At 62.8% G+C, this 56,142-nt stretch carries 59 protein-coding genes (1 of these 59 only partly in view); 41 read left to right on the forward strand and 18 right to left on the reverse strand.

Features of this window, described 5'->3' with window-relative positions:
- Positions 1-799 precede the first annotated feature (799 nt).
- From T5B8_RS14600 to T5B8_RS14610, 3 genes are read right to left on the reverse strand one after another with little or no spacing between them, the layout of a single operon-like run.
- Complete coding sequence (locus tag T5B8_RS14600) at positions 800-1,333, reverse strand: preprotein translocase subunit SecB (RefSeq protein WP_353179917.1); 534 nt, start codon at positions 1,331-1,333, stop codon at positions 800-802.
- Entirely contained in the window at positions 1,333-1,833 is a 501-nt protein-coding gene (locus tag T5B8_RS14605; protein WP_353179919.1) for a toxin-antitoxin system HicB family antitoxin, read from the reverse strand. The genes T5B8_RS14600 and T5B8_RS14605 overlap by 1 nt, the downstream gene beginning before the upstream one ends.
- A 13-nt stretch (positions 1,834-1,846) precedes the next feature.
- Positions 1,847-2,143 carry a type II toxin-antitoxin system HicA family toxin gene (locus tag T5B8_RS14610; protein ID WP_353179921.1) on the reverse strand — a complete coding sequence of 99 codons (297 nt, stop codon included), beginning with the start codon at positions 2,141-2,143 and terminating at the stop codon, positions 1,847-1,849.
- Between the two features lie 177 nt (positions 2,144-2,320).
- Between T5B8_RS14610 and T5B8_RS14615 the strand changes: the two genes are divergently transcribed.
- Both T5B8_RS14615 and gluQRS read left to right on the forward strand, forming a co-directional pair.
- Positions 2,321-3,010 (forward strand): SOS response-associated peptidase, encoded by a 690-nt coding sequence (locus T5B8_RS14615; protein WP_353179923.1) that lies wholly within the window; start codon positions 2,321-2,323, stop codon positions 3,008-3,010.
- A gap of 302 nt (positions 3,011-3,312) precedes the next feature.
- Positions 3,313-4,206 (forward strand): tRNA glutamyl-Q(34) synthetase GluQRS, encoded by an 894-nt coding sequence (gene gluQRS / locus T5B8_RS14620; protein WP_353179925.1) that lies wholly within the window; start codon positions 3,313-3,315, stop codon positions 4,204-4,206.
- Between the two features lies 1 nt (position 4,207).
- Here gluQRS and T5B8_RS14625 read toward each other — a convergent pair whose 3' ends face one another.
- Both T5B8_RS14625 and T5B8_RS14630 read right to left on the reverse strand, forming a co-directional pair.
- Positions 4,208-4,726 (reverse strand): DUF6231 family protein, encoded by a 519-nt coding sequence (locus T5B8_RS14625; protein ID WP_353179927.1) that lies wholly within the window; start codon positions 4,724-4,726, stop codon positions 4,208-4,210.
- Between the two features lie 127 nt (positions 4,727-4,853).
- Positions 4,854-5,993 (reverse strand): OmpA family protein, encoded by a 1,140-nt coding sequence (locus T5B8_RS14630; RefSeq protein ID WP_353179929.1) that lies wholly within the window; start codon positions 5,991-5,993, stop codon positions 4,854-4,856.
- Between the two features lie 204 nt (positions 5,994-6,197).
- Between T5B8_RS14630 and prfB the strand changes: the two genes are divergently transcribed.
- Positions 6,198-7,296 (forward strand): peptide chain release factor 2 gene (prfB, locus tag T5B8_RS14635; protein WP_353179931.1). Its coding sequence is split into 2 segments (ribosomal slippage): positions 6,198-6,269 and positions 6,271-7,296, totalling 1,098 coding nucleotides; the frame shifts between segments, so codons are not numbered across the junction.
- 53 nt (positions 7,297-7,349) lie between these two features.
- A complete protein-coding gene (gene lysS, locus T5B8_RS14640; RefSeq protein WP_353179933.1) occupies positions 7,350-8,855 on the forward strand; it encodes a lysine--tRNA ligase in 1,506 nt (501 codons plus the stop codon).
- A gap of 43 nt (positions 8,856-8,898) precedes the next feature.
- On the opposite strand, the gene ygfZ is transcribed toward lysS, so the two are convergent.
- Positions 8,899-9,774, reverse strand: coding sequence for a CAF17-like 4Fe-4S cluster assembly/insertion protein YgfZ (gene ygfZ, locus T5B8_RS14645; RefSeq protein WP_353179935.1), 876 nt, complete (start codon positions 9,772-9,774; stop codon positions 8,899-8,901).
- A gap of 130 nt (positions 9,775-9,904) precedes the next feature.
- On the opposite strand from ygfZ, the gene T5B8_RS14650 reads away from it, so the two are divergent.
- The 8 genes from T5B8_RS14650 to T5B8_RS14685 all read left to right on the forward strand — a co-directional run bounded on the left by T5B8_RS14650 (position 9,905) and on the right by T5B8_RS14685 (position 15,831).
- The gene (locus tag T5B8_RS14650) at positions 9,905-10,117 is read left to right on the forward strand and encodes a DUF1674 domain-containing protein (RefSeq protein WP_353179937.1); all 213 of its coding nucleotides are present in this window, start codon (positions 9,905-9,907) and stop codon (positions 10,115-10,117) included.
- Positions 10,118-10,159: 42 nt separating this feature from the next.
- Positions 10,160-10,546 carry a succinate dehydrogenase, cytochrome b556 subunit gene (sdhC, locus tag T5B8_RS14655; RefSeq protein WP_353179938.1) on the forward strand — a complete coding sequence of 129 codons (387 nt, stop codon included), beginning with the start codon at positions 10,160-10,162 and terminating at the stop codon, positions 10,544-10,546.
- Positions 10,547-10,577: 31 nt separating this feature from the next.
- The gene (sdhD, locus tag T5B8_RS14660) at positions 10,578-10,964 is read left to right on the forward strand and encodes a succinate dehydrogenase, hydrophobic membrane anchor protein (protein WP_353160246.1); all 387 of its coding nucleotides are present in this window, start codon (positions 10,578-10,580) and stop codon (positions 10,962-10,964) included.
- A complete protein-coding gene (gene sdhA, locus T5B8_RS14665) occupies positions 10,964-12,754 on the forward strand; it encodes a succinate dehydrogenase flavoprotein subunit (protein ID WP_353179940.1) in 1,791 nt (596 codons plus the stop codon). The genes sdhD and sdhA overlap by 1 nt, the downstream gene beginning before the upstream one ends.
- Before the next feature lie 63 nt (positions 12,755-12,817).
- A complete protein-coding gene (locus T5B8_RS14670) occupies positions 12,818-13,597 on the forward strand; it encodes a succinate dehydrogenase iron-sulfur subunit (protein WP_353179942.1) in 780 nt (259 codons plus the stop codon).
- A 79-nt stretch (positions 13,598-13,676) separates the two neighbouring features.
- The gene (locus T5B8_RS14675) at positions 13,677-13,934 is read left to right on the forward strand and encodes an FAD assembly factor SdhE (protein ID WP_353179944.1); all 258 of its coding nucleotides are present in this window, start codon (positions 13,677-13,679) and stop codon (positions 13,932-13,934) included.
- A gap of 2 nt (positions 13,935-13,936) precedes the next feature.
- Positions 13,937-14,398: a protein YgfX gene (locus T5B8_RS14680; RefSeq protein ID WP_353179946.1), complete on the forward strand. Its 462-nt coding sequence runs from the start codon at positions 13,937-13,939 to the stop codon at positions 14,396-14,398.
- Positions 14,395-15,831, forward strand: a complete 1,437-nt coding sequence (locus T5B8_RS14685; protein WP_353179948.1) for an alpha/beta fold hydrolase — start codon at positions 14,395-14,397, stop codon at positions 15,829-15,831. The genes T5B8_RS14680 and T5B8_RS14685 overlap by 4 nt, the downstream gene beginning before the upstream one ends.
- A 16-nt stretch (positions 15,832-15,847) precedes the next feature.
- Here the strand turns inward: T5B8_RS14685 and nadB are convergent, their stop codons facing one another.
- Positions 15,848-17,506 (reverse strand): L-aspartate oxidase, encoded by a 1,659-nt coding sequence (nadB, locus tag T5B8_RS14690; RefSeq protein WP_353179950.1) that lies wholly within the window; start codon positions 17,504-17,506, stop codon positions 15,848-15,850.
- Positions 17,507-17,729: 223 nt separating this feature from the next.
- Here nadB and rpoE point away from each other — a divergent pair, with 223 nt between their 5' ends.
- The 19 genes from rpoE to T5B8_RS14785 all read left to right on the forward strand — a co-directional run bounded on the left by rpoE (position 17,730) and on the right by T5B8_RS14785 (position 35,670).
- Complete coding sequence (gene rpoE / locus T5B8_RS14695; RefSeq protein ID WP_353179952.1) at positions 17,730-18,305, forward strand: RNA polymerase sigma factor RpoE; 576 nt, start codon at positions 17,730-17,732, stop codon at positions 18,303-18,305.
- Positions 18,306-18,312: 7 nt separating this feature from the next.
- A complete protein-coding gene (locus T5B8_RS14700) occupies positions 18,313-19,005 on the forward strand; it encodes a sigma-E factor negative regulatory protein (protein ID WP_353179954.1) in 693 nt (230 codons plus the stop codon).
- Positions 19,002-20,021 carry a MucB/RseB C-terminal domain-containing protein gene (locus T5B8_RS14705; RefSeq protein WP_353179956.1) on the forward strand — a complete coding sequence of 340 codons (1,020 nt, stop codon included), beginning with the start codon at positions 19,002-19,004 and terminating at the stop codon, positions 20,019-20,021. Before T5B8_RS14700 ends, T5B8_RS14705 begins: the two co-directional genes overlap by 4 nt.
- A 107-nt stretch (positions 20,022-20,128) precedes the next feature.
- On the forward strand, positions 20,129-21,592 hold the full coding sequence (locus T5B8_RS14710) for a DegQ family serine endoprotease (protein WP_353179958.1): 1,464 nt from the start codon (positions 20,129-20,131) through the stop codon (positions 21,590-21,592).
- A gap of 123 nt (positions 21,593-21,715) precedes the next feature.
- Positions 21,716-23,515 (forward strand): translation elongation factor 4, encoded by a 1,800-nt coding sequence (gene lepA / locus T5B8_RS14715; RefSeq protein WP_353179960.1) that lies wholly within the window; start codon positions 21,716-21,718, stop codon positions 23,513-23,515.
- Between the two features lie 6 nt (positions 23,516-23,521).
- Positions 23,522-24,301, forward strand: coding sequence for a signal peptidase I (gene lepB / locus T5B8_RS14720; RefSeq protein ID WP_353179962.1), 780 nt, complete (start codon positions 23,522-23,524; stop codon positions 24,299-24,301).
- A gap of 105 nt (positions 24,302-24,406) precedes the next feature.
- Complete coding sequence (locus T5B8_RS14725) at positions 24,407-24,763, forward strand: DUF4845 domain-containing protein (RefSeq protein ID WP_353179964.1); 357 nt, start codon at positions 24,407-24,409, stop codon at positions 24,761-24,763.
- The gene (gene rnc / locus T5B8_RS14730) at positions 24,750-25,451 is read left to right on the forward strand and encodes a ribonuclease III (protein WP_353179966.1); all 702 of its coding nucleotides are present in this window, start codon (positions 24,750-24,752) and stop codon (positions 25,449-25,451) included. The genes T5B8_RS14725 and rnc overlap by 14 nt, the downstream gene beginning before the upstream one ends.
- A gap of 19 nt (positions 25,452-25,470) precedes the next feature.
- The gene (gene era, locus T5B8_RS14735) at positions 25,471-26,364 is read left to right on the forward strand and encodes a GTPase Era (protein WP_353179968.1); all 894 of its coding nucleotides are present in this window, start codon (positions 25,471-25,473) and stop codon (positions 26,362-26,364) included.
- A gap of 631 nt (positions 26,365-26,995) precedes the next feature.
- A complete protein-coding gene (recO, locus tag T5B8_RS14740; RefSeq protein ID WP_353179970.1) occupies positions 26,996-27,763 on the forward strand; it encodes a DNA repair protein RecO in 768 nt (255 codons plus the stop codon).
- Positions 27,760-28,521, forward strand: coding sequence for a pyridoxine 5'-phosphate synthase (pdxJ, locus tag T5B8_RS14745; RefSeq protein WP_353179972.1), 762 nt, complete (start codon positions 27,760-27,762; stop codon positions 28,519-28,521). The genes recO and pdxJ overlap by 4 nt, the downstream gene beginning before the upstream one ends.
- 112 nt (positions 28,522-28,633) lie before the next feature.
- Entirely contained in the window at positions 28,634-29,551 is a 918-nt protein-coding gene (gene cysM, locus T5B8_RS14750) for a cysteine synthase CysM (RefSeq protein ID WP_353179974.1), read from the forward strand.
- A gap of 58 nt (positions 29,552-29,609) precedes the next feature.
- The gene (rlmD, locus tag T5B8_RS14755) at positions 29,610-30,950 is read left to right on the forward strand and encodes a 23S rRNA (uracil(1939)-C(5))-methyltransferase RlmD (protein ID WP_353179976.1); all 1,341 of its coding nucleotides are present in this window, start codon (positions 29,610-29,612) and stop codon (positions 30,948-30,950) included.
- Positions 30,951-30,991: 41 nt separating this feature from the next.
- Positions 30,992-31,465, forward strand: a complete 474-nt coding sequence (locus T5B8_RS14760; RefSeq protein ID WP_353179978.1) for a CYTH domain-containing protein — start codon at positions 30,992-30,994, stop codon at positions 31,463-31,465.
- On the forward strand, positions 31,465-31,962 hold the full coding sequence (locus T5B8_RS14765; protein ID WP_353179980.1) for a L,D-transpeptidase family protein: 498 nt from the start codon (positions 31,465-31,467) through the stop codon (positions 31,960-31,962). The genes T5B8_RS14760 and T5B8_RS14765 overlap by 1 nt, the downstream gene beginning before the upstream one ends.
- Positions 31,955-33,010 carry a beta-N-acetylhexosaminidase gene (nagZ, locus tag T5B8_RS14770; protein ID WP_353179982.1) on the forward strand — a complete coding sequence of 352 codons (1,056 nt, stop codon included), beginning with the start codon at positions 31,955-31,957 and terminating at the stop codon, positions 33,008-33,010. Before T5B8_RS14765 ends, nagZ begins: the two co-directional genes overlap by 8 nt.
- Before the next feature lie 3 nt (positions 33,011-33,013).
- Complete coding sequence (locus T5B8_RS14775; protein ID WP_353179984.1) at positions 33,014-34,267, forward strand: mechanosensitive ion channel family protein; 1,254 nt, start codon at positions 33,014-33,016, stop codon at positions 34,265-34,267.
- Positions 34,264-34,851, forward strand: a complete 588-nt coding sequence (locus T5B8_RS14780) for a hypoxanthine-guanine phosphoribosyltransferase (RefSeq protein WP_353179986.1) — start codon at positions 34,264-34,266, stop codon at positions 34,849-34,851. The genes T5B8_RS14775 and T5B8_RS14780 overlap by 4 nt, the downstream gene beginning before the upstream one ends.
- Positions 34,852-34,905: 54 nt before the next feature.
- Positions 34,906-35,670 (forward strand): S-methyl-5'-thioinosine phosphorylase, encoded by a 765-nt coding sequence (locus T5B8_RS14785; protein ID WP_353179988.1) that lies wholly within the window; start codon positions 34,906-34,908, stop codon positions 35,668-35,670.
- A 67-nt stretch (positions 35,671-35,737) separates the two neighbouring features.
- On the opposite strand, the gene T5B8_RS14790 is transcribed toward T5B8_RS14785, so the two are convergent.
- A complete protein-coding gene (locus T5B8_RS14790; RefSeq protein ID WP_353179989.1) occupies positions 35,738-36,712 on the reverse strand; it encodes a DMT family transporter in 975 nt (324 codons plus the stop codon).
- A 3-nt stretch (positions 36,713-36,715) separates the two neighbouring features.
- A complete protein-coding gene (locus T5B8_RS14795) occupies positions 36,716-37,057 on the reverse strand; it encodes a hypothetical protein (protein WP_353179991.1) in 342 nt (113 codons plus the stop codon).
- A 141-nt stretch (positions 37,058-37,198) separates the two neighbouring features.
- Here T5B8_RS14795 and T5B8_RS14800 point away from each other — a divergent pair, with 141 nt between their 5' ends.
- A complete protein-coding gene (locus T5B8_RS14800; RefSeq protein ID WP_353179993.1) occupies positions 37,199-38,074 on the forward strand; it encodes a LysR substrate-binding domain-containing protein in 876 nt (291 codons plus the stop codon).
- A gap of 18 nt (positions 38,075-38,092) precedes the next feature.
- Here T5B8_RS14800 and T5B8_RS14805 read toward each other — a convergent pair whose 3' ends face one another.
- The 3 genes from T5B8_RS14805 to T5B8_RS14815 form a co-directional block, all read right to left on the reverse strand.
- Positions 38,093-38,719: a LysE family translocator gene (locus tag T5B8_RS14805; RefSeq protein WP_353179994.1), complete on the reverse strand. Its 627-nt coding sequence runs from the start codon at positions 38,717-38,719 to the stop codon at positions 38,093-38,095.
- 85 nt (positions 38,720-38,804) lie between these two features.
- Complete coding sequence (locus T5B8_RS14810) at positions 38,805-38,987, reverse strand: helix-turn-helix domain-containing protein (protein WP_353179996.1); 183 nt, start codon at positions 38,985-38,987, stop codon at positions 38,805-38,807.
- Positions 38,929-39,591 carry an AraC family ligand binding domain-containing protein gene (locus T5B8_RS14815; RefSeq protein ID WP_353179998.1) on the reverse strand — a complete coding sequence of 221 codons (663 nt, stop codon included), beginning with the start codon at positions 39,589-39,591 and terminating at the stop codon, positions 38,929-38,931. Before T5B8_RS14815 ends, T5B8_RS14810 begins: the two co-directional genes overlap by 59 nt.
- 319 nt (positions 39,592-39,910) lie before the next feature.
- On the opposite strand from T5B8_RS14815, the gene T5B8_RS14820 reads away from it, so the two are divergent.
- Both T5B8_RS14820 and T5B8_RS14825 read left to right on the forward strand, forming a co-directional pair.
- Complete coding sequence (locus T5B8_RS14820) at positions 39,911-40,168, forward strand: type II toxin-antitoxin system Phd/YefM family antitoxin (protein ID WP_353180000.1); 258 nt, start codon at positions 39,911-39,913, stop codon at positions 40,166-40,168.
- Positions 40,156-40,458, forward strand: coding sequence for a type II toxin-antitoxin system RelE/ParE family toxin (locus T5B8_RS14825; protein WP_353180002.1), 303 nt, complete (start codon positions 40,156-40,158; stop codon positions 40,456-40,458). The genes T5B8_RS14820 and T5B8_RS14825 overlap by 13 nt, the downstream gene beginning before the upstream one ends.
- 106 nt (positions 40,459-40,564) lie before the next feature.
- Here T5B8_RS14825 and T5B8_RS14830 read toward each other — a convergent pair whose 3' ends face one another.
- From T5B8_RS14830 to T5B8_RS14855, 6 genes are all read right to left on the reverse strand, one after another.
- Complete coding sequence (locus T5B8_RS14830; RefSeq protein ID WP_353180004.1) at positions 40,565-41,230, reverse strand: glutathione S-transferase family protein; 666 nt, start codon at positions 41,228-41,230, stop codon at positions 40,565-40,567.
- Between the two features lie 103 nt (positions 41,231-41,333).
- Positions 41,334-41,849, reverse strand: a complete 516-nt coding sequence (locus tag T5B8_RS14835; RefSeq protein WP_353180006.1) for a GNAT family N-acetyltransferase — start codon at positions 41,847-41,849, stop codon at positions 41,334-41,336.
- A 49-nt stretch (positions 41,850-41,898) separates the two neighbouring features.
- Positions 41,899-45,393: a transcription-repair coupling factor gene (mfd, locus tag T5B8_RS14840; RefSeq protein ID WP_353180008.1), complete on the reverse strand. Its 3,495-nt coding sequence runs from the start codon at positions 45,391-45,393 to the stop codon at positions 41,899-41,901.
- 74 nt (positions 45,394-45,467) lie between these two features.
- Positions 45,468-46,352 (reverse strand): carbon-nitrogen hydrolase, encoded by an 885-nt coding sequence (locus T5B8_RS14845; protein ID WP_353180010.1) that lies wholly within the window; start codon positions 46,350-46,352, stop codon positions 45,468-45,470.
- Positions 46,349-47,383 (reverse strand): agmatine deiminase family protein, encoded by a 1,035-nt coding sequence (locus T5B8_RS14850; protein ID WP_353180012.1) that lies wholly within the window; start codon positions 47,381-47,383, stop codon positions 46,349-46,351. Before T5B8_RS14850 ends, T5B8_RS14845 begins: the two co-directional genes overlap by 4 nt.
- Positions 47,383-47,748, reverse strand: a complete 366-nt coding sequence (locus T5B8_RS14855; protein WP_353180014.1) for a hypothetical protein — start codon at positions 47,746-47,748, stop codon at positions 47,383-47,385. Before T5B8_RS14855 ends, T5B8_RS14850 begins: the two co-directional genes overlap by 1 nt.
- 128 nt (positions 47,749-47,876) lie before the next feature.
- On the opposite strand from T5B8_RS14855, the gene T5B8_RS14860 reads away from it, so the two are divergent.
- The 7 genes from T5B8_RS14860 to lpxK all read left to right on the forward strand — a co-directional run.
- Positions 47,877-49,127, forward strand: coding sequence for a lipoprotein-releasing ABC transporter permease subunit (locus T5B8_RS14860; RefSeq protein ID WP_353180016.1), 1,251 nt, complete (start codon positions 47,877-47,879; stop codon positions 49,125-49,127).
- Positions 49,120-49,836 (forward strand): lipoprotein-releasing ABC transporter ATP-binding protein LolD, encoded by a 717-nt coding sequence (lolD, locus tag T5B8_RS14865; protein WP_353180018.1) that lies wholly within the window; start codon positions 49,120-49,122, stop codon positions 49,834-49,836. The genes T5B8_RS14860 and lolD overlap by 8 nt, the downstream gene beginning before the upstream one ends.
- A 116-nt stretch (positions 49,837-49,952) precedes the next feature.
- Positions 49,953-52,268, forward strand: coding sequence for a DNA internalization-related competence protein ComEC/Rec2 (locus T5B8_RS14870; protein ID WP_353180020.1), 2,316 nt, complete (start codon positions 49,953-49,955; stop codon positions 52,266-52,268).
- A gap of 85 nt (positions 52,269-52,353) precedes the next feature.
- Complete coding sequence (locus T5B8_RS14875; RefSeq protein WP_353180022.1) at positions 52,354-52,965, forward strand: MotA/TolQ/ExbB proton channel family protein; 612 nt, start codon at positions 52,354-52,356, stop codon at positions 52,963-52,965.
- A complete protein-coding gene (locus T5B8_RS14880) occupies positions 52,962-53,372 on the forward strand; it encodes an ExbD/TolR family protein (protein WP_353180023.1) in 411 nt (136 codons plus the stop codon). Before T5B8_RS14875 ends, T5B8_RS14880 begins: the two co-directional genes overlap by 4 nt.
- A gap of 86 nt (positions 53,373-53,458) precedes the next feature.
- Positions 53,459-55,195: a lipid A export permease/ATP-binding protein MsbA gene (msbA, locus tag T5B8_RS14885; RefSeq protein WP_353180024.1), complete on the forward strand. Its 1,737-nt coding sequence runs from the start codon at positions 53,459-53,461 to the stop codon at positions 55,193-55,195.
- A gap of 57 nt (positions 55,196-55,252) precedes the next feature.
- On the forward strand, positions 55,253-56,142 hold the 5' portion of the coding sequence (gene lpxK / locus T5B8_RS14890; RefSeq protein ID WP_353180025.1) for a tetraacyldisaccharide 4'-kinase. The gene runs 103 nt beyond the window's last position; the window shows 890 of its 993 coding nt (coding positions 1-890); the start codon lies at positions 55,253-55,255; its stop codon lies off the right edge, out of view.

The raw sequence follows: 56,142 nt of genomic DNA on the forward strand, positions 1-56,142 counted from the left end.
CCTTTCCGGCTCAGGCCAATTTACAGAAGGAATGGTGCACTCCCTTTGCTCGACGTCCTGGGGGCCAAGAAGCTGCTGAATCACGGTTTCATCATGGCCGGCTTCTCCCATTAGATGCGCCCCTAAACTACGAATTTCGTGGAACCTCTGCGGGTTCGTAACACTATCTTAAAACCCGCTAGCGGGCCGCACTTTTGCGAACTCGCTAATAAGCTGATCGTTGAGCACCTGCGATGGGGGGGGGCGGCAGCCTGCGATTGGGGTTATTACGCGATCTCGCCATTTTTCCCGTCATGTGTACAGCCTTCCATCATCGCCAGATAAGAGGCGTGCGACAAGTCCATGCCGTCGACCTTGAACAAGTATAGATCGACGACCGGGGTGCGCCGATCTCCCGGCAGCGAATGTCGCCATGTTCTTGTTCTATGCCGCTACGAACCGCTTGACCGCGCGGAGAGCGCGTTGCGAGCCTGGGGATGGTCGCCGATACGCCGGAACATGCGAGGCAAGTGCCAGGCCGACAAGGAACTGGCGCGGAAGGCGATGCAGTTCACCGTGGCTGCATTACGCAACGCGAGCACGATAGAGCTCCGGAATATAGAGCGCAGGAAGTATTTTCGGATCGTAGCCGAGGTTGAGATCGACGGGCGCGACTTGGACCGGCAGCTTATCGGCGTAGGCCTAGCTCGTTCTTACGATGGCGGCGCTAGGGCTGGTTGGTGTGTTCACTGAACTACTGTGACCGATAAGCCGCCGGTACTCGGTATAGCCTTCACAAGTTGAAGTCATCGTAAAACAATTACGAATTTTCACTCCGGTTTTGCGCAAACTGACGGGCGGGAACCGCCACTTTAGGCAGGTTCATTCTAGTGCATTGGCTCATCAAATATTCGCGCCAATACGGCCATACGTGGTAGCTAGCATTATTCAGTGAGAAAGTCCGCATGGCCTCTTCATCTAGCTCGCCCTTCATTTCATATTCAGCAACGAAAGATGCCTCGACGCACGCGTATATCTCATCCAAATCTGAATTATCGGATGGTGATGTTTCTTCGTCAGCGTCCGGCTTCTCAGACTTCTGATCTTTGACCTCGTTCAGGCGCATCCCCAGATCGATCATTACGCGGAAAAGCAATCTTTCGTCGCCCTCATCGGAAACTAGTGTCGCTACCTGGGATTGGGTAACGACATGTTTCCAAGATATCTCGAGTTGCGCGGTATCACTGTATTGCGGCTCGAACCCGTCCGCCAACCAAGCCTCAGTACGTGCGATGTAGACATCGTTGAAACTGAGAGCGTCAATCGCTCGTTGCAATGGAGAATCTGACACCATTAGCAAGCCACGCGATTAGATTCCAAATCCTCATAATTATTTCGAGTAACAACTCGAATATGACTCGGTCTTTTCTTATCCTCAGTTTGCGGCAAAGTATGTACTTGTTTTTGCCAACCGCCGGAAAAATCATGAAGCGCGACAGCGCGAGTGGTCATTCCGCTCCAGAACGTTAAAATATTAACAATCTGTTGGTTTAGGCTCACCCCTTCCGACTCCGCTTCAATATAAATCATACGGTGAAGTTTTTTAGGGAGGCGCAAAGTCACTCGCCCACTAAAGCTCTGGCGCGACGCGTCTGGCTCGGGCATACGCCTACCATGTTCGGAAAGAGCTTCATAAGTGGTGTTTATGGTGTCCAATGCGAGCTCATAAGCTTCGTCATAGGAGTCGCCGTACTCCGCCACATCGGGTAGCTCACGAACAGTCGCTTCGAAGCAGATTTCGCCGTCGAACTCGCCTTTGCGTACATTGATTGTATATAGAGCGGCATCAAACATTTCGATCCCTCTGTCACTCGTTGTTAGATTCGCGTTCGTTTAGATAGCGACGCAGATCATCCTCATGCGTTTCTAGCGTGCGCACGACGTTCGTTATATAAGACGGTTTTATTTCGGGATTTTTTCCATGCCCGCAGTTGAAAGGCAATGAATAAAACTCAGGTAGGTGAGGATGTGTGCATACCTTATGGCCGCCGCGTTTTCCGTCGCGCACGTTGAATCCAAGAGATTCAAGCAATTGAACCAAGTCTTGACACCGAAAATTTTTTTTCGAGGCCATGAGCCGCTCGCGCGTCTCATCTAAGTCCATGCGCTCCTCCTCGTGACACCACATATAGTGTCACGCTTTGACGTTTCAAGGCAAGCTTTCAGTAAGCGCTGGACCCGCATCTAGGCTCGCCATATTTATCGGCAGAATCGGACGCAAATTTTAGATGCGTTAAATCCCTCCGATACTCTATCAAGGAAAAACTTACGTGTATTTTGTTTGAGCGTTGCCATGGGTGGAAGATACGGAACACACAGTGCCGCTGCTCGCATCGTGAACGGCGAGGTATCGGTTCGCTTATCGGATGACGTCAGCTACAACCGACCGCTTGGCAAATTCCAGCTTATCGGCATTGTCGATCCCGAAAGCGGGGCGGTTAAGCTCGGGCGCGTATGGTGCGGGTTTATCCCTGGTTGGGCGACCGATACGAAGCTGTCACCGATCAACTCACCAGCGGAAGCCGCGGCGGACAAGAAGTTGTTCGCCAAAGCGTTCGCCCACCAGCGCTGCCTGATCGCCGCCGACTACTGGATCCAATGGAAATGCGACGGTGAGCAGAAACAGCCGTACGCGATTCGGCCTGCCGACGCTCTGCCGTTCTTCTTCGCTGGCATCTGGTCGAAAGCATCTCGATTGCCTGATGACCATCCCGCAGCCGGCGAGGTCACGTTCGCAATCCTCACGGGTGAGCCGAACGACGACATCGCTTACATCCATAACCGGCAGCCGCAGGCGTTGACCAACGCCGGCGCGCGCTCGTGGATCGATCCAGATATGGATGCTGGCCAAGCGCAAGAGATCCTGCGAGACGAACGGCATTCGAGGTACGAATCGTGGCCGATTGGGCCAGGCGTCGGTAGCCCGAAGAACGATGATCCCGCGATCCTCGACAGGGTAGAGCTCGGCTGAGAGACTACCGAAACCGCGTTCTAACTCTTTGACTAAAGGACTCAGAAATGTCCGAATTGTCCGGCCGTATTATCGAACGATATGCATGCATATCAGTGGCATAGCTCGGACATGGGGCCTAGATGGGGTGCAGAAGGTCGCAGGTTCAAATCCTGCTACCCCGACCAATCTTTCTCTCCGCGCATGTCGCAGCATTCGTTGCTTTCCGTTAACGATAGTGCGAAATTCCCAGCGCAGGTGAAAGGCGTAAATCACGCGCCGAGTCGCCATTTCCCATCTCTCCATTGCACGCGTGGTCTATCGTGACCTCCGGTGTGGTCGGTCGCTTCGCGCCGTCGCCCAGCGGCGCATTGCATATGGGATCGCTGGTAGCCGCGCTCGGCAGTTTTTTGCAGGCGCGGGCCCAAGGCGGCGCATGGTTGTTGCGTATCGACGACCTGGACACGCCGCGGGTTCAGCCGTGGGCGATCACGCGTATTATCGACGCGCTCGAATTCTTCGGTTTGCGCTGGGACGGGCCGATCGTCTATCAGGATGAGCGGCGTACGGCCTATGCCCGGGCGATTGACCATCTCAAACACAGCGGCCGGGCGTTCGACTGCGGCTGTACGCGCCGCGAGGCCCGCTCGGGCACCGTGGGTATCGAAGGCCCGATCTACCCCGGAACCTGTCGCAACGGTTTGCCGGCCGGACGCTCGCCGCGATCGGTTCGCCTGCGCGTCGACGCTTGCCCGATTGAGGTTTGCGATGCGGTGCAGGGCGTGTATACACAACAGCTGGACCGGGACATCGGCGATTTCGTGATCCGACGTGCCGACGGGATTGTGGCTTATCAGTTGGCGACCGTAGTGGACGACGCCTACCAAGGGGTGACCGAGGTCGTGCGCGGGGCCGATCTGTTGTCGTCGACGCCGCGCCAGATCGCATTGCAGCAGGCGCTCGGGCTCGATACGCCGCGGTACGCCCATTTACCCGTCATTACCGACGCAAACGGCGATAAGCTCGGCAAGAGCACGGGCGCGATCGCCTTGCAGCCGACGAAACCGGCGGCTCAGTTGTGCGCGTGTTTGCAATGGCTGGGGCAAGCGCCGCCGAATACGCTTTACGACGCCGATATAGCCCGGGTACTACATTGGGCCTGCGATAACTGGGCATTGGCCCAGGTGCCGCGCGTGGCTGAAATAACGCGCCGCTGATCTACCAGCGATCACGATCCCAGCGCTCGGGGTTGGCCCAGTAGCGGGAATTCAGCCAGTCGGGCGTGGTTTTGTAATCGTGAATATCGTAGCGATAGATCGCGATCGGCGTGTCAAGACCACGACTGTCCGCGCTTCGCCTGAAACCCAGGCCGATAAAACGGGCGATCGTCCAGTCGGCGGACTGGGCGTCGCGGGTATCGACACAGGCGATAACGGTGTCGGCGAGTTGGTCGCGCAGCCGGCTCAACAGCTGTTGCGCGCGATCGGTGGCAAGCGTTGAGAACGCGGGCGCGAACACGATGGCAGCGTCATAGCGGGATGGAGCGGTTGGGCTCGGCGTCGACAGGGCGTCGGCGGCGCTGAGTCGTTCGGCGGTTACGGTGCCAGCTTCGGTCGCAGCGTCGGCGAGCTGGCTATGAGCAGAATCGCTGGCCTCGATCAACAGTAGGCGTTCGGGCTTGCGCTCGCGCACGCGTTGCGCGATATACGCGAATGCTATGTCGTCGGGCGTTTCCATCGCTGTTTGCACCGCCTTGCATGCGTGTCGTCGGCGTAGGTCCGACGATTGCACGGATATCGAACAAAAAAAAGCCCGGCCTCCGAAGAGGCCGGGCCCGACTTCTACCAGTCGGTCTAACCGATTGTTACTGTTCGGTAACGTTCAGTTCGACGCGACGGTTCTGAGCGCGGCCAGCGGCCGTCTCGTTGGTCGCCACCGGGTTGGACTCGCCATGACCCTCGGTGCCGGTGATACGGCTCGAGCTGATGCCGTGGTCGATCAGGTACTGACGCACCGAGTCGACACGACGCTGGGACAGACCCATGTTGTACTGCTCGGTACCGATGCTATCGGTGTAGCCGTCGATACGGAACTGCACTTCCTGGCTGGCCTGCAGCGCGTCAACGACGTTGTCGAGACGGTTCTCGGCCTGCATCGTCAGCTTGGACGAATCGAACTCGAAGGTCACGCCCTTGAGTACGATCGGGGCCTGCTTCTCGATCGGGCAGCCACGGGCATCGACTTCGGTGCCACGCGGGGTGCCGGGGCACTGGTCGTTGGCATCGATGACGCCGTCGCCATCGCTATCCATCGGCTGGGCCGGAGCGGGGGCCGGAGCCGGCTCGGCGGCAGTCGGGGGCGCACCCAGCGGGATCTGCAGACCCAGCGACAGGATGTGGTCGTCGAAGCGCTGATCTTCGTAACCGGCACCATAGATGTCCGCGGAATCCACGGTGGTGTAGCGGTAACGATACTCAGCACGCACGGCCAGACCGTAGTCGTTGAGCTGGTACATATAACCCAGACCGGCATCCAGGAAGTCGGCGTCGGCATCGTCGCCAACGTCTACACCGTTGACTTCGCTGTAACCCGGATCCATCTTGCCCCAGGACGCACCCAGGATGCCGTAGACCGGCAGGGTGTCACGGGCCGGGAAGAACAGCGCGTCCAGACCAAAGCCGTACAGGTCGGCGTCGTTGGCGTCAGCGCCGTTAAGCGACTGGTCGGGGTTGAAGTAGAAACCGAACAGTTCCAGGTTCAACCAGCTGTTGATCGGCTTGCCGATCGCCAGCGTCGCGCCGATGCTGTCGTCGTTATCGGTGTTCAGGTTACCGAGCGGTGCCGGGCCGCCGACGGCATCGTTATCGAAGAAGCCGTAGCTGACCATCGGCGCCACGTAGAAGCGCTTGTCCTGCGGGGCGTCCATCTGGGCCATGGCGCTCGTCGCGAAGGCGAGCCCCAGCGCGCCAGCAACACCTGCGGTAAGCGGTTGCTTGAATTTCATAGTTCAAAACTCCCTTGAACGGGTTTAGGTTTGTTGTGCGGTCCCATTCACCGAACTGGCGAACAAGCGTTCCCAAACCGGTGACGTGCAAACGGATTATGGGGGTTATCGCTGGAATTAGCAATTAATTCTCACGCTTGTACTGGCTGTGCGAAGCTGCAATGATCCGCGCCCCAAAAGCACCCTCGACCTTTAGGAATGTCAATGGATACCAACGCTGTGAATAGCCGTATGCAGGAACTGCGCGCGCGTCTGGGCGACCTCAGGGGGTATCTTTGACTACGCTGAGAAAAAAGACCGGCTAGACGAGATCGACGCGGAGCTCGCGCAGGGCGATATCTGGGCGAACGATCCCGACAAAGCGCAGGCGTTCGGCCAGGAAAAAGCGCGCCTGGAAGAGGTCGTGCGGCCGATGGAAAAGTCGTTGGCCATTCTCGATGACAGCGCGGAGCTGGTGGAGCTGGCCGCGGCCGAAGACGATGAGTCGGTAATCGAGGATATCGTTGCCGAGCTGGACACGGTGGAGGCGCATCTCAAGAGCCTCGAATTTCAGCGCATGTTCTCCGGCGAAGCGGATGCCAGTAATGCCTTCGTCGATATTCAGTCCGGCTCGGGTGGCACCGAGGCCCAGGACTGGGCCGAGATGCTGCTGCGCATGTATCTGCGCTGGTGCGAGCGACGCGGCTTTGCCACCGAGGTCACCGAACTTTCGCCGGGCGAGGTCGCCGGTATTAAAAGCGCGACCGTTGCGGTGACCGGCAGCTATGCCTATGGCTGGCTGCGTACCGAAACCGGCGTACACCGTCTGGTGCGCAAGTCGCCCTTCGACTCGGGCGCGCGCCGGCATACCTCTTTTGCGGCAGTGTTCGTTTCGCCCGAGATCGACGACGAGATTTCGATCGATATCGATCCGTCGGATTTGCGCGTGGACGTATATAGGGCCAGTGGCGCGGGCGGACAGCATGTCAACCGGACCGAATCGGCGGTGCGTATCACGCATAACCCGACCGGTATCGTCGTGCAGTGCCAGAACGACCGCTCGCAGCACAAGAATCGCGCCACCGCAATGAAGCAGCTGCAATCCAAGCTCTACGAACGCGAACTGGCCGCGCGCCGGGCCGAGGCCGAAGCGACCGAGGCCGACAAGTCCGATATCGGCTGGGGCAGCCAGATTCGTTCGTACGTGCTTGATCAATCGCGTATCAAGGATCTGCGCACCGGCGTGGAAGTGGGCAATACCCAGGCGGTGCTTGACGGCGATCTGGATACATTCGTCGAGGAAAGCCTCAAGCAGGGGCTGTAAGCGCCGCGCCAGGCATTGTGTAAGTCACTCTTAAGTTATATGGACGCAAAGACATGACGGATACCGGTTCGAGCGAAACCGAAACCCACCGGCTGGTCGCGCAGCGCAAGGAAAAGCTTCAGGCCTGGCGCGATCAGGGCACGGCCTTTCCCAACGACTTCCGTCCCGACGCGCTGGCCGGTGAGCTGCAGCGTGATCACGCCGACGACGACGCGGCGACGCTGGATGAACAGGCCCGCGAGGTCGCGGTGGCCGGCCGCCTGCTAGCCAAACGGGTCATGGGCAAGCTCAGTTTTGCCACGCTTCAGGACCGCTCGGGGCGTATTCAGGTGTTCGTTCAGCGCGACCTGCTGGGCGAGGACGCCTACAAGGCGTTCAAGCAGCTCGATATCGGAGATATCGTTGGCGTGCGTGGCGCGTTATCGCGTACCAACAAGGGCGAACTTTCGGTGCGCGCCACGCAATTGCGCCTGCTGACCAAGTCGCTGCGTCCGCTACCGGAAAAATGGCACGGCCTGTCGGATACGGAAGCGCGTTACCGGCAGCGCTATGTCGATCTGATCATGCATCCCGACTCGCGTGCCGTGTTCATGGCACGCAGTGCGATCGTGCGTGGCGTACGAGACTTCTTCGAGTCACGCGATTTCCTCGAAGTGGAAACGCCCATGCTGCAGGCGATTCCCGGCGGCGCGGCGGCACGTCCGTTCATTACTCATTACAACGCGCTCGATCACGATTTCTATCTGCGCGTGGCGCCCGAGCTCTATCTCAAGCGGCTCGTGGTCGGCGGTCTGGAGAAGGTGTTCGAGCTCAACCGCAATTTCCGTAACGAGGGGGTGTCTACCCGACACAACCCCGAGTTCACCATGCTCGAGTTCTATCAGGCCTATGCCGACTACCATGACCTGATGGACCTGATCGAGGCGTTGCTGCGCGAGCTCAGCGCCCGCGTGGCTGAACGGCATGCCGCCGCCTGCAACGACGAGGCGGTTCGTTTCGACGGCGCGTTCGAGCGACTGTCCATGCGCGATGCCGTGCTCAAGTATAACGACAATATAAGCGCGCAAGATGTTGATAACGTTGATTCGCTATCGACAATCGCGACTGGTTTAGGGGTGAAGGGTGAAGCCGGCTGGGGGCATGGCACGTGGCTCACGGAGCTGTTCGAACACACGGTCGAACACCAGTTACATGAGCCGACGTTTATCGTCGATTATCCGGCCGAGGTTTCGCCGCTGGCCCGGCGGCGTGATGACAATCCCGATGTGACCGAGCGCTTCGAGCTGTTCGTGGCCGGGCGCGAGATCGCCAACGGCTTTTCCGAGCTCAACGACGCCGAGGATCAGGCCGAGCGCTTCGCCGCCCAGGCCGATGCCAAGGCCGCCGGCGATGATGAAGCGATGTACTACGACGCCGACTACGTCAACGCGCTCGAATATGGCCTGCCGCCGACCGCGGGCGCAGGTATCGGCATCGATCGGCTGGTCATGCTGCTCACCGGCCGCAGCGCGATTCGCGACGTGCTGCTATTCCCCCAGCTGCGTCCGCAGCCGCAATAGGGGCTAGCGCCGCCGCGCCCGCGCGGCGCGGCGGTATGCGCAGCTATTCCGGTGTGGGGTAGGGCAGTTCGCCCGGTTCGAGCGTTGCCTGTGCGGTGGCTAGGCTGGCGTTGGCGGCGCTCGTCTTGAGTACGGCCAGCAATACCCCTTGGCGGCTGTCTGGGCCCGCTGCACCGTAGAGTACGGTGCCTGCCCGGGCGCCGTCGGCGTCCAGCACATCGCTGCCTGGGGCGGGGAGTTCGCCATGCCAGAACAGTCGGAACATGCGTCGCGTGAGCGTGCCGCGATAATGCAGCCGCGCGATGACTTCCTGCCCTGGATAACAGCCCTTGTCGAAATCGATCGCCTCGAGCCAATGCAGGTTGAGCATCTGTGGCACGAACAATCCCTGTGTCGCGGCCACGAGGTTGGGCAGGCCGGCATCGACTTCTTCGCGCAGCCAGCGCGGGTCGTTCGTGGCCATGGCATCAGCCGGGGCGGGATGCGCTGCAGGGGCGATTTCGAGTGCGCGCGCGCCACCGTCAACGGCGGGCGCCAATCCCAGCTGCACGACGTCATTCTGCCAGTGGGCCGCACCCGCAGCGGGCAGGTCAGCAGCATGGCGGGCACTGATGCGCAGCGTGTCGCGACAGTCGCGCAGTTCGACCGCGGCGCGCAGTACGAACATCTGCAAGCGTTTGAGCAACCCGTCGATGAGTTCTTCGGGCACAATCAGCAGATAGCCGTCGTCGGTTTCGCATACGCGTGCGATCATCTGTGCACGGCCCTTGGCATCACACCAGGCAGCCAGCAGATGTCGATCGCGGCCGAGGCGCAGTACATCGTTGGTCAACTGAGCACGCAAAAACTCGGCTGCATCAGCGCCGGTCACGGCGATGGCGCCGAGTGCCGAGAGCTGCAGCGAAGCGGAATCGGTCATGAAGTGCATCCAAGTCGTGTCTGATGCGTATTCTAGCTTCTACGTAAAGCTGCTGTTATATGCAGTTGAAGCCGTCGGTTCAGCCGATGTTCACATTGCCAGAAACCCAACACAGGTTTAGAGTATCGCCATGTCAGACGAACGTTTGTCCGCTTCGGACGAGTCCCAGGCAGGTGCCCCCGCCAACTCCACCGAGCGTGAAACCGCGCCAGAGTCCGCCGATTCCAACCCGCCTGCCAAGCCGAATGCGCTTGATCTGCCGCCCGAATACGGTGGTCGCAAGGGCCCCGAGCCCGTGCGCTACGGCGATTGGGAGAAAAACGGGCGCTGCATCGATTTCTGACCCCTTATTTCCAGTTCGTTCCATTGCCACTCGGGGACCCTCATGAGTCAACAGGCTAACCGCCCGCTATCGCCGCATATCCAGATATACCGCTGGCAGATCGCCATGGCGACATCGATCGCCCATCGCGCCTCCGGCATTCTGCTGTCGCTGGGTAGTGTCTTTCTGGCGATCTGGCTGATTGCGGCGGCCAGCGGGCCCGATGCCTTTGCCAGCGTCAACGGTTTTGCCGGCTCTTGGTTCGGCCAGCTGCTGATGTTCGGTTGGTCGTTCGCGCTGTTCTATCACCTGTGCAACGGCATCCGTCATCTGATTTGGGATGTCGGCATTGGCCTGGATCTGGAGACCGCCCGCGTGACCGGCTATGCGGCCTTCGGCGTGGCGGCAGCGCTGACCCTGTTTGTCTGGATCTGGGCGTTCATCGCCTGATCGACTCGATTTTGTGTTCCGGGAGACTTAAATGAGCAGTATTCGTTCATCGCTCGCGAGCGCGCGCGGGCTGGGCAGTGCCAAGACGGGCGTATCCCATTGGTGGTTCCAGCGCGTGAGCGCGGTCGCACTCGTGCCGCTGACGCTGTGGTTCGTTGCCTGTCTGGCCTCGCAGCTGGGCGCCGATTACTCGAGCGTTACCGACTGGTTGTCGTCGCCGCTGCAGGCGTCGCTGCTGGCGATCTACCTCGCCGCAATCTTTTTCCATTCGCAGCTCGGTCTGCAGACGATTATTGAGGATTACGTGCATCACGATGGCGCGAAGATGGCGCTTCTCATCGGGTTGCAGCTGCTCAATATCCTGCTGGCCGTGGCCGCTATCTTTTCCGTTATCATGATTCTAGTAGGAGCCGCCTGATGAGCGAGAGCTACGACATCATCGACCACCAGCACGACGTGGTGGTGGTGGGTGCCGGTGGTTCCGGCCTGCGCGCGACGCGTGGCCTGGCAGACGCCGGCCTTTCGACTGCTTGTATTACCAAGGTCTTTCCCACCCGTAGCCACACCGTGGCTGCCCAGGGCGGTATCGCCTCCGCGCTTGGCAACATGGGTGAAGACGACTGGCGCTGGCACGCCTACGACACCATCAAGGGTGGTGACTGGCTGGGTGACCAGGACGCCATCGAATACCTCACCAAGGAAGCCATTCCGGCGATCATCGAGCTCGAGCACGACGGCGTGCCGTTCTCGCGTACCGAAGACGGCCGTATCTACCAGCGTCCGTTCGGCGGCATGACCACCCATTTCGGCGAAGGCACCGCACAGCGTACCTGTGCCGCGGCCGACCGTACCGGCCATGCGCTGCTGCATACGCTCTATCAGCAGTCGCTCAAGGCCCGGGCCGAATTCTTCATCGAATACTTCGCCATCGATCTGCTGATGACCGAAGACGGCGAATGTCGTGGTGTGCTGGCCTGGGATCTGCAGGGCGGTCAGCTGCATCGCTTCCGTGCCCACCAGGTCATTCTGGCCACGGGCGGTTATGGCCGCGCCTACTTCTCCTGCACCTCCGCGCATACCTGCACGGGCGACGGCATGGGCATGGCCCTGCGTGCCGGCCTGCCGCTGCAGGATCCGGAGTTCGTACAGTTCCACCCGACCGGTATCTACGGCGCGGGCTGTCTGATCACCGAAGGTGCACGCGGTGAGGGTGGTTACCTGACCAACTCCGAAGGCGAGCGCTTCATGGAGCGCTATGCCCCGAACGCCAAGGATCTGGCCTCGCGCGACGTGGTCAGCCGTGCGGAAACGGTCGAGATCAACGAAGGCCGCGGTGTGGGCGAGAACAAGGACCACACGCTGCTGCATCTCGAGCATCTCGGCCCGGAAGTGCTGCACGAGCGGCTGCCGGGTATTACCGAAACCGCGATGATCTTCTCCGGCGTGGATGCCACCAAGGAGCCGATCCCGGTGCTGCCCACGGTGCACTACAACATGGGCGGCGTGCCCACCAATGCCTTTGGCGAAGTGGTCACGCTCAAGGACGGCGATCCGGATTCGGTCGTGCCGGGCCTGATGGCGGTTGGCGAGGCCGGCTGTGTATCGGTGCACGGTGCCAACCGTCTTGGCTCCAACTCGCTGCTTGATCTGGTCGTGTTCGGCCGTGCGGCCGCACACCGCTGCACCGAAGTCGTGCGCAAGGGCGCGCCGCACCGGGGTGATATCGATGCCTCCGAGAAGAAGGCGCTGGAGCGCTTCGACCGGCTGCGTCATGCCAAGGGCGATACGCCCACGGCCGAGCTGCGCGCCAGCCTGCAGAACTCGATGCAGAAGTACGCCGCGGTGTTTCGCAACACCGAGAGCCTGGAAACCGGCGCCAAGCAGATCAGCGAGGAAGTCGAAGCCTTCGCCAACGTCGGCGTAACCGATCGTTCCATGACCTGGAACAGCGATCTGGTGGAGACCCTGGAGCTGGAGAACCTGCTCGGCTGTGCGATCACCACGATGCACGCCGCCGCCAACCGCAAGGAAAGCCGCGGCGCGCACGCGCACGAGGAATACACCGAGCGCGACGACGAGAACTGGATGAAGCACACGCTCATCTGGCACCACGGCGGCCCGGATACGCAGATCGATTATCGGCCGGTGCACATGAACCCCATGACCGACGATATGGAACACGTGCCGCCGAAGAAGCGCACCTACTAATGCATAACATCGTCGCCGACCCTTCGAGGTCGGCGGCCTGCCACTGAGTAATGGAGGCCTGTCATGGCTGAATTCCGACTGCCGAAGAACTCGCGTGTCGCCAAGGGCAAGAAGTTCGAGGCGCCCAAGGGTGCGAAGAACGTCAAGACGTTCCGTATCTATCGCTGGGAACCCGAATCGGGCGAGAACCCGCGCGTGGACAGTTTCGCCATCGATCTCGACAAGTGCGGGCCGATGGTTCTCGATGCGGTCATCAAGATCAAGAATGAGATAGACCCCACGCTGACGTTCCGTCGCTCCTGTCGTGAAGGCATCTGTGGGTCCTGTGCGTTCAATATCGACGGCAAGAACACGCTCGCCTGTACGACGCGTATCACTGATATCGATGGCGACGTGCGCATCTACCCGCTGCCGCATATGCCGGTAGTGAAGGATCTCGTACCCGATCTGACCCATTTCTATGCCCAGCTCGAATCCATCGAGCCCTGGATCAAGACGGATACGCCGGCGCCGACGCGCGAGCGTCTGCAGACACCGGAAGATCGCGCCAAGCTGGACGGGCTTTACGAGTGCATTCTGTGTGCTTGCTGCTCGACCTCCTGCCCGAGCTATTGGTGGAACCCGGAACGTTATCTCGGTCCGGCCGTTCTGCTGCAGGCCTATCGCTGGATCGTGGATTCGCGCGACGAAGCCACCGGCGATCGTCTCGACGATCTGGAAGACCCGTTCAAGCTGTATCGGTGCCACACGATCATGAACTGCACCAATACCTGCCCGAAGGGCCTGAATCCGGCCAAGGCCATTCAGGAAACCAAGAAGCTGCTGCTTGAGCGCCGCGGCTGAATGATCCGCTGGCCCGCCGTTGTCGGCGGGCCACGCCCCTCGGCCGACGCCAGTCGGCCCCTCCATCACCGAGCGAATCATGAGCGAAAAATCGCGCATACGCTGGCTGTGTCGACGAGGAATGAAGGAGCTCGATGTGCTCCTCGAACGCTTCGTGAGCCAGGAGTACGACGATCTCGACGAGCGCGAGCAGGCCGGCCTGCGTGAACTCGTGGAAATGGAAGATCCCGATCTCTATGCGCTCGTCATGGGGCGCATGCAACCCGAAACCGACGTACAGGCCGACCTTCTGGGCCGTATTCGCCAGTTCCAGCGCCCGCAGGGGACGGCTGGCTAGGGATGTCGAACCCGTTTGCCGATACGTTGCATCTGCGGGTGCGCGCATCGGCGGCGTATCGCGGCTTCAACGCTTCGCTGCATGGCGTTGCGATGATTATCATAGCGATTCTGGCCTTGGGCCGTCCCGTGTTCGTGCTGCTTTTACCCGTTGTCGGCGTATTCGGCTGGTATGTCGATCGCGACGCCCGCCTGGCTCGGCGCGACAGTATTGTGCGTCTGCGCTGGCAGGCAGAGGGCGTATGGCGCTGGCAAACGCGTGATGGCATGTGGCACCGAGGCCAATTGGCCGGCAGTTTTACCGCGGGCAGCTGGCTGGTCGTGCTGCGTCTGCGCGCGGATCATCACCGCCTGCTTACCCGCAGCTGCGTGCTATTTCGCGATGCCTTGCCGGGCCCGACTCACCGCCGGCTGCGCGCACGGTTGACCATCGCACCCACGCCGGGCCTGGCCGATCGTTCGTGAACCGCTCGCTCATCGTTTTTGTCGCTGTGCTGGCCATCGGCACGATACTCATCGTCTCGATCCTGTGGCCGACTGTAGCCAGGGCGCAGTCCATCGAATGGGATGCCTGCCCGCGGCTAGTGGCAACGCTTAGTGCGGCCCAGACCGACTGCGGTTGGCTCGATACCGGTGAGCCCCTGCAGGGCCAGCCCGTACGCCTGCGGTTCGCGATCCTGCGGGCACGCCCCGATCGAAAGGATGCGTATCCGGTTGTTTATGTGCCGGGCGGGCCGGGCGAGAGTGCCGGTGTGGATGCGCCCGCCCTGACGCGGTGGCAGCGCTGGCAGCAACAGGCTGGCTGGCCGCACGATATCGTGCTGTTCGATCCGCGTGGCACGGGCGAGAGCCAGCCGCGCCCGCGCTGTGCGCCCGATACAAGCCTGCCGTGGCGCGCACCGGCTTCGGCGCGGGCCGATAACGCCTTTGCCCGCGAGGCGATCATTACTCGACAGTGTCTGGCGCGGCTGGGCAAATCCGGCATGCAGGCGCTCGGTCCAGCGGCGCAATTGCGCGATATCGCGGCGTTGCTGACGGGGTTGGGTGTGACACGGGCGAGTCTGTGGGGCGTGTCCTACGGAACGCGTATCGCCCGGCTTTTCGCGCGACGTTATCCGGCGCAGGTCGATACGCTGGTGCTCGATTCGATCGTGCCCTTCGATCAGAATGAACTGGCCGCGCTGCCGCTCCAGATCGATAGCGCGATTACCCAGCTCGATCGTACATGCCGGGCGGCCGGGGCCTGTCCGATGGCCAATCCGCGTGCCGCGGTGGGTGCACTGTTGAAGCGGTTCGACGCCCAGCCCGCAGTGGTGGCCTTGGTCGGCTACGACAACCTGCCGCTGTTGTTCGAGATCACCCCGTATCGGCTGTTGCTGATGCTGCTGTTTGCCGCCTACGACAGCGACCAGACGGCGGATACGCGTATTCGTCTGGAACGTGCGTTGCGCGGGCAAACGGCTGCGCTGATGCCGCTGGCCGCACGGGTGGCCGCCCAGGCCAGCAGTCGCGGGCACAGCACGCCGGTGTTCTGGGCTACGCGCTGTGCTCTGTACGTTGACGGCCCCGAGGCCGCCAGGGCGTGGCAAAAAGCGCTTTCCCAGGCGCCGATGATCGCGCCCTATATCGAACAGGCCCCACAGGCTTCGGTGTGCGAAGACTGGCCATTGCCGCGTTATCAGGCTGACCCCCGGGCGCTGCCCGATCGGCCGATACTGGTGGTCGCGGGAACGGACGATGTCCTCACCCCGGCGCGGGCGAGCCAGGCGTTCGCCCGGGCCCGGCCGTCGGCGCGCTGGGCGCCGATTGCGGGCGCCGGGCATGCGCCTACGTTATCGCAGCCGCAAGCGCAGGGCGTGGTGGCCGAGTTTCTGCGCGAGCGCAGTCGCCAGGACTGATACCGCGCGGCGTCGTCTATAGCGGCCGGTAACTCACGCCGGGCCCGACCCCGCGCGGATGCTCGGGCGAGAGCACGGTGTGCATCGCCCGCGGCAGGGTATGCGGGAAATCGCTGATGAAGTGCAGACCCCGGCTTTCGCGCCGATCCAGGGCGCTGCGGATGATCAGCTCGGCGACCTGGGCCAGGTTACGCAACTCCAGCAGGCCGGGGGTGACCCGGAAACTGCCATAGTAATCGTGAATTTCCCGGCGCAGCAGTTCGATCCGGTGCAGGGCGCGTTCCAGGCGCTTAGTGGTACGCACGATGCCGACGTAGTCCCACATGAAACGACGCAGCTCCTGCCAGTTATGCGCGACCACGACTTCCTCGTCGGAATCGGTGACCCGTGATTCGTCCCAGGCGGGCAGGGCGACCGGTTCGCTACGCTCGTCGCGGGTTTCGATATCGGCGGCCGCGGCGCTGGCATAGACGATGCACTCCAGCAACGAATTGCTGGCCATACGATTGGCGCCGTGCAGGCCGGTAAACGCGCATTCGCCGATGGCGTAGACGCCGGGGATATCGGTCCGCCCGGCCAGATCGGTAATCACGCCACCACAGGTGTAGTGGGCGGCCGGCACCACCGGCAGCGGTTCGGCGCTCATATCCAGACCCAGTTCGAGACAACGCGCGTTGATCGCCGGGAAATGTTTTTCGATGAACGGCTTGCCCGCGTGGGTAATATCCAGCCAGACGTGGGGCTGGCCGGTGCGCTTCATCTCTGCGTCGATGGCGCGGGCCACCACGTCGCGCGGCGCAAGTTCGGCGCGTTCGTCGTGACGGGGCATGAAGCGGCTGCCATCCGCCAGACGCAACACCGCGCCTTCGCCGCGCAGCGCTTCGCTGATCAAGAACGAACGCGCCTTGGGGTGATACAGGCAGGTCGGGTGGAACTGCATGAATTCCATGTTCGCCACCCGCGCGCCGGCACGCCAGGCCATGGCAATGCCATCGCCGCTGGCGGCATGCGGATTGCTGCTGTAGAGATAGACCAGATTCGCGCCGCCCGTGGCCAGTACGACCTGGTCGGCAGCGAAGGTGCGCACCGTATCGGCTTCGATATCGAGCACGTAGACGCCGCGACAACGCCCACCGGGCTCGTCGGCATCGGCGGTGACGATCAGCTCCACGGCCATATGCTGTTCGAACACGGTGATGTGCTCGCTGGCACGGGTCAGCCCCTCCAGCGTGGTTTCCACCGCACGGCCCGTGGCATCGTCGGCGTGGATGATACGACGGTGGCTATGCCCGCCTTCGCGGTTGAGATGATAGGCATAGCCGGATTCGGCCTCGTTTGCCTCCGCGCGTGTGAAAGGCACGCCGCGCTCGATGAGCCATTCGATGGCCTCGCGCGAGCGCGACACGGTATGGCGTACCGCGGCTTCGTCGCACAGACCGGCCCCGGCGGCCAGGGTATCGGCGACATGGGCATCCACGCTGTCCTCGGCGTCGAGCACCGCGGAGATGCCGCCTTGCGCATAGAGCGTGCTGCCCTCGGCCAGCGCGCCCTTGGAAATCACCGCGATACGCCGACCGCTGTGAGACAGGCGTAACGCCAGTGTGAGGCCGGCCGCGCCGCTGCCGACCACGACCACATCGAAGCGTTGACTGACCTGAGAATGGCTCGATTGCATGACGAAAGCACATTGCGTCGCTACACTGAGCACCTCGACGCGTGTGCGTCTCATTCGGTTGTGTAGCAAAAAGATGACGGCTGGCAGCATAGCGCAAAATCAGTGCGAACTTATTTGCGAATCCGTGGTCTACGTGGATGACGGCGTCTTGGTACGCAACAACGAAGAGGTTTATTCGCGCAACGATTGCTCTGGCTGTCCAGATGTCCGGCGCTGCAGATAGATGACTGAAGATGTCAGCGACGAGCAACTGGTAGCCCGTGCCCAGTCCGGTGACGATCGTGCTTTCGACTTGCTCATCCGCAAGTATCAGCACAAGGTCGTGAAGCTGGTGGCGCGCTACGTAAGCCCGGCGGATGCGCCGGACGTGGCACAGGAGGCCTTTATCAAGGCCTACCGAGCGCTCAACGGGTTCAAGGGCAATAGCGCGTTCTATACATGGCTCTACCGCATATCCATCAATACGGCGAAGAATTTTCTGGTGGCGCGCTCGCGGCGTCCTGCCAGCCAGGATATCGACGTCGCCGACGCGGAAGCATTCGGGCATACCGACCGGTTTTCGGAGCAGGACACGCCCGAGGCGCTGCTGGAAAGCGAAGAGATCCGCGATGCGGTGATTGGCGCCATCCGCGAATTACCCGAGGATCTTCGCACCGCGATCATGCTCCGCGAACTGGATGGCATGAGCTACGAAGAGATTGCACAATCAATGGATTGCCCGGTGGGCACGGTACGTTCGCGTATCTTTCGTGCCCGTGCGGCAATCGAGCAGAAACTGGTGTCCCTGTCGGACAAGTGAGGTCAGCATGAACGAGCAGTTTTCCGCATTTCTCGACGGCGAGGCCACACGCGACGAAACCGACGCGGTCATCAGCGCATTGCTGCGCGACGAACAACTGCGCGAAAGCTGGGGACGCCAGCACTGGTTGCGCACTACCTTGCGCGCCCACAACGGCGAAATGGCCGTACCCCTGGACTGTGGCTTTTCCGACCGGGTGATGGCGGCGATCGCCGAGGACCGCCCGGAAACGTCGGCCGCACGGCCCATCGCGGTGCCAATGCGCGTAGCCGCGCGCCGGCGCTGGCGCAGCATGGCCGGTCTGGCAGCAGTTGCCTCGGCGGCCGGCATCGTGCTGCTGGTGAGCAATCCCTTGCAGCGCGACGGTTTGCCCGGCGAAAGTATGGCGAATGCCTCGGACGGTTCGGTGCCCACGACCACGACGGTCGCCGCACAGGGCAATACCGCCAACGCAGGCGGTGCCAGTGCCATGGTGGCCTCGAACGAGCTGTCCAGTGACATGCTGCGTCAGGCCGGGCCCAGTCAGGCTGCAGTCCAGCGCGGGCCGGCGGATCACTGGTCGGTGTCCGACCCGGCGCTGGAAGACGAGCTCAACGGCTATCTCGTCGAGCACAATGGTCTGGCCCGCGGCTATGGCATGTCCGGCACCACGCCCGGCTTCGTGCGAGTCGCCACCTATGGGCAGGACACGCCGCAGTGACGAGAGCGCTTTCCGCGTTTCTCCTGCTGTTCGTTGTTACGGCGCTGCCCGGGGTCGCACAGGCCGCCGACGCCAAGTCACCGGCCAGCGCCGACAAGGCTTCTATCAACACGCTGCTTGCGCGCGCGTCGGAAGCCGTACGCCGCGAAACCTACCGCGGCATTCTCGTTTATCTGCGTGAAGGCCAGCTCGATACACTGCGGGTGATTCACCGCACGCAAAACGGGCTGGAACAGGAACGCCTGGTTTCGCTCACCGGCCAGCCGCGCGAAGTGATTCGCAAGGGCGGGGTGGTGACCTCGATTCTGCCCAACAGCAAGGTCGTGCTCATTTCGCGGCGCAAGCATGAAGGGCTGCTGGGCAGCGTTGCCCAGTTTTCGGCCGAGCGTATGCGCGAGCACTACCGCGTGCGCGATCTGGGCCAGCGACGATTGTCCGACCGGGTGGGCCAGCTGGTGAGTATCGAGCCGCTCGATGGCTATCGCTACGGCTATCGTATGCTCATCGACGAACAAACTCGTCTGCCGCTCAAGCTCGATCTGGTCAGCGGTAGCGATGTGCTCGAACAGCTCATGTTCACCCAGATCGAATTCCCGAAAACGATCGCCGACAGCGAATTCGAGCCCGGTTACGATATCCAGGGCTTTCGCGTAATCAAGCACGAGGCCGTTCAGGTCGAAGACAAGCCCGTGCCCGAAGACGCCTGGAAACCCACCGATCTGCCGCCGGGTTTCGAACTGGCGGAAGACGGCGTGCGGCGGGTCACCGAAACCGGTTTCGTGCGCCAGATGCTGTTTACCGACGGCGTGGCCACGGTATCGGCCTTCATCGCGCCGGCAGGCCTGCGCAAGCCGCTGGAAGGGGCCACGACCATGGGCGCGGTGAATGCCTATGGCCATGTCGTCGACGATACCCAGATTACTGTCGTGGGCGAGGTTCCGGCGCTGACGGTCAAGCAGATCGCCGAGAATCTGGTACGTGAAACCCGCTCGGCGAGCGATAACGCCTCGCCCTGACGCGTGCGCTGTTGCTGCGCTAACCTTGCCCGGAAGTCGACGCGCAGGCAGCGCTGGCGCGTCGCGATGTTTCGGCCCACCCGATGCCTGATCGAAAGCGAGTCGCCATGAATGCCAGAAACCGTGCTACGCAGGTACTGCTGCTTGTCCTGTTGAGCCTCGTGCTGCTCGCCGGCTGTGGCGACGACGAGCCCGCGCCGGCGACCGCGCCCCCGGCGCCGGGCGTGCAACTGCCGGATTTCACCGGGCTGGTTAAGCAGGTTTCGCCGGCCGTGGTCAATATCAGTGCGGTGCCACCGGAGGATACCCAGGCCGAGGGCGAAGCCGGCGGCGACAACCCGCTCGAAGGATGGCTACGCCGTTTCTTCGAAGAAGGGCCGCAGGGCCCGGGCGGGCAGGCGCCGATGCCGCCGCCGGGTGGCTCGCCGCATGCCTCGCTGGGTTCCGGCTTCGTGATTTCCCCGGATGGTTATATTCTGACCAACCGCCATGTGGTGGCCAATGCCGGCCAGATCGTGGTGAAGCTCAACGATCGGCGTCAGCTCATCGCCGACGTCGTCGGTCAGGACAGCTATAGCGACCTGGCGGTGCTCAAGGTGGACGCGACCGACCTGCCGACCGTCAAGATCGGCGATCCGGACAAATTGCCGGTCGGTTCCTGGGTGGTCGCGATCGGTTCGCCGTTCGGATTCGAAACCTCGGTGACCGCCGGTATCGTATCCGCCAAGCAGCGCAGTCTGGCCAGCGATCAGTATGTACCGTTCTTGCAGACCGACGTCGCCATCAATCCGGGCAATTCCGGCGGGCCGTTGTTCAATCTCGCCGGCGAAGTCGTGGGCATCAATTCGCAGATCTATAGCCAGACCGGCGGCTATCAGGGAGTGTCGTTCGCGATTCCGATCGATATCGCCATGGATGTGGCCAAGCAACTACGCGATACCGGGAGCGTCACTCGCGGCTGGTTGGGCGTACAGATCCAGGATGTGGATCGCGAACTGGCGGAATCCTTCAAGCTCAAACGCCCGGAAGGCGCGCTGGTTGCACGTGTCATGCCCGACAGTCCGGCCGAAGCCGCTGGCCTCGAGGCGGGTGATGTCATCCTTTCGTTCAACGATCAGCCGGTCGATTCGGCCGCGTCATTGCCGCCGCTGGTGGGCACGGTCGCGCCGGGCAAGAGCGCGAGCGTGACCGTGCTGCGCGACGGCGAGCGCGAAAATATCGATGTCACGATCGAGAAGTTGCCCAAGGATCTGGCCGCGGCCACACAAGCGCCAGAGGCCGAAAAACCGGCCGAGCAGCCGTATGGCCTGACGCTGGAATCGCTGGATACGGCGGCCCGGCGCGAGCTGGGGCTCGAACAGGGCGGTGTGCGCGTTACCGAGGTCGCCGATGGTCCGGGCGCGCGTGCAGGTATCGAGCCCGGCGATATCGTGCTCGCGGTCGGGTCGCGTCATGTCGAAGACGCAGCCTCGCTGCGCAAGGCGCTCGACAAGGCCGACGGCGCGGTCGCGCTGCTGGTCTGGCGCGATGGCACCCGGCTTTATCTGGCCATGCGGCCGAAAAACGAATGACCCGAGGGCCGGCCGGCTGAAACGCGCGCCGTTGAGCGCGTATACTCTAGTCTGATCGCATCGCCCCGGTTTATGCCGGGGCGATTGTTTTATGTCGCCATCGCGCGCCGCAGCGAAGTCCTGATGCAATCACGCATACGTAACTTTTCCATCATCGCCCATATCGACCACGGCAAATCCACGCTCGCGGATCGTTTCATCCAGGCGTGCCGCGGGCTCACCGAGCGCGAAATGGCCGAGCAGGTGCTTGACTCGATGGATCTCGAGCGCGAGCGCGGGATCACCATCAAGGCCCAGGCGGTCACGCTCGATTATGAAGCGGCCGACGGCGAAACCTACACGCTGAATTTCATCGACACGCCCGGGCATGTCGATTTCTCCTACGAGGTGTCGCGGTCGTTATTCGCCTGCGAAGGCGCGCTGCTGGTGGTCGACGCCTCCCAGGGCGTGGAAGCCCAGAGCGTGGCCAATACCTATACCGCGATCGAGCAGGATCTCGAAGTCCTGCCCGTGCTCAACAAGATCGATCTGCCCGCGGCCGATCCCGACCGCGTGGCCCAGCAGATCGAAGACGTCATCGGTATCGATGCCACCGATCGGCTGCTGTGTTCGGCCAAGTCTGGCGAAGGCATCACCGAGGTGCTGGAAGCGATTATCCGTCGGATTCCGCCGCCGGAAGGCGATCCGGAGGCGCCGCTGCAGGCGCTGATCGTGGATTCGTGGTTCGACAACTATCTGGGCGTGGTATCGCTGGTGCGGATTCGCAATGGCCGGCTGGCCAAGGGCGATCGTATGAAGGTGATGTCCACCGGGCGCGAATATCAGGTCGACGATATCGGCATCTTTACGCCCAAGAAGAAAGCCCTGGATGCGCTCGAAGTCGGCGAAGTCGGCTATGTGATTGCCGGCATCAAGGATATCGACGGTGCGCCGGTGGGCGATACGCTCACCCATGCGCATGCCCCCTGTGCCGAGCGCGTGCCCGGTTTCAAGCAGGTGCAGCCGCGGGTGTTCGCGGGCGTTTTTACCGTTAATTCGGACGATTACGAGGATTTTCGCGATGCGCTGTCCAAGCTGCGCCTGAACGATTCCTCGCTCAACTACGAACCGGAGACCTCGGCGGCGCTGGGGTTCGGCTTCCGGATCGGCTTTCTGGGCATGCTGCACATGGAAATCGTGCAGGAGCGCCTGGAGCGCGAGTATGGCCTGGACCTGATCACCACTGCGCCGACGGTGGTCTACGAGGTGCTCACCACCTCGGGCGAGGTGCAGGCGATCAGCAACCCGCAATCGCTGCCGAGCGTAGGCGAGATCGAGGAAATACGCGAGCCGATCATCCATGCCAGCATTCTCATGCCGCAGGAGTATGTCGGCCCGGTGTTGCAGCTGTGCATGGAAAAGCGCGGCGTGCAGAAAGACATGAACTACATGGGCAATTCCGTGGCCATGAACTTCGATCTGCCGCTGTCGGAGGTCGTGCTCGACTTCTTCGACCGGCTGAAATCGGTATCGCGCGGCTTTGCTTCTTTCGAGTACGATTTCGCCCGGTTTCAGGCCGCACAGCTGGTGCGTCTGGATGTATTGATCAACGGTGAAGCGGTGGATGCGCTCGCGCATATCGTGCATCGCGACAAGGCCTACGAGCGCGGCAAGATTCTGGTCGAAAAGCTCAAGAAGATCGTGCCGCGCCAGATGTTCGATGTGGCTATTCAGGCCGCGATCGGCACGCGCATCGTCGCGCGCTCGACGGTCAAGGCCATGCGCAAGAACGTCACCGCCAAATGCTACGGCGGCGACGTATCGCGCAAGCGCAAGCTGCTCGAAAAGCAGAAAGAAGGCAAGAAGCGCATGAAGCAGGTCGGTAGCGTGGAAATTCCGCAGGAAGCGTTTCTTGCCGTGCTGTCGACCGACGATTCGGACTAGTCGACCATGAACAACGTGCATATGGACTTCGAAGCCTGGCTCGCGATCGCCACCATCGCGACGGGCATCATCTGGCTCATCGATCGGCTGGTGCTCGCGCCCAAGCGCAACGAGCACCAGGAGCCCAATGGCTTCATCGAGTTCGCACGGTCGTTTTTTCCGGTGCTGCTGGCGGTATTGCTGCTGCGCGCGTTCGTATTCGAACCGTTCCGGATTCCCTCCAAGTCCATGGTGCCCACACTGCTGGTGGGCGATTTCGTGCTCGTCAACAAATTCAGCTACGGCCTGCGCGCGCCGGTGTTTCATACCAAGTTTCTCGACCTGGGCGAACCTGAACGCGGGGATGTGGTGGTATTTCGCTATCCGCCCGACCCCACCAAGGACTACATCAAACGCGTGATCGGCATGCCCGGCGATCAGATCACCTATGCCGATGAGCATCTGTTCATCAACGGTGAGCCGGTCGAACTCGAGCAGATGGGCGTCTATGACGGGCCCGACGCCGATGCGCTGTCGACGATGCACGAGTTCATGGAAACCCTGCCTGAAGGCATGAAACATCCGGTCCTGCAGGTGGACGGGCGGCGCGGGCCGGATATCAGTGTCACGGTGCCGCAGAACAAGTATTTCGTGATGGGCGACAATCGCGACAACAGCGCCGATTCACGTGTCTGGGGGTTCGTGCCGGAGCAGAATCTCGTCGGCAAGGCCTTCATGATCTGGATGAGCGTGGATTTCTCGGAATTCGACGTGCGCTTTTCGCGGATCGGTCATATTCTCCACTGAAGGGCCGATAACGGATAAAACCCAGTCGAGCGCGATATGTTGCAAGCCACCGCAAAACCTCGTTCCAATGCCTTGACCGCCGTTAACCGCCAACACGGGCTGACGATGTGGTCGCTGATCTATGTGCTGTTCACCCTCGGTCTGCTGTTGCTGGTCGCGATCAAGAGCGTGCCGGTCTATCTGACCGCCTACGATATTCGCGAAACCATCGAATGGGCCGCCGAGCAGCCCAAGCTCAAGACTGCGCCGGCCGCCGCGATCCAGCAGGCGATCCAGCGGCGCTTCGATGCCGGCTATGTCGACAACCTCACCGGCCGCGACGTGGCGGTGAGTCGCGTGGCCGGCGGTGGGCGCGAGATTTCGGTGGCCTATGAAGTGCGCCGCCCGCTGCTGTTCAATGTGTCCATGGTCTATTCATTCGAGGAAAAAGCGCTGTTGACCGGTAACAATGGGGCCGAGTGATACCAATCGCGAACAGGCGCGCGCCGCGCTCGAGCAACATCTGGACTACGCGTTTCGCGATCGGTCACTGCTCAATCGCGCGCTGACCCATCGCAGCGCCGACACCGACCACAACGAGCGCCTCGAGTTTCTGGGCGATGGCGTGCTCAATTTCACCATCGCAGCCGCGCTGTTCGAACAATGCGCGGACGCCCCGGAAGGCGATCTGTCGCGTCTGCGCGCTTCGCTGGTTAGAGAAAACACATTGGCGGCGATTGCCGGCGAGATCGAACTCGGTGCGGCGATCGTGCTCGGGCCGGGCGAAATGCGCAACGGCAGCCGTCGGCGTGCCTCGATTCTGGCCGACGGCGTGGAAGCCCTGTTGGGCGCAATCTATTGCGAAGCCGGGTTCGCGGCCGTGCAGAAGGTCATCCTGCATCTATATGCAAAACGCCTCGCCAATCTACCCAGTGCGGCGAGTCTCAAGGACGCCAAGACCCGTTTGCAGGAGTGGCTGCAGGCGCGTGCACGCAGCCGCCCCGAATACGAACTGGTGGAGGTCAGCGGCGCCGATCATTGCCAGCATTTCGTTTCGCGTTGCCGACTGACCGATAGCGGCGACAGCGTCGACGGCGAGGGCGGTGGCCGGCGCAAGGCCGAACAGGACGCCGCCCGGCGCATGCTGGCACAACTCGGCGCCGACTCATGACAGCAAAGGACAGGAATTGATGAGCGATACCTCCACGACCCGCAGCGGCATGGTCGCCCTGGTGGGTCGGCCCAACGTCGGCAAATCGACGCTGGTCAATGCGCTGGTGGGCGAGAAGGTGAGCATCGTCACCCCCAAGCCGCAGACCACGCGCCACCGCATTATCGGTGTGCTCACCCAGCCGGGTTTGCAGATCGCGCTGGTGGACACACCCGGGCTGCATACCGGCCAGCGCAGCGCGCTCAACCGCGTGCTCAATGAAACCGCGATGTCGAGCCTGGCCGGTATCGATGTGGTGCTGTTCGTGGTCGAAGCGGGCCAATGGCGCGCCGAAGATGCGGCCGCGCTCGAACGTCTGGCCTCGATTCGCACGCCCGTGGGCCTGGTCATCAACAAGGTCGACCGGGTGGCCGACAAGGCCGAACTGCTGCCGTTCATCGAGCAGATGAACGCACGCCGCGAATTCGCCTTTATCGCGCCCGTATCCGCACAAAAACACAAGAATCTGGATTCCGTGGTCGCCGAGTGCGCACAGCGCATGCCCGAAGGCCCGTTCCTGTTTCCCGAGGATGAATACACCGACCGCAATCTGCGCTTCATCGCCGCGGAAACGGTGCGTGAAAAGCTCACGATGTACATGCAGCAGGAACTGCCGTATTCGGCCGCGGTGGAAATCGAACGCTTCGAGCAGGGCGGCGAGCAGATCGAAATCCATGCCTGTATCTGGGTATCGCGCGAAAACCACAAGGCCATGGTGATCGGCAAGGGCGGGGCCATGCTCAAAAAAATCGGCCGTGCCGCCCGCCTGGACCTGGTCGATCGCCTGCAGCATCGTGTGGATCTGCGCCTGTGGGTCAAGGTGCGCGAAAACTGGATCGACAGCGAAGCCAGCGTACGTGACCTGGGGCACTGACCGCCGCTTTCCGACGGCGGTTATCCGCAAATCAGCGCCAACTTGATTATGCATAAACTCGGTCGGCCGTTCTCAAGCAAGCCGGTGATCCGCAAATAAACGCGAAGACACGCGAATAAGACAAGGGCAATGCGAGTGCGTCATGAGCGAGCCTGGCGGGCCGGATGACTCGCGGTGTATACGCGTGGTCTGCCATCAATCTGAATTCAATTTGCGTTCGTTCGCGAAGAAGCTGTTTGAGTCTCACCCGAAGCGGCGATTACCGCCGCAAGCCCGTTACACGGCGTGGTGTGTTTCGGGTTTGAAAGAAGTTGCGGTCCGCAAATGAACGCCAATGAACGCGAATAAGACAAAGGCAATACGAGGGCGTCATTGGCGAGCCCGGCGGGTAGGGGCGGCGCGGCGGTTACCCGCGGCGTTGCACTCATACGGATTCAATTTGCGTTTATTCGCGTTCATTCGCGGACAAGATTTTTTAGCGTAATCGGCTGATCCGCTCATATATCAGTGAAGTTTTATTTGCGGCTAATGGGCGTCTATTCGCCGATAAAGCAGCGGTATACGACTCGACGGATTGATCTGGCTTATATTGGCTGCGATTCGCCGGCAGCGGTGCGTTCTGTGTTCGATTATGCGTATTGAGTTAACCCCCGCGATCGTGCTGCATCGCCGTGCATGGCGTGACACGAGTTTCATCGTCGAGGCATTCTCGCGTGAGCATGGGCGCATCGGCGTGGTGGCCAAGGGCGCGCGCCGGCCCAAGTCGCGCTGGCGCGGACTGCTGGAACCGCTGGCCGCGTTGCAGTTGTCCTGGTCCGGGCGCGGCGAGCTGTATACGTTGACCGATGTCGAAACCACGCGTCGGCATACGCTGGCCGGCAACGCGTTGATGGCGGGATTCTATGCCAGTGAACTGGTCATGCGCCTGACCGCCCGCGACGATCCGCATGCCGCGATTCACGACAGCCTCGCCGCACTACTGGTCGCGCTCGACGACGGGGCACCGGCGGTGGTGGCCCTGCGTTTTTTCGAGCGCGATCTGCTCGACGAACTGGGTTACGGCGTGCCTTTGGATATCACCAGCGATACCGGCGAGCCGGTCGAGGCCACACTCGAATACGTCTACGCGCCTGAACTGGGTCTGCGGCGGCGTCTCGGGCCTGTAGATGAAGATGAAGTCGCCGTTGCGGGCAGTGCGCTACAGGGACTGGTCAGCGGACGCTTTGGCGGGCGATCCGACGTGCACGCTGCCCGAGTTCTCATGCAACGGGCGATCGCACCGCATCTTGGACCGCAACCCTTGAAATCCGTGCAAACGCTCAAAGCAATGCAGGCATTCAAGGCGTCACAGGTGACGCCGACCAAGCCCGATCATCCGTCTTCCGGAGACCAAAAATGACCGAAACCCGTACCGGCCATGCACCCCTGCGTCTGGGCGTGAACGTGGATCACGTGGCCACACTGCGCCAGGCGCGTGGCACCCACTATCCGGACGTGGCCGAAGCCGCGCGCGCGGCCATGGCAGCCGGGGCCGACAGTATTACCGTGCACCTGCGTGAAGACCGGCGTCATATCCACGATGCCGATGTCGAAGCGCTCACCGCCGCCGGTGACGTGCCGGTGAACCTGGAGATGGCGCTCACTGACGAGATGCTGGCGATCGCCGAGCGGCTCAAGCCGCGCGATGCCTGTCTCGTTCCGGAAAAGCGCGAGGAACTCACCACCGAAGGCGGCCTGGACGTGGCCGGCCAGATCGAGGCGGTACGCAGTGCGCTGCACCGACTCCAGGGCGCCGGAATTCAGGCGTCATTGTTCATCGACCCCGAGCGCCCGCAGATCGCGGCCGCGGCCGAGGCCGGCGCGGGTTTCATTGAACTGCATACCGGCGCCTATGCCGATGCCACCGACGACGGCGAGCGTGATCGCCAGCTCGAACGGATCGTGACGGCCGCCGCGCAGGCGCGACAATTGGGCATTCAGGTCCATGCCGGCCATGGGCTGACCCGCGACAACGTGGGCGCCATTGCGGCAATCGAGGCGATCGAGGAGCTCAATATCGGCCATGCCCTGATTGCCGATGCGGTATTCGTCGGCCTGGCCGAAGCGGTGCGCGAAATGCGTGCGGCCATGGATGCCGGGCGGCGTGCGTTGCGCTAGTTGAGTGGCGCAACGCGATCCCTCTTTTCTCGGTCATTCCCGCGCCGTGGCCGGCGTTGCCAGCGCTTGGCACGGACTCGCATGAAACGGCAACAAGCCCTAAACTTCGCCAATGAATAGAAAGAACAGTTATCCGACGCTCGATCATTTCGTTGGCCAGAGCGCGCTGACCCGGCTGCAACGTCTGCCCGAAAGCTATTCGGCCCATGCCTCGAACACGCTGCTGGCCAAGCTTGAAGGCGACAACCCGGCCGGTTCGGTCAAGGACCGCCCGGCCTACAGCATGATCCGGCGCGCCGCCGAACGCGGCGATATCAAACCCGGCGATACGCTCATCGAAGCCACCTCCGGCAATACCGGCATCGCGCTGGCCATGGTCGCGGCCATGCAGGGCTATCGCATGGTGCTGATCATGCCGGAGAACATGAGCGAGGAGCGGCGTGCCTCGATGCGCGCTTATGGCGCCGAGATCATCTCCGTGTCCGAGGCCGAGGGCATGGAAGGCGCACGCGATCTGGCCGCCGAAATGCAGCGCGACGGCAAGGGGCTGGTGCTCGATCAATTCGCCAACCCGGACAACCCGCGCGCCCACTACGAAACCACCGGCCCCGAGCTGTGGCAGGCCACGAACGGGCAGATCACCCATTTCGTGGCCACCATGGGCACGACCGGCACCATCATGGGTTGCTCGCGCTATCTCAAGGAGCAGAATCCCGATATCCAGATCATTGGCGTGCAGCCGGCGGGCGAATCCAAGATACCGGGCATCCGGCGCTGGCCCGAGGAATATCTGCCCAAGATATTCGAACCCGAACGCGTGGACCGTGTCATCGACGTGGAACAGGCAGACGCCGAAACCGCCATGAAACGTCTGGCTCGTGAAGAAGGCATCTTCGCCGGGCCGTCGTCGGGCGGCAGCGTGTTCGCGGCATTGAGCGTTGCTCGCGAGGTGGAAAACGCCACCATCGCCATGATCATCTGCGATCGCGGCGATCGCTATCTGTCGACCGGCGTCTACGACAAACCGTGAGCGGGGTGTCGTATCGGTTGCTGGGCGCCGCGTCGCGCTGCGTCAGGCATGTAATCCGATGAGTCGTCGCCAACGCCGGCGTAAGCCGGCCGATCGGGGGCTCGTCGATATCGTGGATCTGGCCAGTAACGCCCGCGGCGTCGGTCATGTCGACGGCAAGGCGATATTCGTCGCGGACACCTTGCCAGGTGAGCAGGCGCTCTACCGGCCCACCAAGCAGAAGAAGAAGTACGAGGAAGCCGCGCTCGAAACCCTGTTTTCGGCATCGGATAAACGCGTCACCCCACGTTGTGCCCATTTCGGCCTGTGCGGCGGTTGCGCGCTTCAGCACGCAGGCGAGGACGCCCAGCTCGAATTCAAGCAGGGCCAACTCCTGGCCGCGCTCGAGCGGGTCGGCAAGGTCGAGCCGGATACCGTGCTCGCACCGTTGGTGGATACCCGCTGGGGCTATCGCCGGCGCGCGCGCCTGGGCGTGAAATACGTCGAAAAGAAGGGCGGCACACTGGTGGGTTTTCGCGAGCGCGGTGCGCCGTTCATCGCGCTGCTCAAGCGTTGCGAGGTACTGGTCGCGCCGGTAGGTAATCGCCTGACCGATCTGGCCGCGCTCATCGACGGTCTGTCGATACGCGAACGCCTGCCGCAGATTGAAGTCGCCGCCGGCGATAACGCCATTGCGCTCGTCTTTCGGGTGCTCGATGAGCCGACCGAGGCCGATCGGGCGCGCCTGCGTGAATTCGGTGAGCGCTTCGATTTCTCCATCTATCTGCAGCCAGGCAACGAAGACACCATCGCACCGCTCGACGGCGATGCGCCGGCGCTCTATTACGAGTTGCCGGCCTGGGATGCACGGCTGTATTTCAAGCCCAACGATTTCGTGCAGATTCATGCCGGCATCAATGCCCGCATGATCGACCAGGCGCTGGAACTGCTGGATGTCGATGCGTCGCACGATGTGCTCGAGCTGTTCTCGGGCCTGGGTAATTTCTCCGTGCCGCTGGCGCGCAAGGCCCGGCGCGTGATTACCGTGGAAGGCGAGGCCGGCCTGGTCGAGCGTGCGCGTGACAATGCACGCCGCAACGGCGCGGATAACATCGAAGCGCATGTCGCCAATCTGTTCGAGCCACCGGAAGACGCGGCGTGGCGCCAGGAAAAGGTCGATCGTGTGCTCATCGACCCGCCGCGTTCGGGGGCAGCCGAAATGCTGGAATCGATTGCTGCGACCGGTGCCGAGCGTATCGTCTACTGTTCCTGTCATCCGGCTACGCTCGCGCGGGATGCCGGCGAGCTCGTACATCGGTATGGCTACCGATTGACCCATGCGGGCGTAATGGACATGTTTCCGCATACCGCCCATGTCGAATCGATGGCGGTTTTCGTCAAGCAGGGCACGCACGGGTGACGTAGCGGCCCACGCTGCGTTTTTTCGTGACAGGAACAGCCATGGCCACAGAAATCGAACACAAGTTTCTTGTTCGCAACGACGATTGGCGCGCACAGGCCTACGCCAGCCGGGATTTCCAGCAGGGCTATCTCTGCGGTGACGGGCCGGCATCGGTGCGTGTGCGTATTGAAGGTGAGCAGGCCAATCTCAATATAAAGGCCGCACGCGTGGGTACGACGCGTGCGGAATACGAATACGAGATCCCGCTCGCCGAGGCGCGCGAAATGCTGGCCACCCTGTGTGTGGCGCCGCCGGTGCTCAAGACACGCCATTGGGTGGCCCACGGCGCGCATACCTGGGAAGTGGATGTGTTCGGGGGCGAAAACGCGCCGCTGGTGGTGGCCGAAATTGAGCTGTCCCATGTCGACGAAGACTTCGAGTGCCCGGACTGGGTGGGCGCGGAAGTCACCCACGACAAGCGCTACTACAACCATGCGTTGGCGTTCGCGCCCTATTCGCAATGGGGGGCGTGATGCAAACGCCCACCAACGTGCATATCGATATCGACCTGCATGGGCAAACGCTCACGCTGCTCGACGAACGTGACCACGAAATCAAAAAATACGACGTGTCCACGGCCACTAAGGGCGGTGGTGAGTTCGAAGGCAGCCATCAGACGCCGCGCGGCAAGCATCGTATTCGCGCCAAGATTGGTGCGGGCGCGCCGCCGGGCACCGTCTTCAAGGCGCGCCGGCCGACCGGCGAAATCTATTCGCTGGAACTGGCACAGTCCGCCCCGCGTGAAGACTGGATTCTGTCGCGCATTCTCTGGCTGTGTGGCGAAGAGATCGGGCGCAACCGTCTGGGCGCGATGGACAGCATGCGCCGTTTCATCTATATCCACGGTGCGGCGGATACAGCGGTGATGGGCAAGCCCGGCTCGATGGGCTGTATTCGCATGTCCAACAGCGATGTAATCGATCTGTTCGAGCGTGTCGATGTCGGCACAAAGGTTCTGATACATGAGTGAAACGCTTCAACGGCCGGGTCCGTTGATGGTCGATGTCTCGGGTACCGCGCTCAGCCGCGAGGATGAACAGCTGCTGGCCCATCCCGCCGTGGGCAGTGCGATCATTTTTACCCGTAACTACGAAGATCCGGCCCAGCTCGCCGAGTTGACCGCCGCCATGCGTCGCGCGCGCCCGAACCTGCTCATCGTGGCCGATCAGGAGGGCGGGCGCGTACAGCGCTTTCGCGATCATTTCACCCGCGTGGTGCCGATGCGGGCGATCGGCGCGCTGGCCGCGCGCGACCAGGCAGCGGGCCTGCACGCCGCCCGCGAAATCGGCTGGCTGCTGGCCACGGAGCTGGCGCAGGTCGGCGTGGACATGCCGCTCGCACCGGTGGTCGATCTCGACTATGGCGCCTCGACGGTAATCGGCGATCGCGCCTTCTCAGGCGACGCGGCCACGGTGGGCGCGCTGGCGCAGGCGCTGGGGGAAGGGCTGCGCGATGCCGGCAGTGCCAGTACCGCCAAGCATTTCCCCGGCCACGGTTATGTGGTCGCCGACTCGCATGCCGAGCTGCCGGTGGACGAACGCGACCGGACCGACCTGGCCGAAGACATGGCGCCCTACGGTGCGCTCATCAAGCATGGACTGGATTCGCTGATGATGGCGCATGTGCGTTATCCGGCCGTCGACGACCTGCCCGCCAGCCTGTCGCCCCGCTGGATCAACGAGATTCTGCGCGGCGACTACGGCTTTGACGGCTGTGTGTTCTGCGACGATCTGAGTATGGGCGGTGCTGCGGCGATCGGCGATTTCGCCGAGCGTGCCCGCCGCGCCCAGCAGGCCGGCTGCGATTACCTGCCGATCTGCAACGACCGGGCGGCGGCTCTGGCCTTGCTCGATGTCGTGCGTATCGATGACGATGCGTCGGCTGCGCGCCGCCAGGCCCTGCATACGCGTTGTGGCAGGCTAGAGCAGCCGGCCCGGCCGCTAGCGGAAAACGCGCGCTGGCAGAACGCGGTGGCGCTCAACGCGCAGCTGGCCGACGGATACAACGACGGACGCTGACCTATGCCGGATTGGGGATGGCTACAGACGCTGATTAGCGAGTACCAGCGTCTGCATGAACAATGGGGCGTGGCGCTCGATGTGTTCGGCATCGTAATGATCACGGGCCTGGCCGACCTGCTCACGCGCTGGCTGCTGGGTTGTCTGCGCCGGCGCGTGGAAAAAAGCCCCAATATCTGGGACGACGCGATCTACTACAGCGTCAACGGGCCGGTTCAGGGGCTGATCTGGGTCATCGGTCTGTCGATGGCGATCCGCATCTCACGCCCCGAAGACGGGCTGGCCTGGCTGGAATACGTACCGGAGGTGCGCGGCGTGATTCTGGTCGCGCTGTTTACCTGGTTCGTGTTCCGCATGATCCGCTCGGTCGGCGCCAACGCGCTGGCGCGCGCGGCCGGGCGCGACAACGCAATCGACGCCACCACCGCGGATGCTATCGGCAAGCTGCTGCGTATTGCGACCCTGATCACCGCCGCACTGATGATCATGCAGGTCTTCGGCGTATCGCCCTCGGCATTGCTCGCGTTTTCCGGTATCGGCGGTATCGCCCTGGGTTTTGCCGCCCGCGATGTACTGGCCAATATCTTTGGTGGCTTGACCATCTATCTGAATCGGCCGTTTTCGGTGGGCGACTGGATACGCTCGCCGGATCGGGATATCGAAGGCACGGTCGAGGCGATCGGCTGGCGCGCGACGACCGTGCGGCGTTTCGACATGCGTCCGTTGTATGTCCCCAATGCGGTGTTTTCCAACGTGGCGCTGGAAAACCCGTCGCGCATGAGTCATCGGCGCATCATGGAAACGGTCGCCGTGCGCTACGACGACGCCGCGGCGATACCGGATATCGTCGAAGCGGTGCGCGAGATGCTCGACGAAGACGAGGCCATCGATAGCGATCAGGTGATTCTCACCTATCTCGATAGCCTTGGCGAAAGCGCGCTCAACCTGTTGGTGTATTGCTATACCTACACCACGGACTGGGCCGAATTCCTGGCCATCAAGCAAAGCGTATTGCAGCGTGTGCAGGATGTCGTGCGTGATCATGGTGCGGCGATTGCCTACCCGACGACCACCATGCACGTGCCCGAGGCCGTACACTTCGCACGCGCCGAGCGCGATGAAGATGACGATCGGGAAGAAGAGATCGACACCGAGAAGGTACAATCCGAGCGCGATCGAGCGATCACGCGTGAAAAGACACGTGGCTATACCTCCACCCAGGGCCCGGATAGCCCGACCGAAGAAGGCGAAGCATGAGCGGTTTTGATTCCGAACGTTACGACGAGGCCTGCGCGGTACGCGCGAATGCCGACTGTTTGATCGATACAGCCGAGCTGGATGCCTGCTACGACCGTATGGCCGAGCAGATCACCGCACAGCTGGCCGACAAGGCGCCGATCATGATGTGCGTGATGTTCGGCGGCATGCATCCGACCGCCGAAATCACCAAGCGGCTGGATTTTGCCTTCGAGCTGGATTACCTGCACGCCACGCGGTATCGCGGCGAAACCAGCGGTGGTGAGTTGGTCTGGAAGGTCAGCCCCGGGCTGCGTCTGGACGGCCGCCATGTGTGCATCATCGACGACATCCTCGATGAAGGGCACACCTTGGAAGCCATCATCAACGCCATCGAAGCCCAGGGCGCGGCCTCGGTGACCACGGCCATGCTGCTACGCAAGAACCACGATCGCTGCACGCCCGGTGTGCATGCCGATATCGTCGGCGCCGAGATCGAAGACCGCTACGTCTTCGGTGCGGGCATGGACTACAAGGGCTATTTCCGCCAGCTGCCGGCCGTTTACGCCGTCGACGGCGACACCCATCCCAAGCACGGCGGCTGAAGTGCGCGGCCGTCGCAAGACGTGCCGCCCGCCTTCCTATTGGATGCGTCGCATATGAGCGAAACCGACACCGCGCCCATCGGCATCATCGGTGGCACCGCGCTAGCCGATCTGGCCGCGCTGGAGGCTGCCGAAACCCACTCCGATATCGACACGCCCTGGGGCACGCCCTCCGGGCCGCTGGTACGCGGCCATCTCGCCGGCCGCTCGGTGTGCTTCGTCATGCGCCACGGCCCAGGCCACAAGCTGGCCCCGCACCGCATCAACTACCGCGCCAACATCCGGGCACTGGCCGATGCCGGCTGCAAGCAGGTGATCGCCATCGCCGCGGTCGGCGGCATCACCGAGGCCATGCGCGCCGGGCGGATCGTCATCCCCGATCAGATCATTGACTACAGCTGGGGTAGGGCGCATAGCTTCTACGACGCCCCCGAAGGCGGGCTGCTCGATCATATCGACTTCACCGAGCCTTACGACGCCGGGTTGTCGAAAGCGCTCGTAAGCACCGCCACCGAACTCGATCTCGACCCGGCCGCGGGCGGCGTACACGGCGTCACGCAGGGGCCGCGCCTGGAAACGGCGGCCGAAATCGACCGCATGGCCCGCGACGGCTGCGACATCGTCGGCATGACCGGCATGCCCGAAGCCGCGCTCGCCCGCGAAGCCGGCCTCGACTATGCCTGCTGCGCGGTCGTGGTCAACAAGGCCGCCGGGCGTAGCGGTGGCACGGCCATCCATGCCGAAATCGAGGCCACGCTCGCCCAGGGTATGGCCGATATCGAGCGGCTGCTGGTCGCGGTGCTGCCGACGCTCGGTTAGCGTCGACCCATTCTTTATTGGAATACGTGTCGCCGCGCCGCGCGTGTGGGCCCGGCTGGTACGCCGTTTAACTCGCGCGGTGGCCGGCCTCCTGGCATGAGCGCTTACGGCGATGGGCCGCGGCTGGTCGTTGTTGGCGAACGGCGCCCGATAGCCGACTCGATCGCTGATGGAACGCGCTAATACAACCCGTCAACGCGAGAAAACAGCCAGCAAACAAGGTCAGGGACGGTTGTGTATCGCCGGCGAGTACGAGCGCTAGCGCGGACACGGCCGGTACGGCATAGGGTAATGTCGGGATCACACGCGGATTGCCGTTTCGTACCACGTGGCCCCAGCCGATGAACCCCAGTCCGTAGGGCCCGGCGCCGAGAACGCCGGCCGCGGCATACGCCGTCCACGCGCGTGGCCAGACAAGACCGGTGCCGAGCATTGCTTGCACCGTCAGCGACAGCACGCCAGCGGCCAGAAAGAACACGGGCAAATCATATTTGAGCTCGCGTTCGTAGACTTGTTGGAACAACGAGTAGGCGACCCAGCTCAAGCCGGCGAGCAGCCCCGCGACATAGCCAACCCAAGCCGATCCCGATGGCGGTTCGACGCCGCCGTTCATGACCACCACGCCGGCGAGGCCAAGTAGCAGGCTGACGAGTGTCAGCAACGACGGCCGGCGCCGGCGATAGGCATCGCTGGTCAAGGCAAACAGCAGCGGCCAGGTATACGTCACCACCACAACCTGCGCGGCGGGCGCGAACTCGAGCGCCGCAAAGTAGAATGCGGCGCCGCCCAGTAGACCGCCCGATACGAAAACCCAGGCGTACCAGGGATGCCGACGCGGTGCACGGCGCAATGCGCCTTGATTAGCCGGCCACAAACCGCTGCAGAGTGCAGCCGCGAGCATCGCAAGCCCGGTCAACTCCAGCGGCGGCAGATCGCTGGCAACCTTGCGTAGCCAGGCGGTGATACCCCACATGAGCACCACCACCAGGCCCAAAGCAAGAAGCCGGGCATCGGAGCCATAGGGTCTCTGGTCGAGTGCCATCGGTCAGTCCCTGTTGGCGTTGTGTGCGAACGCCAGCACAGCGTCGGCTGAAGCTGCATGAATGACGCGCCTGTCCCGCAGCAACGCACACAAGCGAATCCTGAATGCAGCCCGTAGCGTCTCGACACCGAAACGCTCGGGCTGCGCATGGCCGAACGCCGCCAGGGCGATACGGTTTTGCCAGCCCGAATAGCCGCTGCCAAAGGCGGTTACCCGGCTGACGAGCGGTGAAGAATGCGCGGGCGCGCGCGATATGCCGGTCCCGATCGCCCGGATGCGCTCGCCGAACATGCGCACGACGGGTGAGTTGGCAGGGTGTCGAATGCAATTGTTCGGCCGCGACAAAACGTTAATCCTGTGAACTGGGCTGAAAATGGGCAGATACGCCGGGCTCGGGCGACCTCGCTTACGGCGCAAAGATGGACTTGAACGATCTATCTGTGAAACGCTATTTATTGAATGATCAATCAAACAAATTGATAAGCCATGCGCACCCCGGTGCTCGATCTGAACGCCATGCAGAGTTTCGTCGCGATCGTGGACAGCGGCAGTTTTACCGTGGCCGCACAACAGATGAACTACTCGCAATCGGCGATCAGCATGCAGCTGCAGCGCCTGGAAGCCGCGCTGGGCGTAGCGTTGATATCGCGCACGTCGCGTCACCTCGAACCCACGCGTGCCGGGCGCGAAGCGCTGGGCTATGCGCGTGAAATGCTGCGACTCAATTCCGAACTGCGAGGCCGGCTCGCGGGGAACGCAGTGGCGGGCAAGGTGAGACTGGGCCTGCCAGCGGACTTCGCCCTCTACATGCCGGAAACGCTCGCCTCGTTCGCCGAGCGTCATCCGCAGGTCGAAATGGAAGTGCGCTCCGAGCTCAGTGACACGCTGGTCGAGCAGGTCAAGGCAGGCGCTATCGACATGGCGATCGTGACCCGCGAATCCGGCGTGGCGGGCGGTCGACAGCTGCGCCGTGAGCCGCTGGTGTGGGCAGTCGCGCCCGGCTCGGCGGCCCATCTACGCCGGCCACTACCGCTGGCCCTTTGGCCGCAGGGGATCTGTGCTTTCCGTGCCGCCGCGACGGAAGCGCTCGACCGCGTCGGTTTGCCCTGGCGCTCGGCTTACGAAAGCCAGGCCTTCGGCGCGCTGCGCGTGGCCGTGGTCGCCGGCCTGGCCGTCACCGTTGCCATTCCGAGCATGGTCGATTCCGAGCTGGAGATCCTCGACCCCCGCCAGGCGGGACTGCCCGAACTGCCGTCGATCGACATACGGCTGTTTCGCAGCGAAGGGCGCGCCAACCGCGCCGCTTCGTCGCTTGCCGAGCTGATCGTAGACCGCGTTCGAAAGCAGCGTCAGTTCCGCTAGAGCACAGAACGCCACGAGTCAGAACACATCGGTGAGCATGCCCAACGCTGCGATCGCCATGATGACGGCCGCGGTTTTGAAGATCGCCTTCTGGGCGGTCTGGCTACGAAGCAGGTGCTGCGCGCGCGCAGCAGCCACGACGAACGTGCTGCCGACGACTAACAGCACGAATACGGTGGCAGGCACCAGCAATAGCCCCCAAATGGTCATTGTGACCTGATCGAGCGAAATGACGACCGGTACCAGCGCAAGGTAGAAGGCAATCGTCTTCGGGTTGCCCAGGGTAATGGCCAAACCAGTGCTCCAAGAAGCCACGAGGGTCTTTTTTGTAATCCCGCCGTCGACGTCGATATCGGATGGCCGATGAATCCAGAACCCGATCGCGAGCCAGAGTAGATAGATGGCCGCGCCAACGCGGATCAATAAAAAGACGTCCGCATACGTTTTCGCAACGACGGCGAGGCCGAATACGGCAGCGGTCAGATAGATGAGATCGCCGCAAATCAGCCCGGCCAACATGGAGAATCCGCATGCCGTGCCGCCGCGGATGCTGCGTGCCACCAGGGCCGTCATGCCGGGGCCGGGCAGGGCGGCGGCGATCGCGAGTGCGAGAGTGTACGAACCCAGTTCGGCCAGACCGTTCATAGGGGCATCTGCTATCGGTTGCGTGCTGAGTGACAAGCAGCGAGCGTGCCGGGGCAAACGCTGGCCGTATTGCACGAAATACAGGTTAGCGATTCGCGACCTGGCCCGGCGAGACGCCGTAAAACGCTTTGAAAGCGCGCGTCAGATGCGCTTGGTCGTGGTATCCCAGCAGGAACGCCACGTCAGCGATCGCACGCACCGCGCAGTTCCTACAGCGCGGCTTCGATGCGGCGCTGGTGCCAATAACGTAATGGCGAAACGCCGACATGAGTGCGAAACACGTCGAGAAAACAATGCGGGTGCAAGGATACGCGTTGGGCGAGCGTTGCCAATGTCACCTCGGCGTCGTGTGTATCGAGTTGCGCGTGACGCAGGTGATCGATGCGCTCGTCGAAAAAGCGGCATGTGGCCCGGACTGCGCGCATCTCGCGGCCACGTGAATGCGCGCGTTCGCGCCCAAAGCGCGACATCACGCCATGCAACGTATCGGTGAGCGCTTCATCGAAGGCCAGGGCGTGATCACCGTCCGAACGATTCAGAATGTGCGTCAGCAGGCGCAGACGCGACAACAACCAGCCGTCCGGGTCTGTCGGGATATCGTCGGTAAAGCCGCGCCGTCCGTGATGATCCAGCAACCGCGTCAAAGCCGCTTCGTCGATATAGAGCATTTTGTAGCTCACGCCGGCTTCGAGGGCGAAGCCGTTATGGCTTTCTTCCGGAATCAAAAGCGATAGGGTGCCGCTCGGGAACAGTTGGCGTGCCCCGCGCGCCCTATAGCCACCCACACCGGCCTCGATCGCGCCTATAGCGAACCCGGCATGGCTATGGCGTGCGAAGGGCGCGCCGCGAAACGAGATGTCGAGTAGCGACACGCCGGCATGTCGCGTGGGTGCGTAGAGGGCGTTGTGAAAAATTCTTGGTTCGGGATTCACGGAATATAGCTTGTTGTTCCAGTCATCGCACGGTCGTATTTGCCAGCATCAGTACCTGCGCTCGGTCGAGTACGATGGCGCGAATAATGTTTGCGTTGGGTCAAGCGGTAGCCGGGATTCTCGTTACACCCGAACGTAGTGCGAGGCTGGACCCTGCGCCGGGTGCGTGACACGGGATATAAAAGTCGCGCACATTCGCCATGCCAATCGACGAGACGAAGTTATTGTGGCGGCTAGAGTGGCATTATAGTATTACTCCATGCGCACCGAACTTGTGACGACTTTGAAGCGAAAAGCGACCGAACTGCTCGGCGAACTGGCGCGTGATCGGGAACCCATCTTGATCACACAGCATGGTCTGCCTTCGGCGTATCTCGTGGATGTCGAGAGCTATGAGGAACTCAGATCACGCATGGCACTTCTCGAAGGTATTGCGCGAGGGGAGCGTGCGGTTGAACAGGGCCGAGTGCTCTCCAAGGTGCAGGCCGAAGCACGAATGCAGCGATGGCTGAAATAGTCTGGACCGAGCCTGCCCTATCCGACCTAGATACCATTGCCGACTATATCGCTCTCGATAACCCGAATGCCGCGCGGCGGTTGGTGAAGCGGGTTTTCGATCACATCGAGCAACTTGAGCAGCATCCGGAAAGCGGTTCCCAGCCCCAGGAACTTGAGGGTTGGCGCTACCGGCATATAGTCGAACCGCCTTGTCGTATCATCTATCGCTACGAGGGGGATCAGGTCTTCATACTCCATGTCATGCGTAGCGAGCAGCGCCTTCGCCTAAGCAAGTTACGCCGAGGTTGAATACCGAGAAGTTGAGATGCTTCGGTACGCCAAGCCGCGCCCACACACCAGCCGACGAACAGGGCCAAAATCGCGTCCGCGCATCGCTGGGTATAAAAGCTATAAGCTAAAACGACTCTCGGCCGCGCAGCTCGCTGAACGGCGTCATGACGCGATTTTGAAACGCCGGCCGCTGGCACAGGTTTGCGTACCACTCGGCGGCGCGGGCGGGCAGTGCGGTATCGAGGCCCATTTCCTGGTAACGGTACAAAGTGGTGCCAGCGGGGATATCGGCCAGTGAGAAACGATCGCAGGCGAGATAACGCCGCTGTTCGAGCTCGGCGTCGATAAGACGGTAGTGGCGTTCGCAAGCACGGCGTGCCCTCTGGATTTCTTCGGTATCGCGTTTGTGTTCGGGCATGCGATAAAAGCGCCAGAACAGACGCATGAAATCCGGTTGCAGCGTGGTCTGTGACCAATCCATCCAGCGGCCGTGAACCGACCTCTCGGCGGGGCTTAATGGCCAGAAACGGCTGTCGCCATACTGCGCCGCGAGATATCTGAGAATCGCGTGCGACTCCCAAATCGAGATGTCACCGTCTTTCAGAACCGGGACTTTGCCATGCGGGTTGAGGGCGATGAACGCCGGGTCATCAAGGCCGCCATGACGTCCGCCTACAAGATGGTGTTCGAAGCCAAGTTCGAGCTCATCCAGTAGCCACAGTACCTTTTGTACGTTGAAAGCGGTGGATCGACCGTAAAGCTGTAACACAGTGTCCGTTTCGGCGTTCATTCTCGGCACCCCAAGGCCGCGATGCTCGCAGCCCACACTAAGCGTTTACTAAAAGTCGCACATCGCATCGTGCGCCAGCCAGCACAGACCTGCGTCGTGTTCGTTAAGAGGCGCTGTTGTTACCGAGAAACTTGACCATCAACAACTCATCGTAGAAGCGGTTTGCCACCTGCAGTGCCGCAGGTTCCGTACCGTACGTCACGAAGCCGGCACGGGCGTAAAGCGCGCATGCGGCGTGGTTTTCGCGAACTACGCACAGCGTTATCTGGCTTACACCGTTCAAGCGGCCGGCAAACTGCAGCGCTTGGTCGAGCAGGTTGCGCCCCACGTGGGCACGGCGCTGTCCCGGCGCTACGTACATGCCCCAGATGAAGGCCTTGTGGCGCATTTTCTCGAAACGGTTCTGTTGTATACCGACGACACCGACAAGTTGGTCGTCGTCGAAAGCACCCTTAACACAACCGTCTTCGCCGGGCACTAGCTGTTGTACGAAATCTTGGTCAGACAGGGCCGATTCTTCGGCGAAACTGGACCCAAAGGCGGTCGGACATTCCTGCAAGCCGGCGAGTCTGAGCGCGCGATATGCAGTCGTGTCGTCGGTGGTGAGTCGTCTATACATCGGCCGTTGCCACCGGTTGCGCGCTGGTAGTACTTAGCCCCTTCGGGCGCTAGTGCTTGTCGACTGCCGCTTCTGCCTCATTCGAGGTGGGCGCACCCAGCTTTTCCAGCAGGGTTTGGATATGCTCGACCCGGGTTTCGACATCGGGCATGTCGCGGAAGAACACCAGGCGTGCGTCGCCTTCGAGGCGGTAGCGCTTGGCGTCGGATTGTACGAGTGCGATCAGGCGGGCCGGGTCGATACGGCTGTTGCGGGCGAAGTTGAGGCGGCCGACGTCGGGGCCGGCTTCGATCTTGGCGATGGCCAGCGGGCTGGCCATGAGCTTGAGCGCCGTGGCGGCGAACAGGGTTTCGGTCGCTTCGGGCAGCAGGCCGAAGCGGTCGATGAGCTCGACCTTGAGTGCGCGCAGGGCGGCATCGTCCTTGGCCGAGCTGATGCGTTTGTAGAGCACCAGCCGGATATGCACGTCCGGAATATATTCCTCCGGCAGCAGGGCGGTCGCGCCCAGCTCCACTTCGGTGGCCGACATCAGTTCGTCGGCATCCGCTTCGGGCACTTCGCCGCGCTTGAAGGCACCCACGGCCCGATCGAGCATCTGCCGATAGAGATCGAAGCCGATCTCCTGAATCTGGCCGGACTGGCCTTCGCCGAGCAGCTCGCCGGCGCCGCGGATTTCCAGATCGTGTGTAGCCAGGGCAAAGCCGGCGCCCAGATCGCCCAGCGAGGCGAGCGCGTCGAGGCGTTTTTCGGCGTCCGGCGTCATCGACTCGCGCGGCGGCGTGAGCAGATAGGCATAGGCGCGATGGTGCGAACGTCCGACACGGCCGCGCAGCTGATGCAGCTGGGCGAGGCCGAACGTATCGGCGCGGTCGATGATGATGGTGTTCGCACTCGGTACGTCGATGCCGGATTCCACGATCGTGGTACAGAGCAGGATATCGAAGCGCCGGTGATAGAAATCGAGCATGGCGGCTTCGAGCTCACGCTCGTGCATCTGCCCGTGGGCGACGCGAATACGCGCCTCCGGCAGGATGGCGCCCAGGTCGCGGGCGACGCGCTCGATATCCTTGACCTTGTTATGCAGGTAATAGACTTGGCCACCGCGGCGCATTTCGCGGCGTACGGCTTCCTGAATGAGTGCTGTGTCTTGGCGCGATACAAAGGTCTGAATGGCCAGGCGCGACTCGGGCGGCGTGGCAATAATCGACAGATCGCGCAGGCCGGACAGGCTCATGTTGAGCGTGCGGGGAATCGGCGTGGCGGTAAGCGTGAGCAGATCGACCTGGGCACGCAGGCTCTTGATGCGTTCCTTGTGGCGCACGCCGAAGCGGTGTTCTTCGTCGACGATGAGTACGCCGAGCTTCTTGAAGCGGATATCCTTTTGCAACAGCCGGTGCGTACCGATAACGATATCCAGCTTACCGGCCGCCATTTCCTCGAGCAGTTCGTCGCGCTGCTTGCCGGTACGCAGCCGCGACAGAGCGGCGACCTTGACCGGCCAGTCGGCAAAGCGATCGGCAAAGTTCTGGTAATGCTGCTGGGCCAGCAGGGTGGTCGGCACCAGCACACAGACCTGATAGCCGGCCGATATCGCGGCAAAGGCCGCGCGCAGGGCCACTTCGGTCTTGCCGAAACCCACATCGCCGCAGACCACGCGGTCCATCGGCGTGCTCTTGGCCAGATCGGCCAGCACTTCGTCGATGGCGCGCTGCTGGTCCGGTGTTTCCTCGAAGGCGAAGCCGGCGGCGAAACGGGCATAATCGTCGGCGTCGGGCACCATCGCCACGCCTTCGCGGGCGGCGCGTCGAGCCTGGATCTCGAGCAGCTCGGCGGCGACGTCGCGGGCGCGTTTGGCTGCCTTCTTGCGGGCCTTGGCCCAGCGGTCGTTGCCCAGCCGGTGCAAGGGCGCGGTTTCGGCGTCCGCGCCGGTGAAGCGATGCACCAGATGTAGCGAGGCGACCGGCACATAGAGCAGATCGCCGCCGGCGTATTCGATGGTGACGAACTCGTTTTCCACCCCGCCGGCCGAGAGCTTTTGCAGGCCCTTGTAGCGGCCCACGCCGTTATCCTGATGCACGACCGGCGCGCCGGGGGCCAGGTCGGTGAGCTCGCGAATCGCCGTTTCCGGGTCGCGGGTGACACGGCGGCGCTTCTTGGCCGGCGGGCGACTGCCGGTGAGCTGGCTTTCGGCAATGATGGCGATGCCATCGCCGGCCAGGACAGCGCCGGCTTCCAGCGGCGCGCTGGTGACCGCAATGTGCTTGTTGTGGTCGATGAAATCGAACCAGCCCTCAGCACGGGCCGGGGCCAGGCCCAGCGAGGTGAGCCAGTCGCGCATCGCCTCGCGGCGGCCGGCAGAATCGCCGGTAATGAGAATACGGCCGTCAAAGTCGTCGAAGAAGGCACGCAGCGCGCGCCCGGTGGCGGCGATATCGGCGCCGGACAGCGGCGGCACCGGCGCGACGTCGAATACCGCGTCGGCCGAGACAGCCTCGTCGACGATACGGGCGGCGGTGAGCCCATCCAGGCCGCTGCGCAGACGTTCGGGCGTAATAAAGGCTTCGTCCGGCGCCAGCAGCGGGCGTTCCGGGTCTACGCTGCGCTGTTCGTGACGGGATTCGATCGAGCGCCAGGCCGTGGCCAGGGCTTCATCCACGTCGCCCAGTTCCACGATCGCGGTGTCGTTGGGCAGGTAGTCGAACAGCGCGGCCGTTTCGTCGAAAAACAGGCTCAGATACGACTCGATACCGCCCGGCGGAATACCGCGCGAGACATCGCGATAGATCACGCTCGCGCCCGGGTCGCCCTCGAAGCGCTGGCGATAACGCGAGCGAAATGCCTTGATGGCGTCGTCGTCGAGCGGGAATTCGCGGGCCGGCAGCAGCCGGATCGAATCCAGCTTGTCGGTTGAGCGCTGCGAGTCCGGGTCAAACGCGCGAATGCTGTCGATTTCGTCGTCGAACAGGTCCAACCGATAGGGCGTGTTCGAGCCCATCGGGTAGAGATCCATCACCGCACCGCGAATTGCATATTCGCCGTGGGTGCGCACCTCGGAAACGGCTGCATAGCCGGCGGCTTCCAGGCGTTCGCGCAGGGCATGAAAATCGAGCGTATCGCCGACTTCGAAAACCATCGCACGCGCATCCACGAAGGTGGTGGGCGGCAACGGCTGCACCAGCGTATCCGCGGCGATAATGAGAATGCCGCGCCCCATGCCCGGCAGGCTGTGCAGCAATGCAAGCCGCTCGGAAATGATATCCGCATGCGGCGAGAAGACGTCGTAGGGCAGGGTTTCCCAGTCCGGGAAATGGCGCACTGCGAGGTTTTCGTCGGAAAAGAAGCGCAGCTCCTCTTCCAGACGGTAGGCACGGTGCTCGTCGGCCACCACGGCCACGGTCAGCCCATCGCGGGCCTGGGCGGCACGCGCCAGCGCGATCGACGTGGCACAGCCGTGCAGGCCCTGCCAGGCATCGTGCGCACCCGCGCGCAACGCCGGCGGGGCCAGGGCACGGGTGTTTGCGTTGTTTTCGGTTACGACAGCCATGAGAAGCGGCGGATTATTGCATAGTCGAGGCGGGCCGCGGTCATGGCACGGCAAATGTCGAGACGGGCCGGATATCAGTCGCGAAAACGCCGGGTAATGTCTTCGAAGGCATCGATACGCCGGTCGCGCAGGAAGGGCCAGGTACGCCGTACCGACTCGGTGCGATGCAGATCCACGTCGGCAACCAGCAGTTCGCCGTCTTCGCCGGCTTCGGCGAGGGTTTCGCCCTGCGGGCCGAATACGAAGCTGTGTCCCCAGAAACGGATCTCGGTGTTTTTGTCGCCTTCGATGCCCACACGGTTGGATGTCACCACCGCGAGGCCGTTGGCGATGGCATGGCCGCGCTGCACGCCTTGCCAGGCGTCGAGCTGGCGCTGCTGTTCGGCCGCGTCGTCGGTGGCATCGTCCCAGCCGATCGCCGAGGGATAGACCAGCAGTTCCGCGCCGGCCAGGGCCATGAGACGGGCGGCTTCCGGATACCACTGGTCCCAGCACACGAGCACGCCGAGCCGGCCGATGGAGGTATCGATCGGCGTGAAGCCGAGATCGCCGGGGGTGAAATAATATTTTTCGTAGTATTCCGGGTCGTCCGGGATATGCATCTTGCGATAGCGCCCGGCGAGCGTTCCGTCGGCGTCCAGGACCACCGCGGTATTGTGATACAGCCCCGCCGCACGCCGTTCGAACAGCGATGCCACCACCACCACGCCCGCATCGCGCGCGGCCGCCGCCAAGCGTTCGGTCGACGGGCCGGGGATGGGCTCGGCCAAGTCGAACAGGGCCGGGTCCTCGCGCTGGCAGAAGTAGGGCGTGTTGTGCAGTTCGGGCAGCAGGACGAGTTTCGCGCCGGCCGCGCCGGCCTGTCCGATATGCGCGACCGCGGTATCCAGGTTGGTGGCCGGGTCGGGGGTGCAGGCGTATTGCGCCACGGCAACGCGCAGCGGGGCGGAATCGTTCATCGAGACAACTCGGCAGGAATTTGCATGGCCGCACAATGGAGGCCGCCGTGCTGGCGAATCAAGGCCCGGCTGTCGACGCGGCGAATATCGCGATCCGGGAACAGCCCGGCGATGATGGCGTGGGCGTCGTCGTCGGCGGGGTCGTCGAAGGCCGGGATGACCACACAGCCGTTGGCGATGAGAAAGTTGGCATAGCCGGCCGGCAGGCGATGGCCGTCGTCCGGGTCGTAAACCGGCGCAGGCAAGGGCAGTTCGACCAGGCGATAGGGCTGGCCCTGGGCATCGCGCAGTCCGGTCAGCTCTTCGGCCATGGCGGCAAGCGCGTCGTGATGCGCGTCCTTTGGGTCGCGACAGCCCTGGTAGGCGATGGTATCGGCGGCGACGAAACGGGCCAGGGTGTCGATATGGCCGTCGGTATCGTCGCCGATGAGATCACCCTGGGTGAGCCAGTGCACGGTTTCTACGCCCAGTGCATGCGCCAGCGCCGTAGCCGCGCGTTCACGGTCGAAATCCGCATTGCGCCGGCCCTGCAGCAGGCAGCGCTCGGTGGTCAGCAGCGTGCCGACGCCGTTGGACTCGATACTCCCGCCTTCGAGCGTAATCTCGGAGCGCTCGATCGGGCTGTCGCCCAGTACACCGCTGGCATGCAGCGCGGCGGTAAAGGCATCGTCGCGGCTGGCTTCGAACTGGCCGCCCCAGCCGTCGAAACGAAAATCCAGAAAACGCCGTTCGCTGTCGTCGAATACCGTGATCGGGCCGGTATCCCGGGCCCAGATATCATCGTTGGCCACGTCCACCACGGTCAGCCGCGCGTGATCGGCGACCCGTGGGTGCGCTGCGATGCTCGCACCGCATTCGGCGTCGGCGGCGGCCAGGATTACGTTCTGATAATCGCAGAGTACGGCCGCGAGTTCGGCAATGGCATCGCGCGCGGCGTCGAGGCCATCGCCCCAATCGCCGCCGCTACGCGGCCAGACGAGCACGGTCGCTTGCTGGGCCGCCCATTCCGGCGGCAGTACACGTTCGCTCATCAATTGGCAGGCTGAAGTTCGTCGCTATGGGTGACGGGTTCGAAATGGTCGGGCACGACCGCGTGCAGCACATGGTCATACTCGAAATACAGCCGATAGTCGGGATAGTCCCAACGGGTGATCGGCGGCTGACCGACCGGCTGGCTCTTGCTCAGCGGCGCGCCGTAGCGCGCTTCGACGCGCGCCTTGGTCATGCCCCGCGGCGGGGTGTCCGGTCGCGGCGTGGCCGCACCCTGGACCGTGTTTTCGTCGGCGGGCATATCGAGTACCGTGCCGCGCGTTTGTGTCTGACTCGTGCCGGCATCGGGAATGCGGTCGTCAGCGTAACCGCTGTTCGACTGCGCGCAGGCCGCGCCGCTGATCAAAATCAGTCCTGAAATCTGAACTAAAACAAGCAGAGACGTTCTCATGCGCATGACTAAAATCCCCGACGATGGTTTTCGGCGTCAGACCCCCTGCGCCGATTGCGACCATTATGCTTTAATGCGCGCCAATGTTTAGACCCCTCGAACTCTACGCCGGCCTGAAATACACGCGGGCCAAGCGGCGCAACCATTTCATCTCGTTCATTTCGTCCATCTCGATGGGCGGAATTGCGCTCGCGGTGATGCTGCTGATTACCGTGCTGTCGGTCATGAACGGTTTCGAAGCCGAACTGCGCGACCGCATTCTCGGCATGGCCTCGCATGTGGAGATCTCGGCCGGCCGCGGGGCATTGCAGAACTGGCAGAACGTGGAAAACCAGGTCGATACGCGGCTGGCCGATGTGACCGGATCGGCGCCCTATATCAGCGGCGAAGGTATGGTCCGCAGCGGACGCAACATGGCCGGCACGATGATTCGCGGCGTGTTCCCCGACAAGGAACGCAAGGTGTCGGATGTGGCCGACCACATGGTCGCCGGCCAGTTCGACTCGCTCGAGAAAGGCAAATACCGCATCGTCATCGGCGCGGAACTGGCGGCGATTCTGGGCGTGGGCGTAGGCGACAAGGTCGACCTGATGATTCCCGAGGCCAATATCACCCCGGCCGGCATCGTGCCGCGGTTCCGGCGCTTTACCGTCGGCGGGATATTCCAGGTCGGCATGTACGAATACGACCGTGGTATGGTCATGATCCACATGGGCGATGCCGCTACGCTGTACAACATGGGCGACGGCGTGACCGGCGTACGACTGCATCTCAAGGACATGTTCGATGCGCCCGATGTCAGCCGACAGCTGGAGGTCATGCTCGACCCCGGCAAGCGCGTGTCCGACTGGACCCGCCAGCACGCCAACTTCTTTCACGCCATCGCCACCGAAAAGACGGTGATGTTCATCATCCTGAGCCTGATTATCGCGGTGGCGGCGTTCAATATCGTGTCGATGCTGGTGATGGTGGTCACCGACAAGCAGGGCGATATCGCCATTTTGCGCACGCTGGGCATGTCGCCGAAGTCGGTGATGGCGATCTTCATGGTCCAGGGCTCGCTGATCGGTGTGATCGGCACGGTCGTGGGCGTGGTGCTGGGTGTGTTGCTGTCGATCAATATCGAACACATCGTGCCCATGCTCGAAAATCTGTTGAACACCGATCTGCTGTCGGCCGACGTGTACTACATCAGCCAGCTCAAGGCCGAGCTGCACGAAACCGACGTGGTGCGCATTGCGCTGCTGTCACTGGTGCTGTCGTTCCTGTCGACGCTCTATCCCGCGTGGCGAGCCGCCCGCGTGCAACCGGCCGAGGCGCTGCGTTATGAGTAATTCCAGCGACGCGACCACGAGCGTGCTTGGCTGCACGCATCTGTCCAAGACGTTCACGGAAGTGCGTGAACCGATCACCGTGCTCGACGATATCAACCTGAATGTCGCGCCCGGGGCCAAGATCGCGGTGATCGGCGCCTCCGGGTCGGGCAAGTCGACATTGCTGCATCTGCTGGGCGGGCTCGATGTGCCCACCCAGGGCGAGATTCATATCGCCGGTCGCAACATGACCACGCTGTCGAACGCCGCCCGCGGCAAGCTGCGCAACGAAAAGCTGGGTTTCATCTACCAGTTCCATCATCTGCTGCCGGAGTTCACCACGGTCGAGAACGTGGCCATGCCGCTTTTGATTCGGCGTGGGCCGCCGAAAAAGGCACTGGACGCGGCCCGCGATCTGTTGCGCCAGGTGGGCCTGGGCGCGCGCCTGGATCACAAGCCGACGGAGCTGTCCGGCGGCGAACGCCAGCGCGCAGCGGTGGCACGGGCGCTGGTTACGCGCCCGGCCTGTATTCTGGCGGATGAGCCGACCGGCAACCTCGATCATCGCACCGCATCGAGCGTGTTCGACATGATGCTCGAGCTCAATGCGTCGATGAATACCAGCCTGGTGATGGTCACCCACGACCGCGAACTGGCCCAGCGCATGGATCAGGTCTGGAGCCTGGCCGATGGGCGCCTGTCGGCGGCCCAGGACAGCGCCTTCGCCTGATCTGTCCGCGTCGCGGCGCTGCAGGTGAAGTCCGGCAGCGCCGTTTTGCCGCCGGTGAATAAGCGATAGGCTGACCCCCACAACCCAAAAGCGTGTTCATAAACGCCGGGACGGGGATGACGGGGCAGTGGGGTGCGATCGCTGGCAGGCAGGCGGGATGGCTACGCGCGTGTGCCTGGGCCCTGCGTGTGGCCGAGCGCGATCCGCGCTGGCTGGCTGTTTGTCTTGTGGCGGCGGTCGGTACCACCTATCTTCAGCCGACGCCGGTTCCCTTGTGGTTGCCGGTTGTCGCGTTACTGCTGTGTTTATGGCGCTGGCCCGGTCGTGGGCTGTTGGTCGTGGCGGCGTGTGCGACCGCCTGGACGAGTTTCGGCATACAACAGCAACTCGCCGCGCGCTGGCCGGTGGAACGCAGCGGCGAAACGGTGACCATGACCGGGCATGTCGCCGGCGTCGTCGCCCATGAAGCGTATCGCACGCGCTTCGTGCTCGTGCGCGATACAGCGCCTTATCGTCTGCGCCTGGCCTGGTACGACCATGGCGACGATCTGTTGCCCGGCGATTGTTTGACCGGCGCGTTCAAACTGGAGACGCCGCACGGCTCGGCCAACCCTGGCACGTTCGACTATGAAGCCTGGCTCTGGCGCGAGCGCATCGATGCCACCGGCTATATCCGCCACGCCACCCACTGCGACGGCCGCGCGACGTGGTCTATCGACCGCCTGCGCGCGTTGGCCGTGCAGCGGATCGCGCCGTATCTCGAGGCCAGTGCCATGCGCGGCATTATCGAGGCGCTCACGCTGGGGATTCGCGATCGCATCAGCGATGCGCAATGGGATGTACTGCGGGCGACCGGCACCTCGCATTTGGTGGCCATCTCCGGACTGCATATCGGCCTCATCGCGTTCTGGCTGTTCGCATTTGCGCGCTGGCTGGTACTGCGTATCGCCCCGCGCGCGCCGGCGTCGCTACTGGCCGGCGGCGTGGCGTTTGCGGGCGCGCTGAGCTATGCCTTGCTGGCTGGTTTCGCACTGCCCACCCAGCGCGCACTGGTGATGGTCGCCGGCGGCTTGTTCGCCGTGGTAACGATGCGGCGTATCGCGGTGTCGCGCATTCTGGCGATCGCCGCGATCGTCGTGGTGGTCTGGGCGCCGGTATCGGTGATCACGCCGGGTTTCTGGCTGTCGTTTGGCGCAGTCGCATGGCTGGTTTATCTGGCGCGCATGGCCACGCGCCGGCGCGTGCTCGGCTTCATTGGTTTACAGCTGGGACTGGTGGCCGGGCTCGCACCGCTTGGCGCCTGGTTTTTCGGGCAGACCTCCTTGATCGCGCCGCTGGTCAATGCGGTGTTGATTCCTACGGCTGTCGGGTTGGTGCCGCTGTTGCTGCTGGTGACCATTGCCGCGTTGGTCGTGCCGACCCTGGGCGGGCCGGTGCTGGCGTTGGTCGCCACCGTGCTGGGCGCAGCGTGGCCCGGTCTGGCTGCGCTGGCAGCCTGGCCGTGGTCCACGGTGCAACCGGTGGTGCCCGGAGCCATCGCGTTGGTGCTGGCGGTGACGGGTATCGCGTTGCTGGCAATGCCGCGCGGTCTGCCGGGGCGCTGGTTGGCGCCGGTGTTTTTGTTGCCGGCGTTGCTGGGCTGGCGCCCCGCGATCGATGACATCCCGGCGGGCGGGCTGCGCGTGACTGTGCTGGATGTCGGGCAGGGGTTGGCTGTGGTGGTGCGCACGCGTGCGCATACGCTGGTGTATGACGCGGGACCGGCCTATCGCACCGGTTTCAATGCGGGAAGCGCGTTCGTGGTGCCGTATCTGCGCCATGTCGGCCGTGCACGCGTCGATCGCTTGATGATCAGCCATAGCGATATCGACCATATGGGCGGCGCGCAGGCGATCGTGGATCAACTAAAGGTCGTGCGTCGTCTGGGTGCCGGTAGCGCACAGCCGTGTTGCAGCGGTCAGCACTGGCGTTGGGACGGCGTGGATTTTTCCGTGATCTATCCGCGTGACAGCGATATCGCCTCTGGCATGACCGATAACGCGCGTTCCTGCCTGCTGCGTATCGACGCGCCGGCCGGACGCATACTATTGCCGGGGGATATCGAGGCCGCGACAGAGGCCCAGCTCGTAGAACGCGATGCGAATGCGCTGGCCGCGGATGTACTCGTTGTGGCCCACCACGGCAGTGCCAGTTCCAGCTCGAACGCATTTGTCGAGGCGGTATCGCCCAGCCTGGCTCTCATTTCGGCCGGTTGGCACAACCGCTGGGGTTTTCCCAATGCCGCGGTAGTGGGCCGGCTCGGGGCAGCGGGGGCAGATGTCATCAATACGGCCACGTCGGGCGCGATCGAACTCGATATGGCGCCCGATGCACCGGCGATCAGCGTGACACGCTGGCGCGAGCGCGCGCCGCGGGTCTGGCATACGCCCTGAGGGCGTGGGCCGGCCGGCAGTATGGGTGGCCGGCAACGATTCAGGCGCTTATCATGCCGTCTTGCCTGACATTGAAGGAAAAGGCATGGCAGAAATGCTGGCGGCCGGTGGCTGGCTGATGCTACCGATCGCGATCTGTTCCGTGCTCGGCCTCGCCATCGTGATCGAGCGCGCCTGGGCATTGCATATCCAGCGTGTTGCGCCCCCGCGGCTGCTCGAACAGCGTGCCCAGTTGGCACGCTCGCCCGCGCTATCGAACGCGGATCGACAATCGCTGGAGGCGCACAGTCCGCTCGGCCGTGTCTGGGCCGCGGTGATGGCGACGCGCAGTGAAGGCACGGATATTCGCCGCGAACGGATCGAGGAGGCCGGCCGTCAGGCCGCCCACGATATGTCGCGCTATCTGAATACGCTGGGCACCATCGCCGCGATTACGCCGCTGCTGGGTCTGCTCGGCACGGTGGCGGGCATGATCCAGATCTTCGCGACGATGACCGAAGCCGGACTGGGCGATGCCCAGGCGCTGGCGGGTGGTATCGGCCAGGCGCTGGTGACCACGGCGGCCGGGTTGTGCGTGGCGATCCCGGCGCTGGTGGCCTATCGCTATTTCAACGGCCTGGTGGAAAAACGCGGCCTGCTGCTCGAGCAATGGGCGGTGCGTCTGATTGAAGACCAGCGCGACGCGCCAAGCACATGAAATTCGTACGCCGCGTCGCCGATCAGGAGCCGTCGGTCAATCTCACCCCGTTGATCGACGTAGTGTTTCTGCTGCTGATCTTTTTCATGGTTTCGAGCCGCTTCATCGACGAAAAACAGCTCGAACTGGAGTTGCCCGGCGCGACCAGTGCACAGGCGGTGGCCAGCGAACAGGCGGTGATCGTGGAGATTAATGCCGATGGCGACTATCGCGTCGACGGGCGTGGGGTGGCCGCGAATGCGTTGGTCGCATCGCTGCTATCACTACGGGCACAATATCCGGATCGGCCGCTGCGTTTACGCGCAGATGGTGCGGCCAGCCATGCGGCCGTGGTGCGGGCCATGGACGCGGCCGCGCGGGCCGAATTCGACCGTGTGGAGATCGCAACCGGTGGCGATGCCCGCTGACCGGCGGGCCCGGCGCACGACGCGTCGGGTTGTTCACTTTTACGTATAGGCCTTTCATTTTGGCGCGAGAGAAATTCGAAACGAACATGCCGATCGGCGAGATCTATCCTCGCCTGCTGCGTTATACCTGGCGCCACAAGAAATGGCTGGGTATCGCCGCGATCGGCATGGCGGGTTACGCGGCGGCCGATACGGCGCTCATCTATATCCTCAAGCCGTTACTCGACGGTAGCATCGTCGACCGCGACCCGTGGATGATCCGCTGGATCCCGGCGTTCATGCTGGTGCTGTTCCTGTTTCGTGGCGCTTTTGGGTTTTGTTCGAGCTACGGCATGTCGTGGGTCGCCAATCGCGTGATCTACAACGTGCGCAGCGATATCTTTTCCCAGTTCCTGCGTCTGCCGTCGAGCTTTTTCGATGCCAATTCGACCGGCAAGACCACGGCCAAGCTGACCTATTACACCGGCCAGATCTCGGGCGCTGCCACCAGCGCGATCACGATCATGATCCAGGACTCGCTGCGGGTGGTGGGTTTTACCTTTCTGATGTTCTGGATCAACTGGTCGCTGGCGCTGATTACGCTGGTGGTCGGGCCGATTATCGCGGTCATCGTCAGCTATGTCTCGAAGCGCTTTCGGCGTTACAGCATGAGCATTCAGCAGTCGATGAGCGATATCACCCACGTCAGCGAGGAAGTGCTCACCGGTCAGCGGGTGGTCAAGGTCTTCGGCGGTGAAGAACGCGAGCGCCGCAGTTTCGACAAGATCAACGAGCGCAACCGTCGCATGTCGATGCGCAAGGCCACCACCAGTGCGGCGAGTGTGCCCGTGATTCAGCTGATCGCTGCATTCGCCGTGGCCTTCGTGGTGTCGGTTGCGGTACGCGATACCGGCGGCGGGGTGATGTCACCGGGCGATTTGGCCGCCTTCTTCGGCGCCATGATGGCCATGATGGGCCCGATCAAGCGCCTGACGAGCGTGAACGCAACCATCCAGGCCGGCATGGCCGCGGCCGGCGCGATTTTCGAGTTGATCGACGAGCCAACCGAGAACGACCAAGGCACCCTGAGCATCGATCGCGCCGAAGGCCATATCGAAGTGCGCGATCTGTGGTTTCGTTACCCCCGAACCGAAACCGATGTCCTGCGCGATATCGGCTTCGAAGTGAAACCGGGCCAGACGGTCGCGTTTGTGGGCCGCTCGGGCAGCGGTAAATCCACGCTGCTGTCATTGTTGCCGCGGTTCTACGATTATGATCGCGGCAGCATACTGCTCGACGGTCATGACCTGGCCGAGTATCGGCTCACCGATCTGCGCCGCCAGATCAGCCTGGTCGACCAGAACGTGATTCTGTTCAACGATACCGTCGCCGGCAATATCGCGTACGGGGTGCTGGGCAATGCCGATCGCGAGACTGTAATCGATGCCGCCAAACGGGCATATGCGGATGAATTCATCCAGTCGCTGCCCAAGGGCTATGACACCCTGGTCGGCCAGAACGGCATCATGCTGTCGGGCGGCCAGCGTCAGCGTATCGCCATTGCCCGCGCGCTGCTCAAGGATTCGCCGATTCTGATTCTGGACGAGGCGACCTCGGCACTCGATACCGAATCCGAAAAAGCGATCCAGAAAGGTCTGGATGTGCTCATGCAGAATCGCACCACGCTGGTGATCGCTCATCGGTTGTCGACCATTCAGGATGCCGATCTGATCGTGGTCATGCACGACGGCGAACTGGTGGAAAAAGGCACGCACAGCGAGCTGATGCAGATCGGTGGTCATTATCGCGGTCTGCACGATATCCAGTTCGCGCGCCCGGACTGAACGCATAGGCATGGACGCTGTGTTGGTACAGCCCATGCCGTATTGTCGGACTGATTGATGCGTGAAGCGCTCGAACGCAGCTGGTACGACCCGAACGGGGCCTGGCCGCTGCTCAAACCGCTGGCCTGGGTATTCGGGGGCGTGGTGGCGCTACGCCGTGGCGGTTATCGGCGCGGCTGGCTCGCCAGCGAACGCATCGATGTCCCCGTGCTGGTCGTTGGCAATATTACCGTGGGCGGCAGCGGCAAGACGCCGCTCACGCTCGCCCTGATCGACAAGCTGCGCGCACGCGGTCTACGCGTCGGCGTGGTATCGCGTGGCTATGGCGGCAAGTCGGATCGCTATCCGCTCGATGTCGACGCCGATACGCCGGCCGCGCTTGCCGGCGACGAGCCAGCGATGATCGCACGCCAATCCGGTGCGCTCGTGGTGGTGGATCCGCGCCGGCCGCGCGGCGCGCGCCGGCTGGTCGCGCAGGGCGCGGATATCGTGATCGCCGACGACGGTCTGCAGCACTATGCACTGGCCCGAGACGCCGAGATCGCGGTCACCGATGCGCGCCGCGGGCTGGGCAATGCGCGGCTGTTGCCGGCCGGGCCGCTGCGCGAAGCGCCGGCACGCCTGGATACGGTGGATCTATCGCTGGTGCACGGGCAGGGCGCAGACTTCTGGCTCGCGCCGGGCGCGGCCTATCCGGTCGCCGGGGCCGGCGCGACGCGCGAACTCACGACCTTTAAAGGCGCGCCGGTGCATGCAATCGCCGGTATCGGCGATCCGCGCCGTTTTTTCGACATGCTGCGCGAACAGGGCCTCGAGGTGATCGAACACCCTATGCCGGATCATCATCGTTATGAGCCGGCCGATCTCGACTTCGCGGACGATTACCCAGTGCTCATGACCTGCAAGGACGCGGTCAAGTGTGGCGCATTCGATAACGCCGGCCGCTG

This window comes from Salinisphaera sp. T5B8 (assembly GCF_040361255.1).
Classification (GTDB): Bacteria; Pseudomonadota; Gammaproteobacteria; order Nevskiales; family Salinisphaeraceae; genus Salinisphaera.

Coding starts and splice junctions, on each gene's coding strand:
- T5B8_RS14780 (WP_353179986.1), top strand. CDS start 34,264: ATGAGCGGTTTTGATTCCGAACGTTACGACGAGGCCTGCGCGGTACGC.
- T5B8_RS14725 (WP_353179964.1), top strand. CDS start 24,407: ATGTGGTCGCTGATCTATGTGCTGTTCACCCTCGGTCTGCTGTTGCTG.
- lepA (WP_353179960.1), top strand. CDS start 21,716: ATGCAATCACGCATACGTAACTTTTCCATCATCGCCCATATCGACCAC.
- nadB (WP_353179950.1), bottom strand. CDS start 17,506: ATGCAATCGAGCCATTCTCAGGTCAGTCAACGCTTCGATGTGGTCGTG.
- T5B8_RS14610 (WP_353179921.1), bottom strand. CDS start 2,143: ATGGACTTAGATGAGACGCGCGAGCGGCTCATGGCCTCGAAAAAAAAT.
- ygfZ (WP_353179935.1), bottom strand. CDS start 9,774: ATGACCGATTCCGCTTCGCTGCAGCTCTCGGCACTCGGCGCCATCGCC.
- mfd (WP_353180008.1), bottom strand. CDS start 45,393: ATGGCTGTCGTAACCGAAAACAACGCAAACACCCGTGCCCTGGCCCCG.
- T5B8_RS14670 (WP_353179942.1), top strand. CDS start 12,818: ATGGCTGAATTCCGACTGCCGAAGAACTCGCGTGTCGCCAAGGGCAAG.
- rlmD (WP_353179976.1), top strand. CDS start 29,610: ATGAGTCGTCGCCAACGCCGGCGTAAGCCGGCCGATCGGGGGCTCGTC.
- era (WP_353179968.1), top strand. CDS start 25,471: ATGAGCGATACCTCCACGACCCGCAGCGGCATGGTCGCCCTGGTGGGT.
- T5B8_RS14785 (WP_353179988.1), top strand. CDS start 34,906: ATGAGCGAAACCGACACCGCGCCCATCGGCATCATCGGTGGCACCGCG.
- T5B8_RS14800 (WP_353179993.1), top strand. CDS start 37,199: ATGCGCACCCCGGTGCTCGATCTGAACGCCATGCAGAGTTTCGTCGCG.
- T5B8_RS14810 (WP_353179996.1), bottom strand. CDS start 38,987: ATGTCGGCGTTTCGCCATTACGTTATTGGCACCAGCGCCGCATCGAAG.
- T5B8_RS14825 (WP_353180002.1), top strand. CDS start 40,156: ATGGCTGAAATAGTCTGGACCGAGCCTGCCCTATCCGACCTAGATACC.
- T5B8_RS14605 (WP_353179919.1), bottom strand. CDS start 1,833: ATGTTTGATGCCGCTCTATATACAATCAATGTACGCAAAGGCGAGTTC.
- T5B8_RS14765 (WP_353179980.1), top strand. CDS start 31,465: ATGCAAACGCCCACCAACGTGCATATCGATATCGACCTGCATGGGCAA.
- T5B8_RS14880 (WP_353180023.1), top strand. CDS start 52,962: ATGAAATTCGTACGCCGCGTCGCCGATCAGGAGCCGTCGGTCAATCTC.
- T5B8_RS14700 (WP_353179954.1), top strand. CDS start 18,313: ATGAACGAGCAGTTTTCCGCATTTCTCGACGGCGAGGCCACACGCGAC.
- T5B8_RS14790 (WP_353179989.1), bottom strand. CDS start 36,712: ATGGCACTCGACCAGAGACCCTATGGCTCCGATGCCCGGCTTCTTGCT.
- sdhD (WP_353160246.1), top strand. CDS start 10,578: ATGAGCAGTATTCGTTCATCGCTCGCGAGCGCGCGCGGGCTGGGCAGT.
- rnc (WP_353179966.1), top strand. CDS start 24,750: ATGGGGCCGAGTGATACCAATCGCGAACAGGCGCGCGCCGCGCTCGAG.
- T5B8_RS14680 (WP_353179946.1), top strand. CDS start 13,937: ATGTCGAACCCGTTTGCCGATACGTTGCATCTGCGGGTGCGCGCATCG.
- T5B8_RS14830 (WP_353180004.1), bottom strand. CDS start 41,230: ATGAACGCCGAAACGGACACTGTGTTACAGCTTTACGGTCGATCCACC.
- T5B8_RS14870 (WP_353180020.1), top strand. CDS start 49,953: ATGACGGGGCAGTGGGGTGCGATCGCTGGCAGGCAGGCGGGATGGCTA.
- T5B8_RS14650 (WP_353179937.1), top strand. CDS start 9,905: ATGTCAGACGAACGTTTGTCCGCTTCGGACGAGTCCCAGGCAGGTGCC.
- T5B8_RS14850 (WP_353180012.1), bottom strand. CDS start 47,383: ATGAGCGAACGTGTACTGCCGCCGGAATGGGCGGCCCAGCAAGCGACC.
- T5B8_RS14600 (WP_353179917.1), bottom strand. CDS start 1,333: ATGGTGTCAGATTCTCCATTGCAACGAGCGATTGACGCTCTCAGTTTC.
- lepB (WP_353179962.1), top strand. CDS start 23,522: ATGAACAACGTGCATATGGACTTCGAAGCCTGGCTCGCGATCGCCACC.
- T5B8_RS14845 (WP_353180010.1), bottom strand. CDS start 46,352: ATGAACGATTCCGCCCCGCTGCGCGTTGCCGTGGCGCAATACGCCTGC.
- T5B8_RS14875 (WP_353180022.1), top strand. CDS start 52,354: ATGGCAGAAATGCTGGCGGCCGGTGGCTGGCTGATGCTACCGATCGCG.
- cysM (WP_353179974.1), top strand. CDS start 28,634: ATGAATAGAAAGAACAGTTATCCGACGCTCGATCATTTCGTTGGCCAG.
- T5B8_RS14760 (WP_353179978.1), top strand. CDS start 30,992: ATGGCCACAGAAATCGAACACAAGTTTCTTGTTCGCAACGACGATTGG.
- T5B8_RS14675 (WP_353179944.1), top strand. CDS start 13,677: ATGAGCGAAAAATCGCGCATACGCTGGCTGTGTCGACGAGGAATGAAG.
- nagZ (WP_353179982.1), top strand. CDS start 31,955: ATGAGTGAAACGCTTCAACGGCCGGGTCCGTTGATGGTCGATGTCTCG.
- lysS (WP_353179933.1), top strand. CDS start 7,350: ATGACGGATACCGGTTCGAGCGAAACCGAAACCCACCGGCTGGTCGCG.
- T5B8_RS14710 (WP_353179958.1), top strand. CDS start 20,129: ATGAATGCCAGAAACCGTGCTACGCAGGTACTGCTGCTTGTCCTGTTG.
- T5B8_RS14820 (WP_353180000.1), top strand. CDS start 39,911: ATGCGCACCGAACTTGTGACGACTTTGAAGCGAAAAGCGACCGAACTG.
- recO (WP_353179970.1), top strand. CDS start 26,996: ATGCGTATTGAGTTAACCCCCGCGATCGTGCTGCATCGCCGTGCATGG.
- T5B8_RS14860 (WP_353180016.1), top strand. CDS start 47,877: ATGTTTAGACCCCTCGAACTCTACGCCGGCCTGAAATACACGCGGGCC.
- T5B8_RS14625 (WP_353179927.1), bottom strand. CDS start 4,726: ATGGAAACGCCCGACGACATAGCATTCGCGTATATCGCGCAACGCGTG.
- lolD (WP_353180018.1), top strand. CDS start 49,120: ATGAGTAATTCCAGCGACGCGACCACGAGCGTGCTTGGCTGCACGCAT.
- rpoE (WP_353179952.1), top strand. CDS start 17,730: ATGACTGAAGATGTCAGCGACGAGCAACTGGTAGCCCGTGCCCAGTCC.
- T5B8_RS14775 (WP_353179984.1), top strand. CDS start 33,014: ATGCCGGATTGGGGATGGCTACAGACGCTGATTAGCGAGTACCAGCGT.
- T5B8_RS14805 (WP_353179994.1), bottom strand. CDS start 38,719: ATGAACGGTCTGGCCGAACTGGGTTCGTACACTCTCGCACTCGCGATC.
- msbA (WP_353180024.1), top strand. CDS start 53,459: ATGCCGATCGGCGAGATCTATCCTCGCCTGCTGCGTTATACCTGGCGC.
- sdhC (WP_353179938.1), top strand. CDS start 10,160: ATGAGTCAACAGGCTAACCGCCCGCTATCGCCGCATATCCAGATATAC.
- T5B8_RS14835 (WP_353180006.1), bottom strand. CDS start 41,849: ATGTATAGACGACTCACCACCGACGACACGACTGCATATCGCGCGCTC.
- sdhA (WP_353179940.1), top strand. CDS start 10,964: ATGAGCGAGAGCTACGACATCATCGACCACCAGCACGACGTGGTGGTG.
- T5B8_RS14630 (WP_353179929.1), bottom strand. CDS start 5,993: ATGAAATTCAAGCAACCGCTTACCGCAGGTGTTGCTGGCGCGCTGGGG.
- pdxJ (WP_353179972.1), top strand. CDS start 27,760: ATGACCGAAACCCGTACCGGCCATGCACCCCTGCGTCTGGGCGTGAAC.